A 57,671-nucleotide genomic window follows, 5' to 3' on the forward strand; every position below is an offset into this window, starting at 1 on the left:
ACCCACCACTTTTCTGCAAGTGGCTAAAGAAGTAGAAAGCAATACTAGATGGGTCGTTAGCTCAGTCGGTAGAGCAGTTGGCTTTTAACCAATTGGTCGAAGGTTCGAATCCTTCACGACCCACCACTTCTAGAACAATCGCTATATCTCCCTTGTATAAAGTCAAAAACACTTAGTTAGTGAAATACCTTAGTTAGCCTAATTGCGTTTGTTATCGAGCATGCAGTTGACGTTGCTCTATCTAGCACGTTGATTGAAAGGTTCGCCCCCTCTAAGACACACCACCTCTAGAACAATCGCTATATCTCTCCTGAATAAAGTCAAAAAAATTCGTTAGCGAAAATACATTACTCAGAACAGCCGCATTTGTTATTGAGCATGCAGTTGGCTTTGTCCTATCTAGCATATTGATCGAGGTGCGTACTTTTAATAATTGAGCGCTTCTTAATCTCTTTCATATGTTTTCTCTGTTCTTCTATTCATACTTTGTCAAAAACTGTTCTTTATTCGTTTTAGCGTCTAATTACCCAATAGATCTAAGTCTAACTAATCAACGAGTATGCTATCGAGTTTCTTTCGCTAACTTGGTTCTCTTTTTCGTGTTCACTGACTATCGTTTACCCGAAACATTATAAAGCATACAGCGGTTCATATTCTTTTATGATGCAACGTCAGCATACAGGCGTTGATTAAACCCTTGTAGGAAAGGCACTCGAATAAATGGCATTCATTATGTTAACTGTTACTGTATTAATCTTATGTTGATTAATTGATTGGTTATCGAAATCTAGTTGATGTTTTAGGTGAGCAATTCTATTTTTATGCAGTTTTTACTGCTCTCGAGCTATACACGCTGGTATTTTGAAATATATTTTCGAGAATTAATCAGGTCATATCTAAGATGACACTAGTATTACAAAATTTTGACTAACGCTTTAGTTTTTTTCTTAGGATTATTTAACCTATTGATTATATGGGTAGTATTGTTTTTTTTGCGACAAGAACAATGGTGTTTAATTTTATAAATATTATTCTATGAAAATTTATATATATGTTTGAGGGTAATGAAAAAATCGTAGTTAATTAACACATTGCTTCATTCTTTACTAATATTGTGTCGGTAAATGCGAATATGATTAATTAGTAAGTAGTGTTCTACCTTCGTCTGATAGACCTATTGCTAATGTTGTACAGATGTTAACTCGGTCATATTTTGTGTAGATAATAAAAATATCAGGGAGAAAGGGAATGAAACAAGCAAGGTTTACGTTAATAGGAGCTGCAACAATTGCAGCAATGAGTTTTGGTGTGGCAGCAGACACTGAATTTAAATTTGGTGGATATGTAAAAGCTGATGTGATGTTCAGTGATTATAGTAATGGAGCTCCAGGTTCGGGCAGTTTATCTAGACAGTTTTATGTTCCGGGCACTATTTATGGTGACGCTAGCAATGGGAAACAAGTTGTCGACTTCCAGGCAAGAGAATCACGGTTTAATTTTAAGACTTCAACTGATTTAGATGGGCATAAGCTAACTGGTTTTATTGAACTAGATTTTATGACTCATACAGATGGTAATGAGCGAGTATCTAATAGCTACTCACCTCGTATACGACAAGCATTTGTCAGTTTTGATAATTGGGCGGCAGGCCAAATGTGGACAACGTTCCAAAACCCAGGAGCACTGCCTGAAAATTTGGATTTTGTTGGTGCAGCTGATGGTACTCCCTTTGTTCGACAAACTATGGTTCGCTATACCAATGGTGGCTTTCAGTTCTCAGCAGAAAACCCTGAAACAACATTGAATACCTATAGAGATCCTTCTGGTGCACGAGTTACAAGTGGTAGCGGTATGGTGCCTGATTTTGTCGCTCGTTATAACATGAAAACTGAAAGTGGCATGGCCTTCACGTTTGCAGGTATTGCAAGGCAGCTAAATATTGAAATGAACAAAGATACGGCTACCCCTATCGATGCGACTGAGCTTGGTTACGGTGTGAGCTTTACCGGTGTTATCCCTGTAGGACAAGATGATATTAAGATGTCTGCAACCTATGGTGAAGGATTAGGTCGATATATGGCACTAAACTACGTGAACGCTGGTGTACTAAACGCTAATGGTGATATTGAAACCATAGGTTCTTATGGTGGCTATATTTCTTACCGTCATTGGTGGAACGATAAGTGGAGAACCAGTATTACTGGTTCAGGCTTTAAAGCCGATAATAATGTTGATTTGAGCGGGAATAATGTCAATAAAGACTCTTATTCTGGTTATATCAATTTACTATATTCACCAGTAAAACCGTTAACAGTAGGTATTGAATATATGTACGCTAAAAACACTAAAGAAAATGGTGTTGACGGTGAGCTTAACCGAGTGATTTTCTCTATGAAGTACGTACTTTAGTAAGGTTGATAGAATAGTAAATACAATAAAAAAGGAGGCCTAAGCCTCCTTTTTTATAATCAATAATTTTTATGCCGCTGGCATTAAGTTATTGTCGCGAACGTATTGTTCAAATTCAGTGCAGCCACCAACATGGTCTTTATCAACGAAGATTTGTGGTACGGTTTCTACTGGCTTACCAACTGTTTTTTCTAAATCGGCTTTGCTGATCCCTTCAGCGTGAATGTCTACGTATTTGAATTTAAAATCATCACGTTTTTCAGTTAGTTGCTCTGCAACTTGAACCGCGCGTACACAATAAGGGCAACCAGGTCGACCGAAAATAACAACAAACATAATAGCTTCCTCAATTTTAGCTTGAGCACTTTATATCATAGCCTTTGCAATAGTTCTAATCGATATTAGAAGTCGCGCTAATCGTATTATTGATTTTTACTCAAAGTGTGACTTTTCTGTTTGATATCGACCTTGATAATCGAAGATTGTTTCCATTAACTCCCAACCCTTTTTGCCTTTTTTTAGTAGTATTAAATCAGGCTTTCTAAATAGAACATGATCATCGGCAAGCTGTTGCGGGGTTTTATACTTTTTGTGTTTTATACCTGGAGTGCGACTATGCGGGAAAATAAACAACGCAAAAACAGCGCGAATTTGTGCTGGAGTTTGCATTTTGAAGTAACGACAAAAATCATTGCCTTCGATATCGATATAGCGCACGACTAAACGCTCAGCTTCTGGTTCAAGCAACATACTTTGGCATTTAAAAAGGTGATGATGCTTCTGCTGTAATACTTCTTTAAGGCGCTTATCTGGATCAACTAAAATTGCCTGACAGTGCTGACAGACTTTAGCGGCAATATCATTTTCTTCGCCGCAGTTAGGGCAAGCTTTAGAGCGGAATCTGAAGTCACACTGTTGCTTGCTGCCGTCAGTTTCAATCAGTGCTTGGCAGCGACGACCAAAATGCTCAATGATATCGCCATCATTATCAGTGAGCCCCCAAAATATATTGGCAAAATCGCACACGGGACAATGAACTTGTACCGGCTTGCATTTGCTATTGGGCTTTGGTTGGCCAACCTCTGGATAAAACAGATCATAACCGTTGGCTGCATAATCAATTATAAGGCATTCAGACTTGTTTTTATCGATTCTTAATCCACGACCAACCATTTGCTGAAAAAGGCTTACAGAGGCCGTAGGGCGGAGTATAGCGATAAGATCGACATGAGGTGCATCAAACCCGGTTGTAAGTACGGCAACATTGACTAAGAATTTAATTTTTTTGGCTTTAAAAGCACCAATAAGACTATCTCTATCTTCACGTGATGTCTTAGCTGTGATTAGCGCAACTTGCTCGCCTGCAAGTTTGGAAACGATTTCTTCGGCGTGCTTTACCGTAGCTGCAAAAATAATAATTCCATGGCGGTGTTCACCAAATGCAATGAGCTGTTTAACAATAGCTGTAGTTGCTCGGCCGCAATGGTTGAGAATCGAATTAACCTCTTTTTCATTGTATTCACCTGTTGGTGAGGCGGTGAGTTCACTAAAATCATATTGAGCACTTAGGCCATCAAACATTTTGGGTTGGCTTAAAAAGCCTTGTTTGATTAGAGGTCGCATTGGCAGTTCAAATATACACTTTTCAAAAACGGGTTTTTCTGTATTGCCAATTTTACCGTGATAATGATGTCGATATATCCAGCCTAAGTCGAGTCGATACGGAGTTGCAGTTAGACCAAGTAGCCTTATGTTGCCGTTTTTAGATCGTAAATGACTCAGTAATTGTTGGTATTGACTATCTTTGTCTGGGCTTACACGGTGGCATTCATCAATGATCACCAGACTATAGGGCTCGTCGAATTGTTGAGGTTGTTTGACTGCAGATTGGATACTAGCAACAACGGTTTTACCTGCTGTTGATTTTTGATTAAGTCCCGCTGAATATATTTGGGCTTTTTCTGTTAGTAAACCAACTTTCTCTGCATTTTGAGCAACGAGCTCTTTGACATGAGTCAATACTAAGACGCGGCCTTTGGCAATGCGTGCAAGCTCAGCAATGATAATGCTTTTTCCTGCACCTGTTGGCAATACGAGCACTGCGGAGTCAGTACTTTTTTTGAAATGGCTAACGGCAGCGTCGACCGATTGTTGTTGGTAATCTCTCAGTTGCACGGCAAGCAAACCTAACATAAATCAATTTTATAAACGAAATGATCCCATACTTATTGATATGATATAAGCGAAATATTAATTAATCTTTTTCTGATAATAACTGAATGAACAACAGGTATAAAAAAAGCCCCTCAGAGAGGGGCTAGGTGGTCAATTTGTCTGATAGAAAATCACTTATTCACTGCGATTGAGGCGACTCTCAATCAAGGTGTCAATCACTGCTGGATCTGCCAGTGTTGACGAGTCACCTAAGTTTGTGACTTCGTTCGCGGCAATTTTACGTAAGAAGCGACGCATAATCTTGCCTGAACGCGTCTTAGGTAAGCCGCCTGCCCATTGAATAAGATCTGGAGTGGCAAGCGCACCAATCTCTTTTCTAACCCATTGGCGTAGTTGTTGACGAAGTTCTTCAGTTTCTACGGTACCTTTTGTTAGCGTAACGTATGCGTAAATGCCTTGTCCTTTTATATCATGGGGATAACCAACAACAGCGGCTTCTGCAACTTGCTCATGAGCAACTAGAGCACTTTCTACTTCTGCTGTACCTAAACGGTGGCCTGATACGTTGATCACGTCATCAACACGGCCAGTGATCCAGTAATAGCCATCTTCATCACGTTTAGCACCGTCACCAGTAAAATACATGCCTCTAAAGGTTTTAAAATAGGTGAGTACAAATCTATCATGGTCGCCAAATACGGTACGCATTTGTCCCGGCCAAGAATCTAATATTACCAAGTTACCTTCATTAGAGCCTTCAACGATGTTGCCCATGTTATCAACCAGTGCAGGCTGAACACCAAAGAATGGGCGAGTCGCTGAACCAGGCTTGGTATCAGTTGCGCCTGGAAGCGGACTAATCAAAATACCACCAGTCTCTGTTTGCCACCAAGTATCAACGATCGGGCACTTTTCATGACCAATTACATCGTTATACCAGCGCCATGCTTCAGGGTTAATCGGTTCGCCTACAGATCCCATAATACGCAGTGAGCTACCATCAAAGCCGTCAAACTGCTCTTTACCTTCGGCCATTAATGCACGGATAAGTGTTGGAGCGGTATAAAGAATATTGACGTTATGACGATCAATCATTTCACCTAACCGTGCAGGGCTTGGGTAATTAGGAACGCCTTCATGGATAAGGACCGTTGCGCCGTTAGCAAGCGGGCCGTAAACCATGTATGAGTGACCAGTAATCCAACCTACATCGGCTGTACACCAGTAAACTTCGTTTTCTTTGTAGTCAAATACATACTCGTGAGTCATGGCGGCATAAACCATATAACCACCAGTGGTATGTAAAACACCTTTAGGGTTGCCAGTTGAACCTGAGGTATAGAGTAAAAATAATGGATCTTCTGCGCCCATCTCTTCTGCAATACAGTGCTCAGAGGCGGTTTCCATTAGTGACTCCCACCAGATATCACGACCTTCGACCCAATTGATATCGCCGCCAGTGCGTTTCATCACGATGACTTTTTCAACGCAAGTGACATCAGGATGTGAAAGTGCTTCATCAATATTGGCTTTTAACGGAATAATGCGGCCGCCACGGACACCTTCATCAGCGGTAATCACGACTTTTGAGTTTCCGTCGATAACACGCGATGCAATTGAATCCGGTGAAAAGCCACCAAATACAACTGAGTGAATCGCACCAATACGAGCACAAGCTAGCATGGCTACGGCAGCTTCTGGCACCATAGGCATATAGATTGTTACGACTTCTCCGCGACGTACGCCTTGGCTGCGTAGTGCGTTAGCAAATTTACACACTTCGGTATGAAGCTGACCATAAGTCAATGTGCGTTGATCTTTAGCGTCGTCGCCTTCCCAGATAATTGCCAGTTTGTCGGCATTGTTTTCTAAGTGTCTGTCTAAACAGTTAGCTGAAGCGTTGAGCGTGCCGTCATAAAACCACTTAATAAATAGATTGTGGTCATCGAAAGAGGTTTTCTTTACCTTAGTAAAAGGTTTAATCCAGTCGATACGGTTGCCGTGTTCTCTCCAGAAACCTTCAGGATTGACAATCGACTCCTGATACATTTTTTTATATTGTTCATCGTTTACAAGTGCGTTTTCTGCTATTTCACTTGGAACTTTGTAGAGAGACTGCATGCTCATTGGGCTTCCCTTATCTAATAATGCGTAAGCTGAGTATGAATTGGGATAGGGGACTTTCTCTATTAGACCTTGGTCTAGTAATATATTTTCCTTATTTTTTAGTTGGTTGTAATTTCAATTCGGCTGGATTTCATAACATTTTTACCGCAAAATAGTTTAAAAAAAAGAGAACCCTATGAATTTAACTGTTTTGGTTGGCACCATAGCCATCGTTTATGTATTGCTTTTATTCCTTATCGCCTGGGGTGCTGAGCGTTGGTTTAGTGGCATAACTAAACGCATGCAGACTTGGATTTACGGTTTAAGTTTGGCTGTGTATTGTTCATCATGGAGCTTTCTCGGTACCGTTGGTCAGTCAGCACAAGATCTTTGGTCCTTTTTACCGATTTTCATTGGTCCGATAGTGATATTTACGTTTGGTTTTGGCCTATTACGTAAAATGGTCATTGTTTCCAAAGCACAAAATATCACCTCAGTGGCGGACTTTATTGCTGCACGCTACGGCAAATCACAACTACTCGCAGCCATCGTTACCCTTATTGCTCTATTTGGCATCATGCCGTATATCGCATTACAGCTAAAAGCTATGGTGTTTAGCCTTAATTTATTTCAACCGGACGGTGCTTTATTTGATGGCGCTAAAGTCTCACTCATCATTACAGCCATATTAGCGGTTTTCGCAATATTATTTGGCACGCGTAAGCTCGATGCTACTGAGCACAACCCTGGGATGATGTTAGCCATTGCATTCGAATCTTTGGTTAAGTTAGGTGCTTTTTTACTCGTAGGTATTGTTATTAGCTTTGGCGTATTTGATGGCTTTGGTGATATTTGGCAACAAGCGTCAGAAGGGGATTTAATAAACAATCCTAATCTGCGTATTGAATCTTTAATGCCGGAGTTACTTGTTGGTATGGCGGCCTTTTTGTGTATGCCGAGGCAGTTCCACGTGATGATGGTGGAATGTGAAAATGAAAACACCATCTTAAAAGCGCGTTGGTTATTTCCTCTGTATTTATTACTTTTCGGTATGTTTGTTGCGCCGCTTGCTCTAGCTGGCAAATTGTTACTAGGTGATGCTGTGGCAGCTGATACTTATGTGATTAATTTGCCTTTGGCATTAGATCAGCCTTGGCTAGCCGTTGTTGCACTGTTAGGTACCTTGTCTGCTGCTACCGGTATGGTCATTGTTGCTGTTGTTACTATTAGCGTAATGGTGAGTAATGAGTGGTTAGTGCCATTAATGCTGCGAACTGGGCAAATAAAAGCGCGTAATTTCAGTCAGTTTTCACAACTTTTATTAAATGCGCGGCGCTTAGCAATCATATTAATACTCGGTTTAGGATATTTCAGTTATCTATCCTTTATGGATAATGACTCGCTGTCATCTTTAGGTATGTTATCTTTTGGCGCATTTGCCCAACTTGCACCAGCGTTAATTGGTGGTATGTATTGGAAGCATGGTAACCGCAGTGGAGTATTTCTTGGGCTGTCTGTTGGCTTTGGTAGCTGGTGTTATATCCTGCTACAGGGGGCAGTTAACTCCCCAGCTATTGTAACCACTGAATTTGGCCTATTAGATTCTATTACGCCTAATGTTCGCGACATTCTTATTGCCTTATTGGCAAACTGCGCCTGTTATATGCTGGGTTCAGTGTGGTTTCGAGCGGGTGTCGTGGAGAGAATGCAGGCCAGTGCTTTTGTTACACCTGGTGCGTTGAAAAAAGATACCAACCGTAAAACTGCACCAGTTTCTCAGCAAGATTTGTTGATATTGGCGAGTCGGTTTGTGAGCCCTACACGTGCTTATGAAAGTTTTTCAGCCTTTTCAGAAGATGCGGTTAAAAGTGATAGCTGGCATAAAGCTGCACCACCGGAGCTTATCGCTCATACCGAACATATGTTAGCTGGTGTGTTAGGTGCATCGAGTGCTTCATTAGTATTGGACTCAGTTCTTCAAGGGCGAGATTTAGCGCTGGATGAGGTGTTTAGTTTGGTTGATGAGGCATCATCAAAAATTATTCTAAGCCAAGATATGTTACGTGGTGCAATTGAACATGCTTATGAAGGTATGAGCGTTGTTGATAACGACTTGAATTTAGTCGCTTGGAACTACAGGTATGCAGAGCTTTATGATTACCCTGATCAGTTTTTGCAAGCTGGAATGCCCATTAGCGATGTGGTGCGTTTTAATGCAGAGAGGGGCTATTGCGGTGAAGGTGACATCGATTCGCAAGTAGAAAAGCGTGTTCAGCATATGCGCAACGGCACCCCCCATGTATCAGAACGGCAACGTCGAGATGGTAAGGTAATTAAAATTCAAGGAAATCCAATGCCTGATGGTGGCTTTGTAATGACCTTTACTGATATCACTCAATACCGTTTGCAAGCAAAAGCACTGCAAGAAGCGAATGAAACACTTGAAGCGAGAGTGCAAGAACGTACATATGAGTTATCTTTGCTTAATAGTCAGTTGTTAGAGGCAAAAGCGCAAGAAGAGATGGCGAATGCATCTAAAAGTCGTTTCCTGGCGGCAGTCGGCCATGATCTTATGCAGCCTCTGAATGCCGCGAGACTATTTACAGCATCGTTGTCGCAATATCCAAATCTTGACCAAGAGGGGAAAACGACACTTAACCATGTTAATAGCTCCCTTAAAATTGCTGGTGAGCTGTTAACGGACTTGCTTGATATTTCAAAGCTTGATTCGGGCATGGTTGATGTTAATCGACGCGATTTTTCTATTGCGGATTTAATCGATGGCCTAGCTGTAGAGTTTGATGCAATGTCTAAAGATTGCTTAATCAAATTTAGTTGCATTTCAAGTTCAGCCACCATCAACTCAGATCCTAGCTTATTGCGCCGAGTCCTTCAAAACTTCTTAACTAATGCCTATCGCTACGCTAAAGGTAATCGAGTGCTGCTGGGATGTCGGCGCAGAGGCGCTGAACTTGAAATTCAAGTGATAGACACTGGTTGTGGTATTGATGAAAGTGAAACTTCAGAAATTTTTAAAGAGTTTAAGCGTTTAGATAACCCAGAAAGTAAGAGTGTTAATGGATTAGGGCTAGGGTTGGCAATTGCAGATCGTATAAGCCGAGTGCTCTCACATGAGATAAGTGTGAGCTCTGAGCTGGGCAAAGGCTCAGTGTTCTCAATCAGAGTTCCTATTGGGGTTAAAGTCAGCACGCCTAAAGTCAAGAGAGCACCATCATTACTGCAACCCTTAGCAGGAGTCAAAGTACTTTGTATTGATAATGAGGAAGCTATTCTAGCGGGCTTAGAAAGTTTGCTGAGTCGTTGGCAATGTGAAGTGGTTTGTGCAAAGGATTTAGCCGATGCACGCATTAAGCTTGGGCTTAAGGGCGTCGCTCCAGATATTGTTCTCGCAGATTATCATTTAGACGATGGTCAAAATGGCGTTGATGCAATGGATGGGATCCGTAGCTTATATGGTGAACAACTACCTGGGATCCTTATTACGGCTAACACGCGAAAAGACTTAATTGATGATATGCATAAAAGGGGATATCATTATATGGCGAAAATGGTAAAGCCTGCTGCATTAAGAGCTCTTATATCGAGTTTGGTGAAAAAATCTTAACTTACCAATTTTCTGCCTAGTGAAGTCTGTACTCGCGTTAAAGTCGTTTAGTTCAGATAAACAAAAAAAGGTACGCCATTGGCGTACCTTTTTTGTTTGTTATTTAGTCTTAAAGGTTTTAATAAAGCTAGTCATGATTATTCTATTTTTACAGGGGTTAGGCCTTTGTCTCTGGATTCAACAGCCGTTTCTAAGTCAAAACCTCCTGTTTTCCAGCTTTGAGCCTCTTCAGGATTGAAAGATTGATTTTTCCAACTTTGGGCATTTTCTAAATTAAATCCAGCTTTGGACCAAGAGCTTGATTGTTTTGCATCAAAACCTGCACCATTCCACGCTTGAGCTTGCTCAGCATTGAATCCAATCTCTTTCCAGGCGGCAATATCTCTTTCAGACATACCTTTCCAGGTTGCAGGTGCCGAGGCGCAGGCACTGAGGGTTAAAACAATCATAATCAAACCGAGTTTTTTCATGTCACTTCCTTGGTTGTAAGTAGTCAGTTTTGCTTATCTTATCCACGGAAAATACTGTGGTGCTGCACGAGACAATGCACGATTGGCTGAGTTGAAATATAGAACCTACTATTGAAGATAGTCGCTGAATTTTATCTCGACAAGTTATTGCTTAGAATGAAGTAAACACAATACTCGCCGGAATAGCTTGCATCTGTGTAGCCAAATGGAATGTCGTAAGCGGTGGTGGTATTGAGGATCGATATTACAGATGTAATAGAGAGCTACTTTAACAAGATGAGCTTTTACTTTGATAAAGCAACATCCAAAGGTAAGCATAAAAAACCGCAAGCTATGCTTAGCTGCGGTTTTCAGAAGGGGCTAAATAAAGTGAATTAAATATCTACTTTATCCATTTCAAGTTGTTGTAAGGCTATCACAGCTTGAGTGCGGTTTCTCACACCAAGCTTTCTAAATATTGCAGTAGCATGGGCTTTAATCGTTGCTTCTGATACACCGAGATCATAAGCAATTTGCTTGTTTAACAGACCTTCGGCAAACATTTGCAGTACTTTGTATTGCTGAGGGGTGAGATCTGCCAGTTTACTTGCCATCTGGTTTGTCTCATCTTCATTGATCTCTTGTAGCTCAACACCTTGAGGCAACCAAACATCACCCATTAAGACTGCTTCTAGCGCTTCAGCTAAAGTTTCCATTGAAGATGATTTTGGAATAAAGCCTGAACTACCATAATGAATGGCGCGGCTTATGGTTAGACTGTCTTCGTGGGCAGAGATCACCACCACGGGTAAATCTTGAAAATGTGTTCTTAAATGGATCAAAGTTGAATAACCATGAGAGCCAGGCATTTGAAGGTCTAACAACACTGCATCGTATTCAATGTCATTATTTTCGATTAAGGCTTGTAGCGCATCAGCGCTATCAGCTTCAAACCATTGAGTATTAGTAAACTCAGACGAGAGTGCTTGTCTAAGCGCGTTCCGAAATAACGGGTGGTCATCTGCAATTATTATATTTAAATTTTCAGGCTTCATGGCTTTATAGGGTTGTTTTGGTTGCACGTGAAGATAGTTCAATGTAGCAGAAAAATGACTACGGGTTCTATGGCTTTAAGCCGGAAAAGTTATTATTTGTTAAAATAATTACCGAAGTTAGACTTTAGTCGATATTGCTGATTGTAATTGATTTAGTGAAATTTTTGAGGTTGATTGGCTAAGTAAGGGGAAAGAGATCACCAAGGAATATAGAGTTACCCCTTGGTTGATAGCTTGATGTAGACGATAGTTGGTACTCATTATGAAAAGGAGAACAGTTTATCGAGAAAGGCAAATTAACGATGAGGCGGCCAAACTGCAGTCGGCTTTCTTTGCTCATCAACAGCTACAAATGTAAACACGCCACGAATAGCATGGTCTCGAAGATCTTGGTACATATCTTCGACGAAAATATTCACTTCAACTTTGATTGAAGTATTACCTACATGAATAACTCTGGCAATAATTTCGGCTAAAGAACCCGCTGGAATAGGTTTATTAAAGTCGATTCTATCTGAACTTACCGTTACCAATGTTTTACGGCAAAAACGCGTTGCAGCAATAAAAGCGGTTTCATCCATCCAAGCTAAGGCTTCACCGCCAAAAAGGGTGTTGTGGTGGTTAGTAATTGACGGGAACACAGCTTTAATTACACGAGCTTCAGATTGTTCAACTCTAAGGGCGACATCGTCAGGAAATTGCTGGGGAGTTTGAGTTAGTGGCATACGGCAACCTATGGTTATGCTTTGAAGAGGCGGATTATAGCCGTTTTTGTAATTTTATAACAGGTTGCCATTCTTGAGCTTAGGTTGTGGAGCTAAATCGTTATAATGTTAAAGCATAAAAAAAACGCACCACCCGTGAGTTGATGCGCTTTTATTGAGTACTGGTTAAAGCTTAATTTTGTATTAACAATTCCATGCGTGCTCGTGATGCTTTAGCTAGCTCTTTCAGTAATACGACCGAATCTTCCCAATGAATACAAGCATCGGTAATACTCTTGCCGTAAATAAGCTCTTCGCCTGCAACAACTTTTTGATTGCCTTCTTCAATGAAGCTTTCAGCCATAATGCCTGCAATAGCGGTTGAGCCTTGAGCCATCTGTTGCATAATAGATTCTGCGACATTTAGTTGCTCTTTATGCATCTTGCGGCTATTACCATGGCTAAAATCAACAACCATACGTTGGGTTACCCCAACACTGTCAAGTTGTTCTGCTGCTGCTGCAATATCTTCAGCATGGTAGTTTGGCTCTTTACCACCACGTAAAATAATGTGACCAAATGGGTTACCGTGAGTACGGTAAACTGCCATAGCGCCATCTTTATCTGGCGAATAGAAAATATGCGGTGCTTGTGCTGCACGAACGGCGTCTACGGCAATATCGATACTGCCATTGGTACCATTTTTAAATCCAACTGGGCATGAGAGCGCAGATGCCATTTCGCGGTGAATTTGACTTTCAGTGGTACGAGCACCAATTGCGCCCCAAGTGATCAAGTCTGCAATATACTGTCCGTTCACCATATCTAAAAACTCAGTGGCAATCGGCAGCTTTAGTTCGGTGATCTGCTGTAATAGATGACGTGCTTTACGTAAGCCTTTATTAGGACTAAAGCTGCCATCAAGATCAGGATCTGAGATAAGCCCTTTCCAGCCGACAGTTGTGCGTGGCTTTTCAAAATAGACACGCATCAAGATACATAAGTCATCTTTATATTGCTGGTGTAGTTCTGCTAAGCGTTTAGCATAATCAAGAGCGGCTTCAGTGTCATGAATTGAGCAAGGGCCAATAATGACTAAAAGGCGTTGGTCTTCACCACTAATAATGGCTTCAACTTCACGGCGTTGCTGGACTAGATAGTCTGCTGCATCTTGTGTTAAAGGGTATTCTGCAGCGAGTTGTGCAGGTGAGATCACCTTACATAAAAGGGAGGTGCGGAGTTCGTCTGTTTTAATGGTCATTAACAATACCGAGCGTTCGTATGGGCTTTCGCCTGATTACCTCGGATTATAACTAATAGTTTGGCTATGCACAGTGGCAATTGCCTTAAAAATGGGCCTAAATTGCATCATATCAATATTTATTTGATATAAATTAAAGGCTTTTACGTTAAAAAGCCTTTAATTTCCGAGTAAATAGATTAGATAAAGGTTAGAACATATGGCGTTCTAGCCCTGTAGCCTCAATAATCTTAGTTGCAATCTCTTCTACCGAGTGATTGGTGGTATTTACAAATGGAATACGCTCACGCTTATACATCATTTCAACTTCTTTGACTTCTAAGCGACATTGACGCAAAGAAGAGTATCGGCTATTTGACATACGGCTTTGGCGTATTTCATGTAACCTTTCAGGATCAATAGTCAACCCAAACAGTTTGCCTTTATTGCGTTTTAACGCATCAGGTAGCTTAAGGTTATCCATGTCGTCTTCAGTAAACGGATAATTCGCTGCCTTTATACCAAACTGCATTGAGAGGTACAGACTCGATGGGGTTTTACCACAGCGAGATACGCCTAATAAAATCAGGTCTGCTTTATCCATGTGTTTCATGGTTTGACCGTCATCATTTTCCATTGCGTAATTAATGGCATCAATGCGTGCTTCGTAACTATCATTGGTTTTACCATGAGTGCGATGTAGTGCTGGAGTAGCAGCAATACCTAATTGTTTTTCTAATGGCGCCACAAAAGTATTCAAAAAGTCATAATCTAAGCCTTCACTGCTATAGATAACATCTCGGATCTCCGGTTTAACGATGGAATGGAAAACCAGTGGCCTTTCACCTGTTGTAATAAAACAATCATTTATTTGTGCTTTAACAGCTTCTGCTTTTGCTTCTGTTTCTACGAACGGAATCGTAAGTGCATCAAACTCAAGCGGAAACTGAGAAAGAACCGCATGACCAAACACCTCAGCTGTGATCGCTGTCCCATCTGAGATATAGAATACTTTACGTAACATTTTGACCTCTTGTAGTAATAAAATTACAAATAAAATTATACATTTACGCTTGTTGTCATGGAGTGTAAGATGCCTCTGCTCTCGTGTGAAGAGCCACACTAAAATATACTTGCGGAGATAAAAACTGTGCAGCAATACGTACTCTGGTATCAAGAATTAGGCATGGGCGATGTTAACAAGGTAGGCGGTAAAAACGCTTCTCTTGGTGAGATGATTAGCAACCTATCAAACGCAGGCGTTCAAGTGCCTGGTGGATTTGCGACAACATCTTTTGCGTTCAATGAATTTCTTGAACAAAGTGGACTTAACCAGAAGATATACGAAATTCTAGAAACCCTAGATGTAGATGACGTGAATGCACTCGCTACAGCCGGTGCACAGATTAGACAGTGGGTTATCGATACCCCATTCCACCCAGAATTTGAACAAGCAGTTCGTGAGGCTTACGAAAAGCTGAGTTCAGAAACAAGTGATGCTTCGTTTGCAGTGCGTTCTTCTGCAACTGCAGAAGACATGCCAGACGCATCATTTGCTGGTCAACAAGAAACATTCCTAAACGTTAAGGGTTATGAAGCCGTATTAGAAGCAACTAAGCATGTATTTGCTTCTTTGTTTAATGACCGCGCTATTTCATACCGTGTTCACCAAGGTTACGACCATAAAGGCGTCGCACTTTCTGCCGGTATTCAGCGCATGGTGCGTTCAGATACAGCAGCTTCAGGTGTTATGTTCACTATGGATACTGAATCTGGCAACAATGATGTGGTATTTATTACCTCTTCATTCGGCCTAGGTGAAATGGTTGTTCAAGGTGCAGTTAACCCTGACGAATTTTATGTGCACAAGCCAAGTTTGGTTGCTGGACATAAAGCGGTAGTACGCCGCAACATCGGTAGCAAGCTTATCCAAATGGTGTATTCAGATGATGAATCTCATGGGAAGCAAGTTAAGATTGAAGATATCGCAGCAGATAAGCGCCGTGAATTTTCAATTAACGATGCAGAAGTACAAGAACTTGCTAAGCAAGCCATGACTATCGAGAAGCATTACGGTCGTCCTATGGACATCGAATGGGCTAAAGACGGTAACGACGGTAAGTTGTATATCGTACAGGCTCGTCCTGAAACTGTTCGTTCTCGCGAAGATGTGCAGCTAATTGAACGTTACCACCTTAAAACTCAAGGTGATGTAATTTGTGAAGGCCGCGCAATTGGTCATAAGATTGGTAAAGGCGTCGCTAAAGTGCTTAAGTCTATCGACGATATGGACCAAATCCAACCTGGTGATGTACTGGTTACTGACATGACTGACCCAGATTGGGAGCCAATCATGAAGCGTGCAAGCGCGATTGTAACTAACCGTGGTGGCCGTACTTGTCATGCTGCGATTATTGCGCGTGAACTAGGTGTCCCAGCGGTAGTGGGTTGCGGCGATGTAACTGAACGTATCCAAAGCGGTCAAGAAATTACAGTGTCTTGTGCTGAAGGTGATACCGGTTTTATCTACAGTGGTTTACAAGATTTCGAAGTTGTTTCATCACGTGTTGACGCGATGCCTGAACTGCCAATGAAGATCACTATGAACGTGGGTAACCCAGATAGAGCATTTGATTTTGCTCGTCTTCCTAACGAAGGTGTGGGTCTTGCGCGTCTTGAATTCATCATTAACCGCATGATTGGTATTCACCCTAAAGCTTTGCTTGAATTCAACGATCAAACTGCTGAACTACAACAAGAGATCCACGAGATGATCGCGGGTTACGAGTCACCTGTAGAGTACTACGTGGCACGCCTTGTTGAAGGTATTGCAACTATCGGTTCTGCATTCCATCCAAAGAAAGTGATTGTTCGTATGTCTGACTTTAAGTCAAACGAATACGCTAACTTGGTAGGTGGTGACCGTTATGAGCCTGAAGAAGAAAACCCAATGTTGGGCTTCCGTGGCGCTAGCCGTTATATCTCTGAATCATTCCGCGACTGTTTCGCTTTAGAGTGTGAAGCGATTAAGCGTGTTCGTAATGATATGGGTCTGAAGAACGTTGAAATCATGATCCCATTTGTACGTACTCTTGATGAAGCGGCGCAAGTGATTGAGCTACTAAAAGAGCAAGGTCTTGAGCGTGGTAAAGATGGCTTGCGCGTTATCATGATGTGTGAGCTGCCTTCAAACGCGTTACTTGCAGAGCAGTTCCTAGAGTATTTTGATGGTTTCTCTATCGGTTCTAACGATTTAACTCAGCTGACTTTAGGTCTTGACCGAGATTCTGGCATTATTAGTCATCTGTTCGATGAACGTAATGAAGCAGTTAAAGCGCTATTGTCTCTTGCTATTAAAGCGGCTAAAGCAAAAGGTGCTTATGTGGGTATTTGTGGCCAAGGCCCATCAGATCACCCAGACTTTGCAGCATGGTTAGTAGAGCAAGGTATTGATACCGTATCGCTAAACCCTGATACCGTTATCGACACTTGGTTATACCTAGCTGAAGCGCACGCATAACAGTATATGTGACTGTTAAAATCTGCGTGATTTAACATTTCATTAAAAAAGCCGCTATTTAGCGGCTTTTTTTATGTTTATAATGCAGACATACCCTAAGAATAATAATTGATAGAAGTTGCTATGTTACCCAAGTTATCGCATCAACAAACGCTTGAACCAATTTACCTTTCTTTTTTATCTGCATTAGAAGAGGGCGCATTTTCGGGGGATATTGACACTCGTTACAGTGCGCGTTTAGCCCAAGCGACCGATAACTCGGTGTATCAATTTTTGCCCCAAGCTGTGATATATCCTAAAAGCCAACGCGACGTTCAAGCGGCCTTGCTACTAGCTGCAAGAGCTGAGTTTGATGAGGTGGTATTTAGCGCAAGAGGCGGCGGTACCGGCACAAATGGTCAGTCATTGACTCACGGTATCATCATCGATATGTCGCGTTACATGAATCAAGTCATTGAAGTTAACGCCGCTGAAGGCTGGGTAAAAGTGCAAGCGGGTGTGGTGAAAGATGCGCTTAATGATGTGCTTAGGCCACATGGATTCTTTTTTAGCCCTGATCTTTCAACATCCAACCGTGCCACTTTAGGTGGAATGATTAACACTGATGCATCGGGTGCTGGCTCATTGGTTTATGGTAAAACCTCTGATCATGTACTGGGCTTAACCAGTATTTTATTTGACGGCTCTGAGCTTACTACTCGTCCAGTAAACCGTGAGCTGTTAGCAGATCTCGACTCTGTTACCGATAATGTATTAGGTCAACAGCTTATCTCTACTATTGCTGATATGTGTAAGGATAATCGTGAGCAAATTGAGCAACGCTTTCCTAAGCTAAATCGCTTTTTAACTGGCTATGACTTGAAAAATGTCTGGGATGATGAGCTTGAACACTTTGACTTATCGCGCATTATCGCAGGCTCTGAAGGTACATTAGCTGTAATCACTGAAGCTAAATTAAATATTACGCCATTGCCGACTTGTCGCATGATGGTCAATATCAAATACAATTCGTTTGAATCAGCGTTGCGTCATGCACCAACTCTAGTACATGCAAACGCGACAGTGGTTGAAACCGTTGACTCAAAAGTGCTTAACCTTGCTAAACAAGACATTATTTGGCATTCAGTGTCAGCACTGATCAGAGATGTGCCAGGTAAAGAAATTGACGGCCTTAATATGGTTGAGTTTGCTGGTGAGCAAGCTGATGTTGAAGCCAGAGTTGCTAACCTTGAAGCCATGTTAACTGCGCAAATTGGTCAAAACGAAGCCGGTCTACTGGGTTATCAAGTCACATCTGACAAAGCCAGTATTAACACTATTTATGCTATGCGCAAAAAGGCGGTGGGGCTACTAGGCGCAGCAAAAGGCACCCGTAAACCTATCGCTTTTGCTGAAGATACGGCGGTACCACCTGAAAAGTTGGCTGATTTTATTTTAGAGTTCAGAGCGCTGCTTGATAGCCACCAATTACAATATGGCATGTTTGGTCATGTGGATGCGGGTGTATTACATGTTCGTCCAGCACTGGATATGTGTGATGAGCAAGACGAAAGGCTACTGAAAACCATTTCAGACCAAGTGGCCGACTTAACACTTAAATACGGTGGCTTAATGTGGGGTGAGCACGGTAAAGGTGTGCGCGGTGAATATGGCCCAGCAGTGTTTGGTGAGCATTTATACGGATTATTGGAAGAGGTTAAAGGTTTATTCGACCCTAAGAATAAACTCAATCCTGGTAAGCTTGTGGCCCCTAAAAGTAGTGGACCAATGCTCTATAACGTCGATAGCGTAAAACGCGGAGCATTTGATAGACAAATTCCAATTAAAACCCGTGAAGCTTTTCCTGATGTGATGAACTGTAATGGTAACGGTTTGTGCTTTAATTACAGCGCTTATTCACCTATGTGCCCATCGTTCAAAGCCACTGGCGACAGAGTACAATCGCCAAAGGGGCGCGCAGGCTTAATGCGAGAATGGCTGCGTTTACTCGAAGCTGAAGGGGTTGATGTTAATGAGCTTAGCCGTAGCAAACCACTAGGTTGGCTGCAGCGTGCACAGAACAGCTTAAAAATAGATAAAGAATACGATTACTCCCATGAGGTGATGGAGTCTTTAAAAGGCTGCTTAGCCTGTAAAGCTTGTTCGAGCCAATGCCCGGTAAAAGTGGATGTGCCAAAATTTAGGGCGCAGTTTTTTGATATTTATTATCAGCGTTACCTACGTCCAGCAAAAGACTATTTAGTGGCTGGTATCGAAGATTCATTGCCGTTAATGGCAAGTGCACCAAGACTGGTTAATGCGGTATCACAAAACAGTTTAAGTAAGTGGGTGATTAAGAAATCGCTGGGCTATGTTGATGCACCAGCGTTATCAGTGCCTACTTTGAAACAGCGTTTAGAAGGCCATTCAAGCCGTGGTTATGACCTAGCGGCGCTACAACAAATCCCTGAAAGTGAACGCAGCCAATATGTGCTGGTGGTACAAGATCCTTTCAATAGCTTTTATGAGGCTGGAACGGTTTACCACTTTATTCAGCTTATTGAAAAACTTGGCCTTAAACCTGTTCTATTGCCATTTAAACCTAACGGTAAACCGATTCATATTAAAGGCTTTTTAGATAAGTTTGCTCGAACTGCTAAGTCTACGGCAGATTTTCTCAATCAAGTTGCGCAATTAAATATGCCGATGGTGGGGATCGACCCTGCATTAGTGCTATGTTACCGTGATGAGTATAAAGAGGTCTTAGGCGGGGCGCGTGGACTATTCCATGTAAAGCTTGCCAATGAATGGCTTTTAGAGGCGCTTAATAGTGTGCCGGTTCGTGGAACTAAAGCTGATGAAAATGCTCAAGAATTTACCTGGTTTAGCCATTGCACTGAATCTACGGCTAAGCCGAATACCGCCAATGAGTGGCAAGATATTTTTGCGCATTTTGGCGCTAAGCTAAATACGGTTAACTTAGGATGTTGTGGTATGGCGGGGACTTATGGACATGAAGCAGAGAATCTTGAACGCTCAAAAACGCTTTATGGCATGTCTTGGGAAAAGACATTGAACCAATTGCCGCAGTCTCAAGTGTTGATCTCTGGCTACTCATGTAGAAGCCAAGTGAAGCGTTTTAGTGGCTTTAAGCCTAAACATCCGCTAGAGGCATTATTAACGTTAATTTAGTTTACTGTTTATTGATTGAGTTTAGACTAATGTTTATAACGGCTGCGAACTAATAGACAGTCAAAATGGCTTAAATTGAATTTTAAGCTTAAATACAAAGAACTAGCTTTGGGCTAGTTTTTTGCTTTCCGCAATACACGTTGATGAAGCCGTTATTCGTTATACAGGAAAATAAGGAACCTAATGTCACAGGGGAATTTGGATGAAGAGCAAGTTGCTGAAGCTATTTCTTCATTGACGATAGGGGCTTCACTATGCAGCGAAGAACCACTCTTCGACATCACTGATAGCGGAGAATGGTTTTATCAAGGTGGTAAGTTACCTATTAAGTTTTGTAAGCTTTTCGCGAGTATTCTGCAGCGCATTGAACGAGAATACTTTTTGATAACTCCTGTTGAAAAACTCAAAGTCTCCGTAGCCACTCAAGCACTTATTCTGGTTGATTATGATAAGCAAGCTGACGGGAGCTTTTGGGTTAAATCAAGTATTAACACCGAGCATAAAGTTGAGTCATTAGCACAATTTGTTGTTACTGATGATTCGATAATATTGCTGTTAGAGAAGGGAGTAGAGGCAAGGTTAAACCGCGCCAGTTTTTATCGATTTATTGAAGAATTTATTATTTAACGTCTCTTGCAACTTCAAGGTTAATTGTTCTTATTTAACGTAATGATTTATATGTTGTTTAAATCATTTTGAGTGATAATTGTTCATCTAGGCTAGTTTCTTTTTGTGTAAGTGGTAAGATTAAAAGCAGCTTATAAAGCGAACTGGAGGTGCTAATTGAATCGATTTGAGAGTCTAGGTGACTTGGTTTCTCATTTGAATGTTGATCTACAAAATGAGTTAGATCAACGGCTTAAACGATACCAGTTAGATATCAAACTGTGGCCAGTGCTATTTTCACTTTGGCAAGAGGAGGGCGTGACTCAAACAGCCCTATCAAAGCGCTGTGATGTGGCAAATTACACCATGACGCGTCTGCTGGATCAATTGCAACAACAAGGGTTAATTACCCGCCATCAAGATGCGGAAAATCGCCGCGCATTTCAAATTTATCTTACCGATAACGGTAAGGCGCTAGAGCAAGACCTAGTTCGAGAAGCTGAAAGAGTGAACGAGACCTTCTTAAATAATCTTGCTGAAGAAGAGCGTGAACTTTTTTTAGCCTTACTTAATAAAATAAATCGCTACTAGCATTCATCGCATGTTGGTCACCATTATTTTCTATTCTTTAACTTTTTAAGCGCGATTCTATCCTTGTTTAACCTCGACGCTATTGCTAGCTTGGTTTATTACTGGGAGAACCTCTTGGCTATGACACCTTTTTGTAATATTAAGGAAACTCTATGTTCAGATTAGCGGTTGTTTGTATTGTTATTTTTGTTAGTGGCTGCTCGATAAATATTAATAAAAGTAAGGAAAAACCCATTGAAGGTCGGGTAAATAATTCCGATTCTGTGGTTGCTGATAGCATACAAGATCCCAAAAAGAGTGCCGGTTATCTACAAACAATCACCTTGGCTAATGGCAATAGTTTAATTGTTGAAGAAGGGCGTTTAGAGCCTCGTTCAATCGGCAGTGCTAGCGTAAAACTATACCGAGACTTGAATGTTGGAGATTTTGTTGCTGCGGTGAATTTTGTTCGAGACGGTACAATTTTAACCACCAAGTTAATAGAAAATAGTCGGGACAAACAAAAGATTGCAGTGACCACGGTGACAGCAGGTAGTGGCAACTATCAAAACACACAGTTAATTTGTATAACCAATAACAGCATAGTGTTGTGTGAGTAAATTGCTTTTAGTGGTTGGCTCGGGGGGATTAATAGGTTTGAACTAGTTAAGGGTCAGTAAAAAAACGATAAATAGGCCAATAGCTAAAATGCCTTGCTGGGTTAACTGGCGGCTACGATATAACTCTTTTTTCCCCTGCTTGAGGCTCGCAACTAAGTTGTTTTGCTTGTAGATCTTACAGGTGAGTTGCTCTGTTTTAGGATCGAGTAAAAGTTGTAGCTTGGCCGCTTTGCCATCGTTTAGTGTTAGAGAATGTTCACTTTGCAGACCGAAATTGAGCTTTCTAGAAACCCGTTTACCGTTAATATACATTTGCTCTAAGCCACACCAATTACTTGCTTGTAGCTCAATATAATCTTGATTAAGTGCATATTTAAATATTGGCATTCAATACAGCCCTTTTTAATGCATGGCTACTAATTCAAGCAGACGTTAGCTAGCTTCGCTAGTATATATGAAGATTTAAATTATGAAGTTATCGCTACTAACTGTTTTATAGGTAAAAAAATACCCAGCACTTAGGCTGGGTATTTTTTGAAAATAGAAAGCCTATTTTGCAGCGTTAATAATGGCTCTTGCCATCTCATCTGCAACATCACCAGTCGTACGGTTTTGCTCATCAGCATGAGAGAAAATAGTCAGAAGGGTATTATAAATTTCTTCTACTTTTGCTGTTGCAGCAGAAGCATCATAATCTTTTTCAAACGACACGTTAATAATGCCGCCTGCATTGATTACATAATCAGGTGCGTACAAAATACCTAAATCTTTTAGCATTTCACCATGGCGTACTTCAGCGAGCTGATTATTCGCACAACCAGCAACAATGGTCGCTTTAATCATTGGGATAGTGATGTCATTGATGGTAGCACCTAGGGCACATGGAGCGTATACATCAACGTCTTGATGGTAGATATCTTGCGGTGCTACAACGGTAGCACCAAATTCATTAGCAACTCTGTCTAATGATTCTTGATGTATATCAGTCACAATCAATTCAGCGCCTTCAGCATGTAGATGACGGCATAGGTAATAACCTACGTGGCCAACGCCTTGTACTGAGATCTTAAGTCCTTTTAAGCTATCTAAGCCACGTTGATGTTTTACTGCAGCCTTAATGCCTAAATATGTACCTAGCGCAGTAAACGGAGATGGATCACCGCTTTTACCTTCAAGGCCGGCCATATAAGGGGTTTCTTGATGAGCAATCATGATATCTGAAGTTGAAACGCCAACATCTTCAGCTGAGTAGTATTTACCACCTAAGGTATCAATGCAGCGGCCAAAGGCTCTAAATAGCGCTTCGCGATCTTTTACTTTTGGATCGGCAATAATAACAGATTTACCGCCACCCATTGCTAAACCCGCCATCGCATTCTTATAAGTCATCCCCCGTGATAAACGCAGAACGTCTGTGACAGCTTCATCATCTGACTCGTAGTTCCACATTCTACAACCACCAACAGCAGGTCCAAGGTTAGTGTTGTGGATTGCAATAATGGCTTTTAAGCCGCTTTCTTTATCATGACAAAAAACGACCTGTTCATGGTCGTCGAAAGAGATGTGATTGAAAATTGCCACTTGTTGATCTCCGCTTTGAGCATCGAATGACCGCCGCTGTAGGATTACAGAGTAGTCTACTTGTTATATTTATTGCAGAACGATAGCATTTAGGGATACTCTCAATAAAGTAAAGATTCGGAATATTTGTGATCTGTCTGGCAATTTTGCTTTCCACCTTACGTTAACGTAAAGTTGTTGCTTGATTTGAATCAGAAAGCAGCGCTAGATTTTTAATTATCTAGAAAGAGACAGAGACAAAATAACAATAAGAAAGGAAGTTTTTGATGGCTGAAGAAGTAGTAGATAAAGAACAACAAATTCAAGAGTGGACCAGAGCCCAATTTCAGAAAGCAAATAAGTTTTTGGCTGAAAAAGGCATTATGCCTAACAAGGTTTATCCAGAAGAAAGTCGTTATTTAGCGCCTTTTGTTGCCATTTGGAAAATTGATACTAAAAAGCCAACTAAACAGACTTATTGGGTGATGTCTGGCGATTTACCGTCTGATTACGTGGAAATTAGTGTTGCTGAGACTGCACGTGATGCAGTGCGCCATTTTTCAATGATGTGGCAAATGAAGGCTGAAAACATTCAGCGTTCTGGACTCACTAAAGATCCTGCTCAGGCAAAATTTGCTGAATTACTCGTTTCACGTGCTGAGAGCTTATATAAGATGCAGGCTGATGACAGTATTTGGCAAGCCAAATCATAATCACACAGCCTTAAAAAGTACAAAAGTTAATAAAAAAGGCATCTAATGAGATGCCTTTTTTGAATGCAATTATAGGTCAACTTTTACTTTCTATTATTCGCCAAAATAGAAGTAGCCACGATTGAGTAATTCAAGTAATAAGCTTTGTGTTGCTGCTGTTTGAATCAGGAGTGCTGCTTGAGCATTATCAAAGCTGAAGTGCTCGCATAGTTGCTGCACATCTGCGTCAATCACGTCGCTATAACCAAAGGCTTCGCCATTAACAAAGATTCGAGACTCACTATCATCTTCAAGTTTAAGTAACTTTAAACCGCCAATACGGTATAACAGCGCGCCTTGTTCAATATAGTCACTGATATCATCGCTGGTATAAGCCTCTTCAGGTTCGCAAATATCGAGCTCAAAACGGTTTTGGCTTAGCATTTTACCTAGCATGGCTTGGTAACAATTAGGGTTTGCAGCGAGCTCAGTAATCAATGCCATCATATCTTTCTGCTGCGAGCTACTTATTTGGCTAGCAAGCTTTGGCTCATAGCTTGAGGTGAAGCGTTTTAATCCGCTATTGGCGTCAATTAATGCATCAGCCATTTCGCTAAACAGTTCTTGCTGGCTTGGCGCGCGAAAGCCAATCGAGTAGCTCATTGCTAAGGTTAATGTTTGACCTTGATGTGGGAAGCCTGGAGGGATATATAACATATCGCCTTTTTCTAATACCACATCGATAATGGGCTCAAAGCCTTCAATTAGCGGTGTAGTTGGATCGTTATTTTTAGGGGCGTATTGGCCTTTATCACCCACAGTCCAGTGGCGCTCACCTTCGCCCTGAATAATAAATACATCGTAATTATCGATATGCGCACCGACGCCGCCACCGGGCGTGGCAAAAGAAACCATCAAATCATCAAAGCGCCAGTCAGGAATAAAGCGAAATGCATTAATAAATTCGCTTGAATCTGGATGCCAGTGGTTTAATGCTTGAACCAGTAATTGCCAGTTCTCATCACCAAATTGCTCATAGTCTTCAAACGGACCTTCAATAATTTGCCAATCATTAGGCTTGGTCACTACCACTCGCGATGCCACTGACTCTTCACAGGCAAGGCCGGCCAGTTCATCTGCGCTAATAAGATCTTCAAAATTGGGAAAAGCATTCTTTATTAAGATGGGCTTTTTTTGCCAGTATTGAGTTAAAAATTCGCTGATATCAAAGTTAAGACTAAACATAATGAGGAGGCTACTCTTGTTGGATGGAGAAGGTTTAAATTAAAAATATTGCTGCAAGCAGTGGCTAAATCTTAGATAAAATAAAGGCGTTAAGCCTAAGCTTAACGCCTTTATTGACGCTTTAATAGCAAGTTGCTAAAAAGCCAATTAGTTTAACTCGTCAACAAATGCTTCAGCACGACCAATGTAGTTAGCTGGAGTCATTTTTTTAAGTTCAACTTTAACGTCTTCTGGTAGCTCAAGACCATCGATGAATACTGCAAGCTGTGCACCATCAATACGCTTACCACGAGTTAGCTCTTTTAGCTTCTCATATGGCTTTTCAATACCGTAACGACGCATAACAGTTTGCACAGGCTCTGCTAGAACTTCCCAGTTGCCATCGAGCTCTTTACGAAGTTGTTCTTCGTTAACTTCTAGCTTGCTAATCCCTTTTAATGTTGCTTGGTAAGCAATTAGAGAGTGCGCCATACCTACACCTAAGTTACGTAGCACTGTAGAGTCGGTAAGGTCACGCTGCCAGCGAGAAACTGGAAGCTTAGCGGCAAGGTGTTGCATTAATGCGTTAGCAATACCTAGGTTACCTTCAGAGTTTTCAAAGTCGATTGGGTTAACTTTGTGTGGCATGGTTGAAGAACCAATTTCACCGGCAATGGTTTTTTGCTTAAAGTGACCTAATGCAATGTAACCCCAAATGTCGCGGTCGAAATCGATCAAGATTGTGTTGAAGCGCGCTAGGGCATCAAACAATTCTGCGATGTAATCGTGCGGCTCAATTTGCGTGGTGTATGGGTTCCAGTTAATGCCAAGGCTAGTAACGAAGCGCTGTGACAGAGCATGCCAGTCAACTTCTGGGTAAGCAGAGATGTGAGCGTTGTAGTTACCTACTGCGCCATTGATCTTACCCATGATTTCAACTTTAGAAACTTGAGATAGCTGACGCTCTAAACGTACAGCCACGTTAGCCATCTCTTTACCTAATGTTGAAGGTGAAGCTGGTTGGCCGTGAGTACGTGACATTAACGGTACTGACTTATGCTCATGTGCTAACGCTTTAACGGCATCAACGACTTTTTGGCAATAAGGCAGAATCACTTGATCACGCGCTTCTGTTAGCATCAAAGCATGAGACAGGTTGTTAATGTCTTCAGAGGTACAAGCAAAGTGCACGAACTCGTCAATTGCAACTAGCTCTGCGTTATCGGCAATACGTTCTTTAATGAAGTATTCAACCGCTTTAACGTCATGGTTAGTTGTTGCTTCAATTTCTTTAACGCGCAATGCATCAGCTTCGCTAAAGTTATCTTTAATTTGATCAAGCAAAGCCAATGCAGCTTCGCTAAAAGGTGGAACTTCTTCAATTTCTGGGCAGCTTGAAAGCAGCTTAAGCCAGTTAATTTCGACTTGAACACGGTATTTGGTCAGGCCGTACTCGCTGAAAATCCCTCTTAATGAGGCGGTTTTACTACCATAACGACCGTCTACCGGAGAGATAGCAGTTAGTGCGGAAAGTTCCATTTGAAGCTCCTTGGTGAACTAGGCTTAAAATTATAGGGTGAGGCTTTTCATAGCTGTATCGACTATTGTTTTTCTTGCGAAGACAAGATGCCTACGCTTGCCTCCTAATTGACGCCATAGCACTGCGCTGCGCATGGCAGACAGCAATAAAGCGCGAATTTTATGTTGTGTTTGGGTACGCTTAAGAAACTCAGGATTGCCAGAGATCTGCAGTTTAGGGCCAAGTTCACTAATAATGTCGCTATAAATACCGGCAAAATTTGCGATGACTTGCTCGTCGGTGATCTCAAAGTGATTGAGTTGACGGTGAACTTGGTTAATGCGCTCGCTTAGCATGCCCATCGCGTTTGAAGAGCGGGTTAGTTTGCGCTCTAAAGCTAGAATACCGACTAAATAGCGAGTCACTTCCACGTCTTTTTGCTTCGCGTCGCCAAGCTGGCTAACAATCAGCTCGTAACCTTTTCTTAGCGCAAATTTGTCAGCATAGACATCACTTGTCGACTCTGGATTGGTCACTAATACTGATTGTAGGCTTGCTGCTAATGCGTCTTTATCTGAATCACCATGCCTTGCAATATATTGAACTTGGGCCACTGCTTGTAAAATACCAGCAAAGGCCATAGTGCGTTCAAACAGCTGATCACTCATTAATTAATCTCTTATTAGTGCGTCAATAATACCGCCACCTAGGCAGATTTCACCATCATAGAAAACCGCTGATTGGCCAGGCGTTACCGCAGCAACAGGTTCATCAAAAATCACCCGTAGCACGTCATCGCAGTCATAGGTAACGCGACACGGTACATCTTGTTGGCGATAGCGTGTTTTCACTGTGATGTTTGAGCCATCAGCAGGGCCTTTACGGTCAACCCAGTGCAGCTGGTTGGCGATTAGGCCATTTGACATCAGGCGAGGGTGGTTACCACCTTGTCCCACAATCAATACATTACGGACTAAATCTTTCTCAACAACGTACCATGGGTCTTCATTACTGTTTTTAAGACCGCCAATACCTAGGCCTTTACGTTGACCTAAGGTGTGGTACATCAAACCTTGATGAGTACCAATGACTTCGCCTTCGCTGGTTTCGATGTTGCCTGGTTGTGCTGGTAAGAAGGTTTGTAAGAAATCAGTAAACTTACGTTCACCGATAAAACAAATACCTGTGCTGTCTTTCTTATCGTGAGTGATTAAGCCCATTTCTTTAGCAATTTCGCGAACTTCGCTCTTATCGAGCTCACCAACTGGGAACAATGAGCGAGCAACTTGCTCGTAGCCTAATGTGTATAAGAAATAGCTTTGATCTTTATTGCCATCAACGCCACGCAGCATTTGGCTGGTGCCATCAATATCACGGCGGCGCACATAATGGCCCATCGCGATGTAATCAGCGTCTAAGATTTCATCTGCAAACTCGAGAAAAGCTTTAAATTTAATCTCTTTGTTACACATGATATCTGGATTCGGGGTACGACCGGCTTTGTACTCTGCTAAGAAGTATTCGAACACATTGTCCCAATACTCTGACGCGAAGTTAACCGTGTGCAATTTAATGCCTAATTTGTCGCATACAGCTTGTGCATCTTTAAGATCGTCTGCTGCCGCGCAATATTCATCCGTGTCATCTTCTTCCCAGTTCTTCATGAACAGGCCTTCAACCTGATAACCCTGTTTCATTAACAGGTAGGCTGAAACTGATGAATCAACACCACCGGACATACCGACGATGACTTTTTTACCAAGATGAGTGGGTTCGATTGACGTCATAAATCCTAAAAAAACCTTGTGTTTACTGAATATTGCTGCGAATCGGTATCTCAATGAATAATATTGATAATCGAAATACGTTGTTCAAGCCGCGGCTTTCTGCGGGTGCATATTCTATCATGCATTATAAGGCTGGGCTATCTAGTGAAGAGCTATCTTTTATTTTGGCTGCTACGGCGTTGAATATTCACTCATACTGAACCATTAATGGGCTTAAACTGATGAATATTAATTGCTGCAAATAAGGGCATTTCAGATGACAATCCGCCAGCGCTAGTCAAACGGATAATCAGCGTCTGCACACCTATACTTAAACTTAAGTTAGAAATAGTCGTCATTAAGCAGCGCTAAAGGAAAATGTTTCCCCGCTAAGTAATCGTTAATCGATTTAATGACTAACGGGCTTCTAAGTTGTGGGCTTAATGAATTAATTTCTTCAAGCGTTAACCAAACTAAGGCATTAATTGCCGGATCTATAGGGGCTGAGGTGATGATTTTGTCAAGCTGAACGTAAAAGGTGTAGCGCACAAAGGCGAGTGATTCACAGGCACTAAATTGATAAATTCCTATCAAGCCTTGAGGGATAAGGTTAAGGCCTGTCTCTTCATATACCTCACGAGAGCAGGCGCTGATAATCGATTCATGGGCTTCAAGATGCCCTGCAGGCTGATTATATTTAACTTCACCGTCAATGAGCTCTTCAACTAACAAGTATTTACCTTGAGCCTCAATAATGCAGGCGACAGTGGTATTGGGTTTGTAGCGCTCAGTCATGGCTAATTACTCACACAGATTTGTTTTTCATATCAAGTTGACGATATTCACCGTTTTGCAGATCATCTAGACTCCATTGACCTATTTTATAGCGGATTAATCTTAATGTCGGAAAACCAATATGCGCCGTCATGCGTCTTACTTGTCGGTTCCTCCCTTCGCAGATCTGTATTTCTAACCAAGTTGTCGGAATATTAGCGCGCTCGCGAATAGGCGGGGTTCTGTCCCAGACCTTGGGCTTATCCATAATGCTAATTTTAGCCGGTAGTGTCATTCCGTCTTTTAACTCAACACCTTGGCGCAATTGTTCAAGCGCCGCTTCAGTCGGTGAACCTTCAACCTGAGCCCAATAGGTTTTAAAGGTTTTCTTTTTAGGTTCAGTGATTTGTGACTGCAATTTACCGTCATTAGTTAGTAATAATAAACCTTCGCTATCTCTGTCGAGTCGACCCGCGGCATAAACGCCAGGCACAGGAATAAAATCTTTTAAGGTCTGACGTCCTTGCTCGTCAGTGAATTGGCAAAGCACATCAAAGGGTTTGTTAAACAGCACTATAATCGGATTGGCGACGCTTTTGGGATTAGCCGTGCTCTTACGTTTAAAGCCTGCCCGAGAAAATGAATTCCCCGCCCCTGTGTTGTTACTACTTGGGCGATTACCGCTATTGCTAGAACGTGCACTGCGGGGATTTTTTTTATTACTGGTACTTTTCTTTGAAAATGGCTGCGTCACGCTGGAATACTTTTCATCTATACGGGCTATTTCACTATTGTACTGCGCATTGGCTTTTAGTGGAATTTGAAAATTGCGCGGAATGTTTTATGATGTCGGCAAATTAAAAAGTGTGATCCGCAACTAATTATTTTCATTTGTGAGATGTATGCGAATAATGTCGCTGGCTTATTGCACACAAGATCGCATAAATTATCACTAGCAATTCAAAGTGATAACTCAAGACCGTTACAGTTTTTTAATCGTAAAAATACAGAATAATTATTATAAAAATCTTAAATTTAAATCAATGTAGGACACAAAATGAACGATAAAACATCAACGATCATCTATACCGAAACTGACGAAGCACCGGCACTCGCAACCTTATCTTTATTGCCTCTTATCCAAAAGTTTACCCGAACTGCAGGTGTTGACGTAGAAACGCGTGACATCTCTTTATCTGGCCGTGTGATTGCTAATTTCCCTGAAAACCTAACAGCAGAACAGCGCATTAATGATGCATTGGCTGAATTAGGAGAGCTGGCTAAAACGCCTGAAGCGAACATTATTAAGTTACCAAACATCAGTGCGTCTATTCCGCAGTTGAAAGCGTGTATTTTAGAGCTACAAAACAAGGGATACGATATCCCTAGTTACCCTGATGAGCCACAAAATGACGCTGAAAAAGACATTCAATCACGTTACGACAAGATTAAAGGTAGTGCGGTAAACCCAGTTTTACGTGAAGGTAACTCTGATCGTCGCGCACCAGGTTCTGTGAAAAAGTTTGCCCAGAAGAATCCACACTCAATGGGCAAGTGGTTAGCGGACTCTAAATCGCATGTTGCACATATGAGCGAAGGTGATTTTTACGGTAGCGAGAAGTCGGTCACAGTGGCTGACGCTGGCAGCGTCTCAATTGTGCTGAATAAAACGGATGGTTCTGAGCATGTATTGCGCAGCGCAATTGCACTGCAAGCGGGTGAGGTGATTGACTCAGCTGTAATGAGCAAAAAAGCATTGCTTGAGTTTTACGAGCGTGAAACTAATCTGGCGAAAGAGCAAGATGTATTATTATCCTTGCACTTGAAAGCAACAATGATGAAAGTGTCAGATCCAATTTTATTTGGCCACGCGGTAAAGGTTTACTACAAAGACGTATTTGCTAAGCACGGGGAGTTGTTTGAACAGCTAGGTGTTGATGTAAACAACGGTGTTGGTGATGTTTACGCGAAAATCGCAACATTACCGGCAGAACAAAAAGCGGCAATCGAGGCTGACTTAGCGGCGGTTTATAACGAACGTGCTGAGCTTGCTATGGTTGATTCTGATCGTGGCATTACTAACTTACATGTACCAAGTGATGTGATCATTGATGCGTCTATGCCTGCAGCGATTCGCACTTCAGGGCAAATGTGGGGCCCTGATGGCCAACTAAAAGACATGAAAGCAATGATCCCTGATCGTTGTTATGCCGGTGTTTATCAAGAAACTATCGATTTTTGTATCAATAACGGTGCGTTTGATCCTAGCACTATGGGTAGCGTACCAAACGTTGGCCTTATGGCGCAAAAAGCGGAAGAATACGGTAGCCACGATAAGACATTTGAAATTGCTGCAGCCGGTACGGTTAACGTAGTTGACCAAAACGGCAATGTATTAATGTCACACAATGTAGAAGTGGGCGATATTTTCAGAATGTGTCAGGTTAAAGACGCGCCAATCCGTGACTGGGTTAAGCTTGCCGTTAACCGTTCGCGCCTATCAAGCACACCTGCAGTATTTTGGTTAGATGCAGATCGTGCCCACGATGCTGAAATTATTAAGAAAGTAGAGCTTTACTTACAAGAACATGACACTAAAGGCCTTGAGCTTCACGTGATGTCGCCTGTTGCTGCAACTCGCTTTACACTAGATCGCGTTAAAGCAGGTAAAGACACTATTTCTGTTACCGGTAACGTACTGCGTGACTACCTAACGGATTTGTTCCCAATCCTAGAATTGGGCACCAGTGCTAAAATGCTATCAATTGTGCCGCTAATGAATGGTGGTGGCTTATTTGAAACTGGCGCGGGTGGTAGTGCACCTAAACACGTGCAACAGGTAGAAAAAGAAGGTCACTTACGTTGGGATTCTCTCGGTGAATTCTTAGCATTAGGCGCATCTTTAGAGCACCTAAGCCAAACGACTAACAATGCACAGGCGCAAGTGCTTGCTGACACGTTAGATATTGCGATTGGTCAGTTCCTAGATAGCAACAAGTCGCCTTCACGCCGTGTAGGTGAACTGGATAATCGTGGTAGTCACTTCTATCTTGCTATGTACTGGGCACAAGCATTAGTGGCTCAAACTAACGACGCTGCTCTTCAAGCTGAGTTTGCTCAACTTGCAGAGTCGTTAACTAGCAATGAAGCTAAGATTATTGCTGAATTAAATGGCGTCCAAGGACCTGCTGTTGATTTAGGCGGTTATTATCGTTTGGATGCAGCTAAAGCGTCAGTTGCAATGCGTCCAAGTGCAACATTGAACGCTATTGTTGGCTAGGTTGAGTGAAAAATTGTTTGAGTCACATGGGTATTTGACAGCGCCCATGTGATGTAAAGCAATAGATTCAATTTAACCTCTAAGGTCTGCGTAATGCAGGCCTTTTTGTTGTTTACAGTAGTGGCGAGATGCATTTAACCAATAAAAAAGCAGAATAGCTTAGCTACTCTGCTTTTTATGTTCGTATCGCAACATAAACCAATCTATATAAATATCTTTACTTATATAGCTGGGTTTATCTAATTTTATTTTAGTTCGTTGGCGATATTGCTGACGCGTGCATTCCTTTTGGACCTGCTTCTACCTCAAAACTGACTGGTTGGCCCGCTTTTAGCGTTCGATAGCCTTCCATTTCAATGGTAGAATAGTGTGCAAAAACATCTTCACCGCCAGCATCAGGGCATATAAACCCGAATCCTTTGGCGTTGTTGAACCATTTAACAGTTCCGCTTGCCATACTTCCACTTCCTTCTGTTGTCCACTTCCCAGTAAGATAGTAAAACTTATCAGCGGGGAAACTCCTCGCTTAATGAACAGAATGAAAGCTGAATAAGTGGTTGTCAAGATAAAGTTAACAAAAAAGTAACATTTTTTAACAAGTCGTACCTGAGTATAATTTGATAGAATTTGTCCAACAAACAGACTGAGTTACATAATCAATTGGTACAAGCCAAAACTAGAGGCTAATATTGGGATATGAGTAGAACAGAAAATATTGAACACGTAGAAGAAAGTGTTGAGTCAGAGCTTAAACAGCCTTCTATGTATAAAGTCATTTTAAACAACGATGACTACACACCAATGGATTTTGTCATCGAGATATTACAACTGTTCTTTAAGAAAGATGAGCAACAAGCAACGGAAATCATGTTAGCAATCCATCATAAAGGTAAAGGAATTTGCGGTATTTACCCATTTGGAATTGCAGAAACTAAGGTTGCGCAAGTAAATCAATTTGCAAGACAAAACCAACATCCGTTACTGTGTTCTTTAGAGGAAGCCTAATTTGGCTTTGCTCTGTTGTTAATTTTTAGGGGGTGCTTATGCTAAACAAAGATCTTGAAGTCACCTTAAACCTGGCTTTTCAACAAGCCAGAGATGCGCGTCATGAGTACATGACGGTAGAGCATCTATTGTTGGCGTTAATCGATAACCCGGCCGCACAAGAGGCGCTTGTTGCTTGCGGAGCAAATATAGAAAAACTCAGGGATGAAGTGGCCAGCTTCATTCAACAAACCACGCCGATTATTTCTGATCCCGAAGACGAAAAGGAAACACAACCTACGCTCGGGTTCCAACGTGTATTGCAACGTGCGGTATTTCATGTGCAGTCATCTGGGCGTAATGAAGTGACTGGCGCTAACGTGCTGGTGGCTATTTTTAGTGAGCAAGAATCGCAAGCTGTTTACTTGCTGCGCACAGGCGATGTGACGCGTTTAGATGTCGTTAATTTTATTTCTCACGGATTTTCTAAAAACGACATTGATACTGATGGTGAGCCAAGCAGAATTGAAGATCAAAGCGAGACTGAAGAAGAGCGCAGTATTTTATCGCAGTTCACAGCTAACCTGAACGAACTTGCTAAAAGCGGCAGTATTGATCCTTTGATTGGTCGTACCGAGGAAATTGAGCGCTCGATTCAAATTCTTTGCCGCCGACGTAAGAACAATCCACTGTTAGTGGGTGAGGCGGGTGTAGGTAAAACCGCAATCGCGGAAGGCTTAGCTTACCGAATTGTTAAAGAAGAAGTGCCAGAGGTGATGAGTAAAGCGACAGTTTACTCACTCGACTTAGGTGCGCTGCTTGCGGGAACTAAATACCGCGGAGACTTTGAGAAACGCTTCAAAGGCTTATTAAAAGAGTTGGCAAATGATGAACATGCGATTTTATTTATCGATGAAATCCATACGATTATCGGTGCCGGTTCAGCGTCTGGTGGCGTGATGGATGCGTCTAATTTACTGAAACCGTTATTATCCGGAGGTAAATTACGTTGCATGGGTTCAACCACATTCCAAGAGTATCAAAGTATTTTTGAGAAAGACCGAGCTTTAGCGCGTCGTTTCCAGAAAGTTGATATTAATGAGCCTTCGGTAGCTGAGACGACTAAGATTTTGCAAGGGCTTAAGTCAAAGTATGAAGAGCACCACAACGTGCGTTATACCTTAGCGGCGCTCAGTGTGGCAGCAAGACTGTCTGACAAACATATTAATGACAGACATTTGCCAGATAAAGCGATTGACGTGATTGATGAAGCGGGTGCACGTATGGCGATGCAGCCAGCGAGTAAACGCAAAAAGACCATTGGTCAGACTGAAATCGAATCAATTATCGCGAAGATGGCACGTATTCCTGAGAAGTCGGTATCGAGCTCTGATAGAGACTTACTTAAGAATCTTGAGCGTAACCTTAAAATGGTGGTGTTTGGTCAAGACCAGGCGATTGAGGGGCTTAGCTCTGCAATTCGCTTATCTCGAAGCGGTCTAGGTGGTGAGCATAAGCCTGTAGGTAGCTTTTTGTTTGCCGGCCCAACCGGTGTGGGTAAGACAGAGGTTACCAGTCAGCTTGCTAAATGTTTAAGCCTTAACCTGGTCCGCTTTGACATGTCTGAGTACATGGAAAGCCATACTGTGTCACGCTTAATTGGTGCACCGCCAGGCTATGTGGGTTATGACCAAGGTGGCTTGCTGACCGATGCAGTGATTAAGAACCCACATTGTGTGGTGCTGCTCGATGAGATTGAAAAAGCCCATCCAGATGTTTACAACTTGCTACTGCAAGTGATGGATCACGGTACACTGACTGATAATAATGGCCGTAAAGCAGATTTTAGACACGTGACCTTAGTGATGACGACTAACGCTGGTGTACAAGAAACGATTCGTAAGTCGATTGGTTTTAAACAGCAAGATCATACTCAGGATGCGTTATCTGAAATCAATAAAGTCTTCTCACCAGAGTTCCGTAATCGCTTAGATTCGATTATTTGGTTTAACCACTTAGATATGACGGTTATTGCTAAAGTTGTCGATAAGTTCTTAGTTGAACTGCAAGCACAGCTAGATGATAAATCGGTTACACTCGAAGTGAGTGACGAAGCGAGAACCTTGTTGGCAGAGAAAGGTTACGACAAGTCAATGGGAGCTCGTCCTATGGCGCGAGTTGTAACTGAGCTGATTAAGCGTCCTTTAGCTGATGAAATCTTATTTGGCGAGCTTGAGAAAGGCGGTATCGCACGCGTAGATGTGAAAGGTGATGAGATTGTGATTACTACTGAGTCGCTTGAGAAGGTTGCTCACTCGTAGAAGCCACAACCCAATTATTTTTACGAGATATTAGAGCCAATAACAGAAAGTATGAGTTATTGGTTCCTTACTTCTGTTAAAGATAAGTCAGCTAAGTAAACTAACACATAAATCATAGACAACAAAAAGCCGGCATTGCCGGCTTTTTTATAATTTACGTTGTAGGCTAATAACTTAGCGTGAACGGAAGACGATGCGTCCTTTGCTCAAATCGTAAGGTGTCAGCTGAACCGTTACCTTGTCACCCGTTAAAATACGGATGTAGTTTTTACGCATTTTTCCTGAAATGTGTGCCGTTACGACATGACCATTTTCAAGTTCTACACGAAACATTGTATTTGGCAAGGTTTCAAGGATTGTGCCTTGCATTTCAATGTTGTCTTCTTTCGCCATTAATCAGTTATCCTGTTAGCCTTCAAATAATAAAACGGGCACATCATGCCGTAAATTGGTGCTGCTGTAAAGCAAAGGTTGAGTATATACGCTATCTACAGCTTAGTTACGGTTTAATTCACTGGTTTTTGATCTTAATCTCAGTTACCCAGCCTGATTGAGTCAAGATTTGGTGAGGGCGATAGTCGCGCTTATAATTCATTTTTCGAGACTCATCAATTTGATAGCCAAGATACAGAAATTGTTTTTTCATCATTTTAGCAATTTGAGTTTGCAGTAAAATGAGTAAGCTACCTAATGAACGCTTATCGTATTCTGGAGCAAAATAGCTATAGATTGCAGATAGGCTGTGAGGCAAAACATCGGTAATTGCAACACCAATTAGCTCATCGCTAAGCCGAAGTTCGATAAATAGTGGTTGCATCCAAGTCGCTGTCGCAAAACTATCGTATTGCTCAGGCGTTGCTGGGAACATCGAACCGTCATGATGGCGAGTGTTTACGTAACGCTCATAAAGCGCATATTGCTGCTCAGTTTTGTGTTCAACGATCTTCCAGCTTAAATCCTGATTGTTCTTCATTGTGCGTTTTTGTCGCTTAGATAATGAAAAATCATCTATAGATAAGCGGATTGGCAGGCAGGCACTGCATTGTGGGCATTGCGGCTTATAGATCATACTGCCACTGCGACGAAACCCAAGTGCGAGCAGTTGCTCGAATAAGTTCACATCGATAACATCTTCTTGTAAAACCATGAGTTGCTCTTGCTGATCATCTAAATAACTGCAAGGAAAGGTTTTGGTTCTACCTACTGTGACGTGTCTAGATTTAGAGTTCAAGGAGTACCTCGGTTTTACGCCAGCTATCGGGGTGTACTTGACCATCTCTTAAATGGGTCAATAGCCTAATAAAGTCTTCACGTCTAATAGACTTTGCTCCTAAGCTGTCTAAATGTGGGTTTACCACTTGCGCATCAATAAGCTTAAAGCCACTGCGCTGCAGATGTTGCTGTAATACGATCATAGCAGCTTTCGAGGCATTAGTTGCGCGGTGGAACATAGATTCACCGCAAAAAACTTGGCCAATAGCTAAACCATAAAGCCCGCCGACTAATTGGTTACCCTGCCAAACTTCTAGTGAGTGCGCATGGCCTTGTTGATGTAATGTTAGGTAGGCTTGCTGGATTTCAGTCGAGATCCAAGTGCCATCTTGGCCTGAACGAGGTGCTGCACAGCCTTCTGTTACAGCTTTAAAACTATGATTGATAGTGAAGGTCCAATCTTGCTTTCTTAGGAACTTAATTAAACTCCTGCTTATTCTCATATTCCCTGGAACAAAAACAGCTCGGGGATCGGGAGACCACCAAAGGATAGGATCATCAAAATTAAACCAGGGAAATATGCCGTTATAATAGGCGTTTAGTAAACGTTCAGGTCGCAAGTCACCGCCTACAGCTAAGAGCCCGTTAGGATCAGTTAATGCTTGTTCAGGAGGTGGAAAACCTTGCTGATCATTATTTAAATAGGACAGTGAGTTCACAATTGAGTAAGATTAATAAATATACTTATCCTTAAAGTTAGCGGAAAAAGTCTTATGTTGAAACCTCATCTTATTGTTTTCACTGTTATCTGTTTGTTTTTTGTTACACAAGCGACAATTGCCGCGCCTTACGACCGTAATCAAGCTGTTCCTGTAGAAAAAGTCGAGTTTGGTCAAGTCGCCTCAGTACGCAATATTACACAAAAGCAATTGGTTGAAGACCAAAATACGGGCTGGAAAACCTTTGGCGGTGCGTTAATCGGTGGTGTGGTTGGTCATCAGTTCGGAGGAGGTTCCGGTCAAGATGTGGCAACAGTACTAGGTGCGTTACTTGGTGCGGGCGTCGGTAATCGCTATGGAGACAGCTCGTATTATCAAGAACTAAGATTGGTTGAAATGATGATAACCCTAGATACTGGCGAGCAAGTTATGGTTATTCAAGATTTGGACCCCGGAATGGTATTTAATGTAAATGATGACGTCAGGGTCGTTTATTTAAAAGGTTTCGTCAGGGTTGACCGACAGATGTAATGAGACACAAAAAGCCGCGCATAGCGGCTTTTTTTGTGTGCTTTGGCTTAAACAACAGAATAGGCCGTCTGGCTTAAAGACTTAATACAGGCTTCGATAATAGCGAGTTGTTGGACGAATATTTTATCATCTGCTGCATCACCTATGCTAAGTCGTATAAAGTTTTGGTGGTTATTAAAATCATCCCCATTTCTAACGAGAATATTTTTTTGCGCAAGTGCGGTAACCACATGATGGGCTTTTAAAGGTAAAGCTAATTGGAGCCAACCATTTAAACCTCGCCATCTTTGTTTTAGTCCTAATCTTTGCCCCATTTCAATACAGAGTTGCTGTCTTTGTGCGATAACTTGTTCACGCTGCCCCATGAACTCAGGGTTTTGAATAACCCGACAAGCGAGCTCTGTATTGAGAGGTGATATCATCCAGCACTGGCTATGAATAGCCTGTTTGATTTTAAGAGCATATAGATTTGGGACCAGTAAAAAACCTTGGCGTAATCCACCACAAAAGACTTTTGATAAGCTTGATAAGTAGATTACATGTCCAGGGTCTTCACTTTGTTCGGATCCTTGCTCTATTGACCAAATAGGCGAATGCCATTCGCTACTAAGGCAATAGTTAACATCGTCTTCCAAGATCACTAAATTATATTTTTTAGTTAACGCTAAAATAGCTTGGCGTTGGGATAAATTGTATTGAATACAAGTTGGGTTTTGGTTATTCGGCGTAATGTAAAGTACTTTCGGTTGGTGAGCTATAATCTTTTGTTCAAGTTCACTTAAGTCTAAACCTTCATCACTTAGCGTAATAGGCTCAATGTTAATCCCCAGTTGTACTGCTGCGGTATGGATCCCGGGGTAGCAATTACCCTCACAAAGTAAGGTGTCACCGGCTTGCATTAATCCATTTAGTACCGCAAAAATCCCTTGTTGTGCACCATGGGTAAACACAATTTGCTCAGGTTGTTGAGTAATCCCCCGTTTGTGTAGCCATTGGCTAAAGATAAGTTGATGCTCCTTTAAGGGCTCACCATGATATGCCATTAGCTGTGTTAAACGCTGAGGAGATTTTGCCAATTGACTCATAGCGTCACTTAGCACGCTAATCTGATTAGTTAATGGTGGCTGGCAAGTTGCGAAATTGATTTGTTTGTTTTTAAATTCGCTTTCTTCAGCTCTAACAAATGTCCCAGCGCCGACCTTTGCGTATACATAGCCACGTTGTTCAAGTACTGCGTAAGCTCGAGTAACCGTCCCTACCGTAACACCTAACGCATCAGCTAAGCGCCTTTGTGGCGGTAACTTGGTGTTTGCTAATAACTCTTTTTGGTTGATGGCGTCTGCTGCTGCTTGTGCCAGTCTTAAATACTTAGCTCCAGAATAACTGTTTAGTTTCGGCGTCCAAATTGTACCCATAACAATAAAACCATTGTATTCATAATTGTTGGCGTTAGTATGCACCTATTAGTTTAATTGTCTAGTAATTGTACGCGTACAATTGTTGGGTTTAACTTTATAGAATGATATTTGATATCGAAAATATCGTTAAATTTTGGAGGTAGTAAAGTGGAAAGCATTTGGCCATTAATGATTTCAGCTGCGATATTTTGCGCAACAATGACAATGACTCCAGGGCCTAATAATGTCCTGTTAGCGACATCTGGTGCTAACTTTGGCATAAGGCGTACTTTGCCTCATTTAATTGGTATTAGGGTTGGGCAAACTTTGCTGCATGTGTCGATTCTGCTTGGGTTAGGCGGGGTCTTTGAAACTTGGCCTGTTATGCATCAAGCACTGCAATTTGCCTCGTTAGCTTACTTATTGTTTCTGGCCTATAAAGTGTTTACTTTGCCTGTAGATAACGAGCTCGTTGTTGCCGAACGGCAACCTATGACAGTAAAAGAATCTGCTTTATTTCAATGGATAAACCCTAAGACGTGGATGGCAACAATTACCTTGTGCACCGCATTTACTATTGGAGGAGAGGCTTATTGGTTAAGTGCTATTGCAGGAGTATTCATTTTTAATATTATTGGTTTTCCAGCATCATTTACTTGGGTGATATTGGGAGCAACAATTAGGCGTAAACTCAATACTACAAAAAGACGTAAAGGCTTCAATTTAGTGATGTCAGGCCTCTTGTTAGTGACTATTCCACTGATTATTCGCTAGCGTAATGCAGTATCGAATAAGGCTAACTTGAAGCTGTCGCTTTGACGGTGTTTAAATTTGGTTAGAGTTGGCTGCTTGTGGCGTCACTCATTTTATTGAGCTTCGACGCCACACTATCAAACTTAATCTTTGCTTTTTTAGCAAGTTTAAACTGCGATGTGTTTACCAAACTCAAAACTCTTACCGCTTTCTAGCCATGTCGGATACTTTTTCATTATTTGTGTAAATGCATCACTTTCAATATGAAACTTTAGCCACTTTTTAAGATGCGTGTAATGACTGGCGTCAAACCAAAATTTGTCTACGGACGCGAACTGGCGAATAAATGGAAAAATGGCGTAATCGGCAATGGATACCTTATCACCCATTAATTGCGAGTGCTTTGCCAATATACTTTCTAGTTGCGCAATAAATACCTCAGCTTGTTGTCGATAATACTGCTCACTGTGCTCTGGGTGTCTATCTGCGTATTTATACTTATCTAGCCAAGGTTTAAAGCTATGGTCATTGGTATGAATTAGAGCTTTGGCTATCTCTTGTTGTTGCGGCGCTTCACTTAATAACAAATTCAGCGGGTCATGTTGCATTAGTGCCCAGCACATGATCTCAATACTCTCTTCAATCACGCTTGCATCAGGCAATATCAGTACCGGAACGGTGCCTTTAGGTGATGCAACTAACATCGCCTCGGGCTTATGTTTTAACACTATTTCTCGCAAGTTAACTGATTGCTCTGATAATAGTATGCCAAGCCTTGCACGCATAGCATAAGGGCAGCGGCGGAATGAGTAGAGAGTAGGAAAAGACATATGTAGGACTTATTTTTATAGTTTTATAAGGCATATTCTTAACTGTTAAACGTCAAAAAACAATCAATAATCTATTTTTACATATCAAATCTGTCGTTAATTGAGTGATCCTTAGCTGTAATCTAGCCGCAGTGATTTCTCAGCTAGATTAATTAACCTTACTTTTTGTACCTGTTTGTTTCTGTGTGACTCAGGTAGAATTCGCCGCGAATTTGCGTGGTCGCTCACGTTTGCGGCCAAAGTTAATAGCACTGGAGATTAAGCTTCAGAAAGCCGAAAAAGGGATAGACATGTCAAAAATTGTAGTATGCGCCATGTACAAATTTGTTAGCTTGCCTAACTTTGAAACTCTGCAAGCACCGCTGCTAAAAGTGATGCAAGATTCAGAAGTGAAAGGCACCTTATTGTTAGCTCAAGAAGGAATTAACGGTACTGTTGCAGGTTCACAAGCTGCAATTGATAATCTTCTCTCTTGGTTAGCTAAGCAGCCGGGGCTAAATAATATTGTTCATAAGCTTTCTTTTGATGATGCTATGCCGTTTTACCGGACTAAAGTGAAGTTGAAGAAAGAAATTGTAACGATGGGGATTGAAGGTGTTGACCCCAATAAAGTTGTTGGTACTTACGTTAAGCCCAAAGATTGGAATCGATTGATTTCAGATCCAGATGTAATGTTGGTTGATACTCGGAACGATTATGAAGTGCAGATCGGTACCTTTAAAAACGCCATCGATCCGAAAACTGAAACCTTCAGAGAGTTTCCAGAATACGTCAAGCAAAACCTTGACCCTGCTAAACACAAAAAAGTGGCAATGTTTTGTACCGGCGGTATCCGTTGTGAAAAATCAACCGCTTATCTAAAGGAGCAAGGTTTTGATGAGGTTTATCATTTAGAAGGCGGGATTTTAAAGTACCTTGAAGAAGTTGAGCAAGAAGAGAGTCTATGGCAGGGGGAATGCTTTGTTTTTGATAATCGTGTTGCGGTTAATCATGACTTAGAGAAAGGTCTATATGATCAATGTAATGCGTGCCGTATGCCTGTAACTGCAGAAGAAATGGCATTAGACAGCTTTGTACAAGGTGTCAGTTGTGTTCATTGCATCGATAAAACCACTGAAAAGCAACGTCAGCGTTTTATTGAAAGAGAGCGTCAAATGCAGCTGTCTAAGCAGCGCGGAGAAGCGCATATTGGTAGTGATGTTAGCAAAGTCATTAAAGTGCGTAGGAATCAGAAAGAGCAGCTTAAAAAAGCGCAAAATGCTAAGTAAACATAGCGAATGTAATTAGCATCATAACGCGATATAGACAGTAATCGTTTGCACATATTTAAAGGCAGCCAATGGCTGCTTTTTTTATTTTTAAAATGCGCTTTTTACTCTGGTCTGACTGTGCTATTTTGCACGGCTTTTTTACGCTTTAAAGGATAAGGGAATGTTTGTAGGTTTTGACTACGGTAGTGCTAATTGCGCTATCGGTGTGATTGAAGGCGATGACGTAAGGTTAATGCCCTTATCTGGCGACTCAAAATATATGAGTTCGACTCTTTATGCGATGGATAGGGAGCTCATTGCTGAAGCAGTATTAAAACAGCTGTCTCAAGCTGAACAGGCAGAATACACACGTTTGCGCTCGGCGCAATTGAGTCGCGCTGCAGCGGCTAGACGCGATCTAGATTTATTACCTCATGAACAAGCCGTGTTTGTGGGGGAACAGGCTATTGAAGCGTATCTCGAAATGCCAGATGAAGGCTTTTATGTACGTTCTCCTAAATCATTCTTAGGGGCTACAGGTCTTCGTGAAAGCCAGATTGCTTTGTTTGAAGACATTGTCACCTTGATGATGATGCATATTAAGACGCAAGCTGAAAGCCAACTTAAACAAGGTAACAATACAATTACTCATGCGGTGATTGGCCGTCCGGTGAACTTTCAGGGTATTGGCGGCGAGCAAAGTAACCTACAAGCAGAAGCGATACTTTCTTTAGCGGCCAAGCGAGCAGGATTCACCGAAGTTGATTTTCTTTTCGAGCCATTAGCTGCCGGAATGGATTACGAAGCGTCACTTGATGAAAACGTGACGGTATTGGTGGTTGACGTGGGTGGTGGTACTACCGATTGCTCGATGGTGAAGATGGGACCTAATCATATTGATAATCGTGACCGCAGTGCTGATTTTCTCGGTCATAGTGGTCAACGCATTGGCGGTAACGATTTAGATATTGCGTTGTCGATGGCGTCATTTATGCCACACCTTGGCCTTGGTAGCTTGATGGTTAATAAATTACCTGTGCCGAGTAAGCCTTTTTGGAATGCAGTTGCGGTTAATGATATTAGCGCACAGCGAGATTTCAGTGCTCTCGGCTCTAAAAAGCTGATTGAAGATTTGATTAAAGATGCCCAGCATCCGGAGCTTATTCAGCGTCTACTAAAAGTTCAAAAAGAGCAGCTCGGTTACAAAATTGTACGCAGTGCTGAGCAAAGTAAAATCGCCTTATCTGATGCTAATAGCGTTGATACTCCGCTGGATTATATCCACAATGGATTACATGCTAAGGTAAGTGACAGCGATTTTGAAGCGGCAATCACCATGCCTCTTTCAAAGGTTGAAGCTTTGATGCGTGAAGCACTAGAACAATCGGGTGTGATGCCTGACAGGATTTATGTGACAGGTGGTACAGCGCGCAGCCCTGCTATCTATAAGCGAATTTCTGGACTTTTCCCTGAGATCCCAATTGTGGTCGGTGATCACTTTGGTAGTGTTACTGCTGGATTGACACGCTGGGCGCAAAGGGTATTTGCTTAAGCCGTATTATTGGCATAATGACGTGGATAAATGTAAAACGATTTAATATTGAATCGCTTTTCTTAAGGAAATTGAAATGACAGGTTTGACAAAAAAGCTGGTTTGCACTGCTAGTTTAGCTGTGGCTTTAGTATTAAGTTTAAGTGGGTGTGGCGATGATGTGGGTAAAGTGAGTTTAGGCTTATTTACTACAAAAGATGTGATTATTGATGCACGCCATGACCCTAAAATACCAGGAGTGACCTGTCATATTAGCCGAATTGAAGCGGATTTAAGTCTTGCAGACCCATCTGATATGAGCATTTCTTGTCGTCAAACCGGGCCAATAACCGCAGCAGAAATTGCTAATATTGATAAGAGTAAAAATGGTGAGGTGGTATTTAAAGAGTCACTAAGCATTTTATTTAAGTCGCTTAAAGTGCGCCGCATTTATGATAAAGAAAATCAAACATTACTCTATCTGTCATATTCAACTAAAGAGACTAATGGTAGCCATAAGCATGCGCTGTCAACCGTGCCGCTTTACGGCACAGAGGCTTGGATAGAGCCCTTGAATAGAAATTAACTAAAAAGACCACTTTTAAAAGTGGTCTTTTTTTGTATATATTTTAGCGATTGCAATCGGTTAACACATAAAATAACATTTAAGTTACATGCAAGCCCTTCATCGAATCCACAAATAATTATAATAGGAAGTAACACTTGTCTAGAGAAGAGCAGTACCTAAAAGAGGCAATAAGCTTTTTTGCTTCGCAACAGTTTTCTTCTTCAGGAATTTATGCCAGAAAGGTTATTCGTAAAAATCCTGATAATTTGGATGCCTTACTTTTATTGGCCAAATTGTCTATGAGGCAAAATGACGTGGGTGAAGCATACAAATTTTATTCTAAATCTTTAGCTTTATCTCCAAATTGCCAAGAGTCCTTACAAGGATTAGCTTCGCTAGCAGAGAGTAAAGAGCGCTTTTTTGAAGCATTTGATTATTATCAAACTTTGTCGAGTTTACTTCCAAGTGATCTCGGTATTCGCTTTAAGCTTGGTATGACTGCACTGCAAAATGGTAATGTTTCGATTGCTGAGCAGTCGTTGAGAGAGTGTGTAGATCAGGAGTTTGTTGATAAAGCATGCTTGCTGAACCTAGCGCATGTTTATAAAGCTAAAGGTGATACGGATAAAGCGGTACAGCTATATCATCAATATATTTTGCAAGCCCCTGAGCATCAGTCTACCGGGTATTGGAGTCTTGCTGATTTAAAAAGTTATCAAATGACAGAGCAAGACCGAAACAATATTGAGACATATTTAGCAGCAAGTAATATTTCTTTAGCCAGCCGATCATTGATGTTGTTTGCCTTAGGCCGATTCTGGGAACAACAGCAAGAGTTTAACAAAGCCTACCAGTCAATGACTCAAGCGAACCAGCTATTAAGCCCTGCAAGGCCTTTTAAGAAAGAAAGCTTTTTGCATATCATCAAAAGTCTTAAGACATATCAGGCTAATAATTCGATAGATGTAGCACAATCCAATAAATCGCAGATCCCTATCTTTATAGTTGGTATGCCGCGCTCAGGCACAACTCTGGTAGAGCAGATATTAGCAAGCCATAGCAAAGTACAAGCCACCGACGAGTTACCCTATATAGAGCGTATTGCATTACAACTGGAAATGTCTGGGGGGTATGTAAAAAACCTTCAAGCTTTAAGCACTGAAATGGTAAGCCAGATGCGGCAAAGCTATTTAAAAGAGGTTGAGCCATATCTTGATGAGAAAGCTGCGTATTTTATTGATAAAAACCCAAACAACTTTCTGCATATAGGCTTAATTAAGACACTGTTTCCCGAAGCAAAGATAATTAATGTCATTAGGCATACAACAGATAATGCGATTAGTGTCTTCAAACAGCACTTTAGTCGGGGTCATGATTACTCTTATAGCACTGAAGGTATTGAGATCTATTGGAATGCTTATCACGATATCATGCAACATTGGGATAGGTTGTACGGTGAGCAATTATGCCATGTCAGCTTTGAAACTTTGGTTAATGACCCTGAAACACAAATTCGCCGGATTTTGGACTATTGTTCGTTAGATTTCATGCAAGAATGTATTGATTTTCATCAATCTAAAAGAACAGTATTAACACCAAGTGCGGCACAAGTAAGACGACCAATGAATGTTAAAGCTATTGGTATGCGTGATAAATACCGACAAGCGATGGGAAAAGATTACCATGTGTTTGAAGGTATTGCGGCTAAGGTTAAGCAATATTACTTTAGATAACCAATATGAATGTAAATATAAGGCCAACACGTTAATCGGGTGTTGGCCTTTTTTATGTCAATTTAGCTTAATTGACCATGACAGTGTTTATATTTTTTCCCCGAACCACAATGACAATCGCTATTGCGACTTAAACTAGCTGTTGATTGTTTAGATGATGTAGAGGTTGCTTGCTGAATATTCGAAGCTGCCGCTGTTTTGCCGGTATTCGAAGGAGAAGCGAGTTCAGTACTCATTGCTGGCCCTACGATTAAATGCAGTAAAATCGTAGCAGCGGAAGTACTCTCATCAACTTTTACCTTATCGTTTAAGGATGCAATACTCTGTAATAACTCTTGTCGTAACTGATGATATTTGGGCCAACCTTGTTTATCGCATTCGTATTGTGACCATACTTCTCGCCAATCAAGGTAGAAGTTAGTGACTCGTTGAGTAAAAGCATCGACCTCTTGCTTATTGTTACTAACAAAAGAAGTAATCTCTGTAAACAGATCTTGAGCCAAGAGTTCTATTTCGGCAGGTGGCATAATGATCGGAAAGTTGCTCTTTTCGGTTATGAATCGACTTGGATTATCTGAAGAGTAGGGTAAGTGTTTGACATTATTTAAATGGTTGAATTGGTTTTCAAAAATGGCAGCACGTTGGTTCACCATCTCCCAAAAGCGGCTTGAACCAGCAATATCGATCACTAAATGGACTCTGTGACAGTCGCTTAAATTAGCAACTCTATGATATTTCCAAGAATCAAATATCCAACACTCACCAGCCGCCATATGTACTTGTTTGTCAGCACAATGAAACTCTACGTTTGGCTCTGTAATAATAGGAATGTGGATCCTAACACGTTTATACCAGTGGTAATTTATATCTGAATGTAGTGGCACCTCAGCTCCAGGGCCTAATCGCATTAAGCGAGAACGACCAATCACTTCGTCAAAAGAGGCTATCACTTGCTGTATATAAGCACATTTTTCCAAAGCCGATGTAGGCAGCATCTGTCCTTTAAAGTCGTTATTAAATTCACCATTTACTGACACCAAAGGGATTGCTGAGTTGCCTTTGAAGCTTTCATGATGGGCAACCCATTCTTGCTCGGTAAACTTTGATACTTCTTGCTTTAAGCGTTCAATATCAAATGTCAGTGGAAGTTTGTAAAACTCTTGAGCCAATTTCATTGTTATTTTCTCTTTATTATGGCGTATGTAGGTCTAACTTAGTTGACCATGACAATGCTTAAAACGCTTTTTTGATCCGCAAGGGCAGTCTGCATTTCTTGGTACCTTGTTATGATTTATCACTGTGTTAGCTGATTTTTGAATACTGCTTTGAGCTTGTAGCTGCTGCCATTCTTCTGCGAGCAAGAGTTGCTTGTCTTGGCTAAGCAGCGAGTTAATACGTTGCAGAGTAGGCATTACGCTGGGCCAAACAGAATGAACTTCTTGGTAATTACTTAGCCACTTATTTTTTTTGGGTGCTGATAACGTAAATTGAGAGTGGGGTAATGGCTGGCTGCAGGCTTGTTGTAGTTGCTGATCAAAAGGGATCTGAGCGAAGTTGCAGATGGACTTTAATGTTGTGGTGGTATCGTTGATTAAGTTTTCATAGTGGACTATTTTCCATCGTTCTTTGGGAAGTTTTTGTAGTGAGCTAATAATGGATTCATTAGCTTCACACCATTGAAATGCCGCAATATTTTGCAGTGGTTGCCCAAGAAGCTGTTTCCAGTTCTTTGGCAATAATAGCGACCAATCGCCATTCCAACCGGGGAGCCCTGGGTAAGTTCTAAAACGGTTAGAACGCCAAGCCTCCATAATACTGCTTATATTTTCTTTCGGATCCCTAACAAGATAAACGAACAGTGCATCTGGGAAAAGTTGGTTTATAAAGTCAATGCGTAGGCTGTTCTTGGGAGTTTTCTCAAGAAACCTGACTTTATCTACAGGGGATATTTTACTTCCTGTTGACGATTGAAGGTTCTTCTTAAAACCGCTGTAAAGCATTTCTGTTATTATTGGCGTGGCATCATCGGCCGTTAATGCATTCGATTCAAAGTTTTTTGAGGCGATGTTTAGTCCCGGAATACTTTCTATGATTGCATGGCTCTCGCCTCCAATGGAAAGTAAATGACTATTTTTAGATAAGACTTCATATAAAAGTGTACTGCCGGATCGTGGCGCTGACAGAATGATTATTGGGCGATCGAAACAATTATTTTTCAAGGTATTACACCATTATTATGAGTTTCTGTATCGAACGCGACCTTAGAAGGTTGTGAATACGTTACGACTTGTTGCTAATACTTTAAGCAATGCGCGATAAATATCAAGAGTCGATAGAAGTGAAGTTACATTTATCTTTATATTTTTATTATAAATGTAGGGGGAAGGAGTCATTCATTTTCTAGTGATTAAGGCGGTTTGTAAGGTTAATAAAAAGCCAGCATTAAGCTGGCTTATTTAGTCTCTATTATTGGCTTTATCGATTATTGAGTACTTGATTATAACGCTCAAAGGCAGCGTCTAAATCGGCAATTAAGTCATCGACATTTTCAAGACCAATATGTAAACGAATTAATGGTTTACTGCTGTCCCACTGAGTTGCAGTACGTAGCTTATCAATGCCAAATACGCCAAGAATTAAACTTTCAAATCCACCCCATGAAAAGCCCATTTTAAAGTGCTGCATATTTTCAACAAAGGCGGTGATAGAGCGCACGTCACCTTGTTTTAATACAAATGAAAATAAACCGTTTGAGGCACTAAAGTCACGTTTAAAGAACTCATGACCAGGGCATGATTCAAATGCTGGGTGTCGCAGGTGATCGACCTCTGGGCGAGTCGCCAACCAATTAGCGACTTTAAGGGCATTTTGCTCATGCTGGGCTAAGCGAATACCTAACGTTCTCAGTCCACGACTTGCAAGATATACGTCATCGGGAGAAGTACATTGGCCTAGCAAGTAGCTATTTTCACGCAGTTGTTCCCAATGCTGTGCATTTGCGGTTGCTGTTCCCATCATCACATCGGAGTGACCGACAATGTATTTAGTCGCGGCTTGAATCGAGATATCGACGCCCATTTCAAAAGGGCGGGAATTAATGGGGGAGGCCCAGGTATTGTCGAGCATCACAACGATATCGTGCTGGTGGGCTATGCGGCTGAGTGTCGGTACATCTTGAATTTCCATGGTGATAGAACCTGGAGATTCAAGAAATAGCACTTTGGTATTAGGCTGAATAAGTGCTTCAATACCTGCGCCAATCATTGGGTCGTAATAAGTGGTTTCAATGCCATAGCCTGCCAGTAGCTTATTACAAAGATCGCGGGTCGGTTCATAGGCACTATCAACCATTAACAGATGATCGCCAGCCTTTAAAAACGATAATAAGCTGTTGCTGATGGCTGCACTGCCTGATGGATATAATGCAGTACCCACGCCGCCTTCGAGTTCTGCAATTGCAGCTTGGAACGCAAAGTGAGTTGGGCCACCACGTCGCCCATAAAACATTTCGCCGTTAGCTTTATTTTTAGCTGCAAAACGCATGTCTTCAATGGTATCAAACACCATGGTTGATGCGCGGTAAACTGGCGGGTTAATCACCCCTTGAGTCCATTTTTTATCACGGCCTAGACTGACTATTTGTGTTTCTTTTTTCATAGGGTGAATTCCATCAGTTTTATTTTTAGCCATCTTAACATCTAAACGGCTAAATGGAAGTGTCAATATGTTCAGCTTCTCAAATGCCAGCATTAGCCACTTTGGTTACCGATGATAACCTGATCCACTGACACTGGATTTGGGTGTTATCGTCAGTCGCTCTTTTCATTATGGCTGTAATCCAAAAATGCTAAAACGCTTAAGCCGACGTTTTGGTAATAGGCAGACTAATCGTGATTTTCACCCCATTGATCTCAGCTTGTTTATCTTGGGTATTACGCGCGATGATTTTTCCATGGTGAAATTGGCAAATTAATCTCGCAATATAAAGCCCTAAGCCAAGGTGAGGTTTATCTTGGGCTTTTTGCGCTCTAACCGACACCATAGACTCGAAGATCTGCTCTGCCATATTTTCGGGTAAAGCTGGTCCTTGGTTACACACACTGAGCTCGGCAGACTTGCCTTTTAGGTTGAGCGACACCTCAATCGGTGTATTGTTATGGCTAAACTCAAGTGCATTGGCGATGAGTTTGTCCATCAGCTGCGCAATGTACTCGGGCACTCCTTTTACAGGGATATTCTCTTGTGTGATATCGAGTGTAAAAGTTTGCTCCGGGTAGGTCATTTGATAGCCTTGCATGCAACCACTGATGACTTTCTCTAAAGGAAATACAGTTTGCTCTGCATGAGAGAGGCTCTCTTCTAAACGGGTTGCTTCGCTCATATTATTTAAGATCATATTGAGGCGATTAACCCCTTCTTGTGCCCGATCAACATATTTACGGCTATCAGGGTTTAACTCTTGCAGTCCTAAGTGCTCAAGCGATGATCGCACCACGGCTACAGGGGTTCTTAACTCATGAGACAAGCGTGAAGACATATTTTCTAAATAATGAGTGTACTGACTTAAGCGGCTAACAATACTGGCAAAACTTCTTGAGAGGTCGCCAATTTCATCGCGTACTTTAGAGCCCTGGATTTCATTTTTAATCCGCCCTTGGCTATCAATTGCTTGCTCAGCTTCATCGCGCAGTTTACGTATACGGCTTGAAATATTCGAGGCGAAGAAAAATAGCGCTAAGGTGCCCATACTCATGATGGTTAAGATCACGTTGAACAACTTTTCTAAAGCTTTGTTTCTGAGCGTGCGAATACCATGGGTGGTTTCTTCTGCAATCACCACGCCCATCACTTTGTCGTCAATCCAAATAGGGCTTGCAGCGGCAAGTACCACGGCTTTGCTATCGGGAGTGAGGCGCCAAGTTGAGCCTTGCTGACCATTGAGCGCTTTGGTGATATGACTGCCTTGAAGCACCGTAGAGTCTTGTAAGGAATCAATAAAGTCTTTGGCGGGGATGGTCAGTATTTTGTAGTACAGTGGGCGTAAGTATTCTTGCTTAAACTTACCCCAGCCGGAATTATCTTCTTTATCAATCGATGAACGTGACCATACGCTGTTATCTGAGCGAATATCGCCAGACTTTGCCAATACGCGGCCGTGTTTATCAACGACCCAAATACGTGAGCTATTATGGCTCATGCCTTTAATAATGCTTTCTATCTCTGGTGATGGTACCAATACAGTACCGAGCTTACTGACATCATCGATGGCAGAGGTACCGACAACGGCATCAAGAGCGCGAGTTTTGCTATCGTTTACATCGTAAACAGCAAAGCCAAGCTTGCTACCGACCATATTAAGCGGGATACGTAGCTCAACATTATAACCTTGTTTGCTTCTAGTCCACTTACCTTGGATTTTAACTTCAGGGGTAACCGGTTTTGATAGCCCCGGATCTTCGGGTAACTCAAACGCACTTATCCAACCATCTTGAGTTGTCGCCACAATATAGCGACGAAACTGGCCATCGGGCGCGAGGGTGGCAATGGCAATATGATCGTTTCTATCTATGCTTAGGCTGTTTTTACCACGATAGATAACGTTAGGATCTGTGACTTCAAAGAATGCATATAGGTAGCCAGCGTATTTGCCCACCATATGAGTGAAGCTCATCTGTAGAGGCTGGGACTCATCGCGTTTATAGATTTGGTTATCGACGCCATAGTTAAGTGTGCGGTGGCGATAACTGTTCCAATCGTTGAGCTTGCCATCGAGTTGAATCGGGCCTGATAGCGGATAGGCATACAAGTCACGGCCTTTTTCTACCTGTGTTAAAAAGCTGGCTTGGCTATCAAACAGCTTTGGTCGCTCATGTAGGGCTGTTGCCAAGGCTTGGGTGGTGCCTTCCAATGTTTTTTCTTGGCCGTGGCGCAGGTATTTTTCCATTTCCCATACGTACTGGTACCCAAGCCAAGGTAGGCAGAGTAAGAAAAGCGATAACACTGCGACTTTAGTGCGCAGACCTATGGGAAAATTAAACATGGTGTAACCAATACCTAAATGATGATATTACTCAGCGAACTGATTATTTGAGCTCGAAACTTAATAATTAACTGTGGGAATCCCAGCGATAACCCATTCCATACACGGTATCGATACAATCGAACTGTGGATCCTGTGCGATAAACTTTTTACGTATACGCTTTACATGGGAGGTAATGGTAGAGTCGTCAACAAAAATCTTAGCTTCTTGCATCAACTCTTGGCGTTGGCGCACATGACCCGGGCGTTTAGCTAACGCGTGAACCATCCAAAATTCAGTCACAGTGAGTTCAATTTGTACGCCATTCCAAAACACTTGCATACGATTTACGTCAATCGTTAATAAACCATGTTCAACAATATGGCTCTCATCACTGCTGACATTTTTTAAATCTGAGCGTCTAAATAAAGCTGCTAGACGTGCAATAAGGTGAGGGAAGCTAACATCTTTACTTAGGTAGTCATCGGCGCCAAGGCGCAGACCACATACTGTGTCAAAGTCACTATCGCGAGCTGTTAAGAAGATAATTGGTAAAGTACTCGACATGGCTCTGAGTGACTGACAAAGGGTAAAGCCACCATCAATCTCATTTTCTAAGCCAATGTCAATAATCGCCAAATCGGGTAAGCGGGTATTAAATGCTTGCATGGCCTGCGGACGGTTAGCATAAGCTTGCACACAGTAGCCCTGTTGCTGCAATACCTCTTTGTAGTTCTCTCTAATCGCCGCTTCATCTTCGACTATAGCAATTCGTTTCATGATGTCTTTACTTGCACCTTATCTGTCTAATGGGTTGTGACTATACAGCAAAATACTTGGGTTTGAAGTCGTGAACCGTGATTGCCATTTTGTTGCCACAATTGACCCTGAAATCGCCTTTTTTGCTCCCCTTAAAAGCCATTTCAATCAGTTTAAATACAGTCATCGAAACAACAGCACTTAACAAACTTAATTTAGCGACCGGTTATGACCATTCGCAATTAAATCAATATCTCAAGGGGAACACCATGAAAAAGCAACTTATCTCTACTCTCATTATTGGCGCATTAGTATTTTCAACCCAAGCTACAGCTGAGCAAAGTGTTGAAGTTGAAAGTAGCAGTAATAACGAAGAACTGATTGGTCTTACATCTGGCATTGTACTTGGCGCGGTAGTCGGGGGACCTGTTGGTGCCATTATCGGCGCTTTCACCGGTACCTTAGTGGGGAAGTCTGTTGGAGATGACGATGCCTTAAAAAGTCAGCAAGCTATGTTAGATGAAAAAGAGCAGCAGCTGATTGCTCTTAATCAGCAGAATGAGTCGCTGGTTGAGCTATCAGATCAGTATGAGCAAGCGCAGCAACAATTAACTAATTTAAAAATGGCCCAAGAGCAGAAGTTAACGGAATTGGCATTAGGGTTAAATATCCAGTTTAAAACCGGCTCTTCAACTATTGAGCCACATTTTCAGAGTCAGCTAAATGATATTGCTTATGCAATGTCATTATCGCCAGAGTTAACGCTGGACTTAACCGGCTACGCCGACCGTCGAGGAGATGGCGATTACAACCAAGCTTTGTCAGAGCAACGCGTTGCTGAAGTGAAAAGCTATTTGATTGAACAGGGTGTTACTGAGCAGCGCTTACATAATCAAGCATTCGGTGATTCATTGCCATTAATGGCGGAGCAAAGCTTTGAGAATGATTTCTTTGATCGCCGAGTGACCCTAAAGCTACAAAATCAAGATGGCTCGTTAGCGGCATTTTCTGCCAAGTAACCGCAAAGGATTGCTAAACACTGAGTTGATTCATTGAGAGCAGAGTTGGCTCAGTGCGCAGCAGATAGCTGACAAGGATTAGGGAGTAAAGATGACTGGGTTGTTTACACTTAAGGCAAAAGAGCCTTTAGCCTCCAACACCATGTTAAAAAGAGCGCCGATAACATTATCGATGTTGTGTTTATTGTTCGCAGCAAATGTGTCGGCGTTGGCAACAACACCAGAGGCTATAGAAGACACAACTACAGCTGTGAATGGTGTAATAGCCAAGCCGTTTAGCTTAGATCAAATTAAACAAGGCAGCTTAGTGTTTGAGAATGCGCAAGGTGAATTGAGCCTGGCATTACCACTGCAGACTAAAGTGAGCATGCATGTTTCTGGTTGGACAAACCGTGTGGCTGTGCGTCATGAATTTAGCAATCCTTCGGCTCAATGGGTTAATGGTCAATATATTTTTCCATTACCGAATGAAGCGGCGGTTGACACGCTTAAGCTTTATATCGGCGATAGAGTGATAGAAGGGCAGATCCAACCAAAGAAAAAAGCCAAAGCCATGTTTGAACAAGCTAAAGCTCAAGGCAAGAAGGCCAGCTTACTTGAGCAAAAACGGGCAAATATTTTTAAAGCTGAGGTGGCAAACCTTGGACCGAATGAAAAATTTATTGTTGAGCTTAGCTATCAAGAAACCCTTGATTATAGAGATGGCGAGTTTAGTTTGCGTTTTCCTATGGTTATAGCCCCAAGGTATACGCCTGAGCAAACGGAGCTTAATAGCCAAGATCACGCTAAGCTTAATGAAGCACAGGCGCTGAGCCAACAAATCATGAAGCAGATCCGGCCTGAGGAGTATCAGCAATATGTTGCGGGGCAGGCAAATACTGACAGTTTGTCTGATCGGAGCTTACATCAACAGGTTGCGGCAATTGGGGAAGTCACCAGAAGTCGTGATACTGAAAATGCAGATAGCGAAAATACTTATACCGAGAACACAGATAGCGAAAATACTGTTGCTATTGAGGTTTTGTTTGATGCGGCAATGGCGGTTGAGAACATCGTCAGCCCTTATCATAGCGTAAGCATTAATATGGTGGAAGATGCCGCCGCTAAGGTGACATTGTTGCACGATGTTAAAGCTAACCGTGACTTTGTGCTCACCTGGCAGCCCTTGCAAGCCAGCGAACCTACTGCAGCTGTATTTACTCAGCAAGGTAAAACTCACCAAGTGCCTCAAACCGATACTCCTGCAAAAGCACCATTCGTTAGCGGTAAGTTAATTAGTGGGGAAGGGGTTAGTAGCGAAGCAGAGCCAAAGGCAAAAAATCAGCCGCAACAACAGGAACAAGATAAGTACGCATTAGTGATGTTAATGCCGCCACAAGCAGGTGATAAAACATACTTATCGACCCCTAGAGAGTTAATTTTGGTGATTGATACATCAGGTTCTATGTCAGGTGATGCCATTATTCAGGCAAAATCTGCACTAAAGCATGCGCTGGCGGGCTTAAAAGCCCAAGACAGTTTTAATATTTTGCAATTTAACTCTGGAGTGTCTAAATGGTCTGAGAAAGCCATGCCTGCCACAGCTGCCAACATTGGCGCTGCTCAAAGCTATATTAATGCTTTACAAGCCAATGGTGGCACAGAAATAGCCTTAGCGCTTGATGCCGCGTTAGAACAACAGAGCCTGTTAAGTCACAGTTCACATCATTCTGTAAAAGAGCAAACTCTTAGGCAAGTTCTGTTTATTACTGATGGCGCAGTGGCAAATGAATCAATGTTATTTACCCAAATCGAAGAGCAATTAGCGGACAGTCGCTTGTTCACCATTGGCATAGGCTCTGCGCCTAACGCGCATTTTATGCAGCGGGCGGCCGAATTAGGGCGAGGGACTTATACCTACATAGGTAAGCTTGATGAAGTGAATCACAAAATGGTTAAGTTACTTGAGAAAATTGAAAAGCCACAAGTGACAGATGTCGAGCTTAAGTTTAGTGATGGCAGTATTCCTGATTATTGGCCTGTAAGGATCCCCGATCTATATGCCCATGAACCTATTTTAGTTGCGGTTCGCATTCCTAGCTTTGTGGATGATGATTTGCTTATTCAAGGATTTTTAGCCGGGCAATTTTGGCAGCATCGCTTACCGCTGGACAGCAAAGGCGGGGCAAAAGGTTTAGATCTGGTTTGGGCAAGAAAACAGATTGCCGCGTTGGAGTTAAGTAAACAAGGAGCGAATAAAGCACGGATAGAAAAGCAAATTACGGCGATTGCAATGAACTTTCATATCATGAGTGCCTATACAAGTTTGGTTGCGGTAGACATCACCCCGGTTAAACCACAAGGCGAAGTGGCACTAGGTGCTCAAGTAAAGCAACATTTACCCCACGGCTGGCATAGTAATTTGCAGGGGGGAACGCAAACACTGCCGCAAACGGGGACCAATAGTTATGTGTTACTGATTTTTGGCAGCATGCTCATATTACTAGCGGGTTTGTATCGCTTGTCTTTTTACCGAAGTGAAAATGCATCAATGTAAATTATTAAGCTGACAAAGAGTTGATGGAATTTGGATAATCGACGAGAACACTTATGCAAAAGATAGATGTACTTAACTCGTTTACAGGTTTGGCAGACAAGAGAAAAAGCCAAAGTAAAGGTCATTATTTTCACCGATTGGTGGCAGGATTATTACTTTTCGTTGGTATCGGACTATTTGTACAAGGCGGATATATGCAAGCTAAGGCACATTTTGCCCAATTTTTAATACAGCAAGCATGGCAGAAAACATTACTCGATAGAAAGCCTCATAAACCTTGGTCTTGGGCTGATACTCATCCTGTGGCAAAACTAGACTTTTTAGCTGCAACAATAAGCAACACTTCAGCTATTCATGCTGAGCGTGAAGGTAGCAGTTTGTATGTGCTTTCGGGAGCATCAGGGCGTAACTTAGCATTTGGACCGGCGCTAATGTTATCGTCA

47 protein-coding genes and 1 tRNA gene (1 of these 48 running past the window's edge) are annotated in these 57,671 nt (G+C 41.8%); 21 read left to right on the forward strand and 27 right to left on the reverse strand.

Annotated features, from left to right (window positions below; translation table 11 throughout):
• Positions 1–50 precede the first annotated feature (50 nt).
• Positions 51–126, forward strand: a tRNA-Lys gene (locus tag AB4298_RS19735).
• Between the two features lie 1,122 nt (positions 127–1,248).
• Positions 1,249–2,409: a DcaP family trimeric outer membrane transporter gene (locus tag AB4298_RS19740; protein WP_248997490.1), complete on the forward strand. Its 1,161-nt coding sequence runs from the start codon at positions 1,249–1,251 to the stop codon at positions 2,407–2,409.
• A 69-nt stretch (positions 2,410–2,478) separates the two neighbouring features.
• Here the strand turns inward: AB4298_RS19740 and AB4298_RS19745 are convergent, their stop codons facing one another.
• The 3 genes from AB4298_RS19745 to acs all read right to left on the reverse strand — a co-directional run bounded on the left by AB4298_RS19745 (position 2,479) and on the right by acs (position 6,711).
• The gene (locus AB4298_RS19745) at positions 2,479–2,745 is read right to left on the reverse strand and encodes a GrxA family glutaredoxin (protein ID WP_220780227.1); all 267 of its coding nucleotides are present in this window, start codon (positions 2,743–2,745) and stop codon (positions 2,479–2,481) included.
• Between the two features lie 96 nt (positions 2,746–2,841).
• Positions 2,842–4,584 carry a DNA repair helicase RadD gene (radD, locus tag AB4298_RS19750; protein WP_527251189.1) on the reverse strand — a complete coding sequence of 581 codons (1,743 nt, stop codon included), beginning with the start codon at positions 4,582–4,584 and terminating at the stop codon, positions 2,842–2,844.
• A 174-nt stretch (positions 4,585–4,758) separates the two neighbouring features.
• Positions 4,759–6,711 carry an acetate--CoA ligase gene (gene acs, locus AB4298_RS19755; protein ID WP_371988076.1) on the reverse strand — a complete coding sequence of 651 codons (1,953 nt, stop codon included), beginning with the start codon at positions 6,709–6,711 and terminating at the stop codon, positions 4,759–4,761.
• 175 nt (positions 6,712–6,886) lie between these two features.
• Between acs and AB4298_RS19760 the strand changes: the two genes are divergently transcribed.
• Positions 6,887–10,315 carry a PAS domain-containing hybrid sensor histidine kinase/response regulator gene (locus AB4298_RS19760; RefSeq protein WP_371988077.1) on the forward strand — a complete coding sequence of 1,143 codons (3,429 nt, stop codon included), beginning with the start codon at positions 6,887–6,889 and terminating at the stop codon, positions 10,313–10,315.
• 137 nt (positions 10,316–10,452) lie between these two features.
• On the opposite strand, the gene AB4298_RS19765 is transcribed toward AB4298_RS19760, so the two are convergent.
• From AB4298_RS19765 to ppsR, 5 genes are all read right to left on the reverse strand, one after another.
• Positions 10,453–10,785, reverse strand: a complete 333-nt coding sequence (locus AB4298_RS19765) for a hypothetical protein (RefSeq protein WP_248997486.1) — start codon at positions 10,783–10,785, stop codon at positions 10,453–10,455.
• A gap of 374 nt (positions 10,786–11,159) precedes the next feature.
• On the reverse strand, positions 11,160–11,819 hold the full coding sequence (locus AB4298_RS19770; protein ID WP_248997504.1) for a response regulator transcription factor: 660 nt from the start codon (positions 11,817–11,819) through the stop codon (positions 11,160–11,162).
• Between the two features lie 296 nt (positions 11,820–12,115).
• Positions 12,116–12,544, reverse strand: a complete 429-nt coding sequence (locus AB4298_RS19775) for an acyl-CoA thioesterase (RefSeq protein WP_371988078.1) — start codon at positions 12,542–12,544, stop codon at positions 12,116–12,118.
• A 172-nt stretch (positions 12,545–12,716) separates the two neighbouring features.
• Complete coding sequence (locus tag AB4298_RS19780) at positions 12,717–13,784, reverse strand: 3-deoxy-7-phosphoheptulonate synthase (protein ID WP_371988079.1); 1,068 nt, start codon at positions 13,782–13,784, stop codon at positions 12,717–12,719.
• 190 nt (positions 13,785–13,974) lie between these two features.
• Positions 13,975–14,787 carry a phosphoenolpyruvate synthetase regulatory kinase/phosphorylase PpsR gene (ppsR, locus tag AB4298_RS19785; RefSeq protein WP_248997483.1) on the reverse strand — a complete coding sequence of 271 codons (813 nt, stop codon included), beginning with the start codon at positions 14,785–14,787 and terminating at the stop codon, positions 13,975–13,977.
• A 126-nt stretch (positions 14,788–14,913) separates the two neighbouring features.
• Here ppsR and ppsA point away from each other — a divergent pair, with 126 nt between their 5' ends.
• From ppsA to AB4298_RS19810, 5 genes are all read left to right on the forward strand, one after another.
• Positions 14,914–17,283 carry a phosphoenolpyruvate synthase gene (gene ppsA / locus AB4298_RS19790; RefSeq protein WP_248997482.1) on the forward strand — a complete coding sequence of 790 codons (2,370 nt, stop codon included), beginning with the start codon at positions 14,914–14,916 and terminating at the stop codon, positions 17,281–17,283.
• Between the two features lie 123 nt (positions 17,284–17,406).
• Positions 17,407–20,454, forward strand: a complete 3,048-nt coding sequence (gene ydiJ / locus AB4298_RS19795; RefSeq protein ID WP_371988125.1) for a D-2-hydroxyglutarate dehydrogenase YdiJ — start codon at positions 17,407–17,409, stop codon at positions 20,452–20,454.
• A 183-nt stretch (positions 20,455–20,637) separates the two neighbouring features.
• Complete coding sequence (locus tag AB4298_RS19800) at positions 20,638–21,081, forward strand: DUF1285 domain-containing protein (RefSeq protein WP_371988080.1); 444 nt, start codon at positions 20,638–20,640, stop codon at positions 21,079–21,081.
• A gap of 156 nt (positions 21,082–21,237) precedes the next feature.
• Positions 21,238–21,651, forward strand: a complete 414-nt coding sequence (locus AB4298_RS19805; protein ID WP_371988081.1) for a MarR family winged helix-turn-helix transcriptional regulator — start codon at positions 21,238–21,240, stop codon at positions 21,649–21,651.
• Positions 21,652–21,803: 152 nt separating this feature from the next.
• Positions 21,804–22,250, forward strand: a complete 447-nt coding sequence (locus AB4298_RS19810) for a PliI family lysozyme inhibitor of I-type lysozyme (RefSeq protein ID WP_371988082.1) — start codon at positions 21,804–21,806, stop codon at positions 22,248–22,250.
• A 42-nt stretch (positions 22,251–22,292) separates the two neighbouring features.
• Here AB4298_RS19810 and AB4298_RS19815 read toward each other — a convergent pair whose 3' ends face one another.
• Both AB4298_RS19815 and AB4298_RS19820 read right to left on the reverse strand, forming a co-directional pair.
• Positions 22,293–22,637 (reverse strand): hypothetical protein, encoded by a 345-nt coding sequence (locus AB4298_RS19815; protein WP_371988083.1) that lies wholly within the window; start codon positions 22,635–22,637, stop codon positions 22,293–22,295.
• A gap of 162 nt (positions 22,638–22,799) precedes the next feature.
• A complete protein-coding gene (locus tag AB4298_RS19820) occupies positions 22,800–23,831 on the reverse strand; it encodes a Glu/Leu/Phe/Val dehydrogenase dimerization domain-containing protein (protein ID WP_371988084.1) in 1,032 nt (343 codons plus the stop codon).
• 266 nt (positions 23,832–24,097) lie between these two features.
• Here AB4298_RS19820 and AB4298_RS19825 point away from each other — a divergent pair, with 266 nt between their 5' ends.
• Positions 24,098–24,523, forward strand: coding sequence for a DUF4826 family protein (locus AB4298_RS19825; protein ID WP_371988085.1), 426 nt, complete (start codon positions 24,098–24,100; stop codon positions 24,521–24,523).
• A gap of 93 nt (positions 24,524–24,616) precedes the next feature.
• On the opposite strand, the gene AB4298_RS19830 is transcribed toward AB4298_RS19825, so the two are convergent.
• The 6 genes from AB4298_RS19830 to AB4298_RS19855 all read right to left on the reverse strand — a co-directional run bounded on the left by AB4298_RS19830 (position 24,617) and on the right by AB4298_RS19855 (position 30,539).
• Positions 24,617–25,747 (reverse strand): ribosomal protein uL16 3-hydroxylase, encoded by a 1,131-nt coding sequence (locus AB4298_RS19830; protein ID WP_371988086.1) that lies wholly within the window; start codon positions 25,745–25,747, stop codon positions 24,617–24,619.
• 147 nt (positions 25,748–25,894) lie between these two features.
• Positions 25,895–27,265, reverse strand: coding sequence for an adenylosuccinate lyase (gene purB, locus AB4298_RS19835; protein WP_371988088.1), 1,371 nt, complete (start codon positions 27,263–27,265; stop codon positions 25,895–25,897).
• Positions 27,266–27,295: 30 nt separating this feature from the next.
• Entirely contained in the window at positions 27,296–27,913 is a 618-nt protein-coding gene (gene hflD / locus AB4298_RS19840) for a high frequency lysogenization protein HflD (RefSeq protein WP_248997472.1), read from the reverse strand.
• 3 nt (positions 27,914–27,916) lie between these two features.
• A complete protein-coding gene (gene mnmA / locus AB4298_RS19845) occupies positions 27,917–29,032 on the reverse strand; it encodes a tRNA 2-thiouridine(34) synthase MnmA (RefSeq protein WP_371988089.1) in 1,116 nt (371 codons plus the stop codon).
• A 321-nt stretch (positions 29,033–29,353) separates the two neighbouring features.
• Positions 29,354–29,806 carry an NUDIX hydrolase gene (locus AB4298_RS19850; RefSeq protein ID WP_371988090.1) on the reverse strand — a complete coding sequence of 151 codons (453 nt, stop codon included), beginning with the start codon at positions 29,804–29,806 and terminating at the stop codon, positions 29,354–29,356.
• Positions 29,807–29,816: 10 nt separating this feature from the next.
• The gene (locus AB4298_RS19855; protein ID WP_371988091.1) at positions 29,817–30,539 is read right to left on the reverse strand and encodes an rRNA large subunit pseudouridine synthase E; all 723 of its coding nucleotides are present in this window, start codon (positions 30,537–30,539) and stop codon (positions 29,817–29,819) included.
• A gap of 303 nt (positions 30,540–30,842) precedes the next feature.
• Here AB4298_RS19855 and AB4298_RS19860 point away from each other — a divergent pair, with 303 nt between their 5' ends.
• Entirely contained in the window at positions 30,843–33,065 is a 2,223-nt protein-coding gene (locus AB4298_RS19860) for an NADP-dependent isocitrate dehydrogenase (protein ID WP_371988092.1), read from the forward strand.
• Between the two features lie 250 nt (positions 33,066–33,315).
• On the opposite strand, the gene cspD is transcribed toward AB4298_RS19860, so the two are convergent.
• Positions 33,316–33,522 (reverse strand): cold shock domain-containing protein CspD, encoded by a 207-nt coding sequence (cspD, locus tag AB4298_RS19865; protein WP_012155761.1) that lies wholly within the window; start codon positions 33,520–33,522, stop codon positions 33,316–33,318.
• A 239-nt stretch (positions 33,523–33,761) separates the two neighbouring features.
• Between cspD and clpS the strand changes: the two genes are divergently transcribed.
• Complete coding sequence (clpS, locus tag AB4298_RS19870) at positions 33,762–34,070, forward strand: ATP-dependent Clp protease adapter ClpS (RefSeq protein ID WP_012155760.1); 309 nt, start codon at positions 33,762–33,764, stop codon at positions 34,068–34,070.
• A 38-nt stretch (positions 34,071–34,108) separates the two neighbouring features.
• Complete coding sequence (gene clpA / locus AB4298_RS19875; RefSeq protein ID WP_371988094.1) at positions 34,109–36,370, forward strand: ATP-dependent Clp protease ATP-binding subunit ClpA; 2,262 nt, start codon at positions 34,109–34,111, stop codon at positions 36,368–36,370.
• Between the two features lie 174 nt (positions 36,371–36,544).
• Here the strand turns inward: clpA and infA are convergent, their stop codons facing one another.
• The 3 genes from infA to aat all read right to left on the reverse strand — a co-directional run bounded on the left by infA (position 36,545) and on the right by aat (position 38,301).
• Positions 36,545–36,763 (reverse strand): translation initiation factor IF-1, encoded by a 219-nt coding sequence (gene infA, locus AB4298_RS19880; RefSeq protein WP_005500725.1) that lies wholly within the window; start codon positions 36,761–36,763, stop codon positions 36,545–36,547.
• 118 nt (positions 36,764–36,881) lie between these two features.
• On the reverse strand, positions 36,882–37,601 hold the full coding sequence (locus AB4298_RS19885) for an arginyltransferase (protein WP_371988097.1): 720 nt from the start codon (positions 37,599–37,601) through the stop codon (positions 36,882–36,884).
• On the reverse strand, positions 37,591–38,301 hold the full coding sequence (gene aat, locus AB4298_RS19890; protein ID WP_248997466.1) for a leucyl/phenylalanyl-tRNA--protein transferase: 711 nt from the start codon (positions 38,299–38,301) through the stop codon (positions 37,591–37,593). Before aat ends, AB4298_RS19885 begins: the two co-directional genes overlap by 11 nt.
• Before the next feature lie 54 nt (positions 38,302–38,355).
• Between aat and AB4298_RS19895 the strand changes: the two genes are divergently transcribed.
• Complete coding sequence (locus tag AB4298_RS19895) at positions 38,356–38,832, forward strand: outer membrane lipoprotein (protein ID WP_248997465.1); 477 nt, start codon at positions 38,356–38,358, stop codon at positions 38,830–38,832.
• A 47-nt stretch (positions 38,833–38,879) separates the two neighbouring features.
• Here the strand turns inward: AB4298_RS19895 and AB4298_RS19900 are convergent, their stop codons facing one another.
• A complete protein-coding gene (locus AB4298_RS19900; protein WP_371988099.1) occupies positions 38,880–40,247 on the reverse strand; it encodes an aminotransferase-like domain-containing protein in 1,368 nt (455 codons plus the stop codon).
• Positions 40,248–40,418: 171 nt separating this feature from the next.
• Between AB4298_RS19900 and AB4298_RS19905 the strand changes: the two genes are divergently transcribed.
• Entirely contained in the window at positions 40,419–41,003 is a 585-nt protein-coding gene (locus tag AB4298_RS19905; protein WP_371988127.1) for a LysE family translocator, read from the forward strand.
• A 146-nt stretch (positions 41,004–41,149) separates the two neighbouring features.
• Here AB4298_RS19905 and AB4298_RS19910 read toward each other — a convergent pair whose 3' ends face one another.
• Positions 41,150–41,812 carry a glutathione S-transferase gene (locus AB4298_RS19910; protein WP_371988101.1) on the reverse strand — a complete coding sequence of 221 codons (663 nt, stop codon included), beginning with the start codon at positions 41,810–41,812 and terminating at the stop codon, positions 41,150–41,152.
• Between the two features lie 290 nt (positions 41,813–42,102).
• Here AB4298_RS19910 and trhO point away from each other — a divergent pair, with 290 nt between their 5' ends.
• From trhO to AB4298_RS19930, 4 genes are all read left to right on the forward strand, one after another.
• Positions 42,103–43,080 (forward strand): oxygen-dependent tRNA uridine(34) hydroxylase TrhO, encoded by a 978-nt coding sequence (gene trhO / locus AB4298_RS19915; RefSeq protein ID WP_248997462.1) that lies wholly within the window; start codon positions 42,103–42,105, stop codon positions 43,078–43,080.
• Between the two features lie 163 nt (positions 43,081–43,243).
• On the forward strand, positions 43,244–44,614 hold the full coding sequence (gene yegD / locus AB4298_RS19920) for a molecular chaperone (protein WP_371988103.1): 1,371 nt from the start codon (positions 43,244–43,246) through the stop codon (positions 44,612–44,614).
• A gap of 76 nt (positions 44,615–44,690) precedes the next feature.
• Positions 44,691–45,179: a CreA family protein gene (locus AB4298_RS19925; protein ID WP_371988104.1), complete on the forward strand. Its 489-nt coding sequence runs from the start codon at positions 44,691–44,693 to the stop codon at positions 45,177–45,179.
• A gap of 137 nt (positions 45,180–45,316) precedes the next feature.
• Complete coding sequence (locus tag AB4298_RS19930; RefSeq protein ID WP_371988105.1) at positions 45,317–46,894, forward strand: tetratricopeptide repeat-containing sulfotransferase family protein; 1,578 nt, start codon at positions 45,317–45,319, stop codon at positions 46,892–46,894.
• 62 nt (positions 46,895–46,956) lie between these two features.
• Here AB4298_RS19930 and AB4298_RS19935 read toward each other — a convergent pair whose 3' ends face one another.
• The 5 genes from AB4298_RS19935 to pdsR form a co-directional block, all read right to left on the reverse strand.
• Positions 46,957–48,069, reverse strand: coding sequence for an aspartyl/asparaginyl beta-hydroxylase domain-containing protein (locus tag AB4298_RS19935; protein ID WP_248997458.1), 1,113 nt, complete (start codon positions 48,067–48,069; stop codon positions 46,957–46,959).
• Positions 48,070–48,102: 33 nt separating this feature from the next.
• On the reverse strand, positions 48,103–49,113 hold the full coding sequence (locus AB4298_RS19940; protein WP_371988106.1) for a sulfotransferase family protein: 1,011 nt from the start codon (positions 49,111–49,113) through the stop codon (positions 48,103–48,105).
• A gap of 256 nt (positions 49,114–49,369) precedes the next feature.
• Complete coding sequence (locus AB4298_RS19945) at positions 49,370–50,551, reverse strand: cystathionine beta-lyase (RefSeq protein ID WP_371988107.1); 1,182 nt, start codon at positions 50,549–50,551, stop codon at positions 49,370–49,372.
• Positions 50,552–50,750: 199 nt separating this feature from the next.
• Positions 50,751–52,934 carry a proteobacterial dedicated sortase system histidine kinase gene (gene pdsS, locus AB4298_RS19950; RefSeq protein ID WP_371988108.1) on the reverse strand — a complete coding sequence of 728 codons (2,184 nt, stop codon included), beginning with the start codon at positions 52,932–52,934 and terminating at the stop codon, positions 50,751–50,753.
• A gap of 67 nt (positions 52,935–53,001) precedes the next feature.
• Complete coding sequence (pdsR, locus tag AB4298_RS19955; protein WP_371988109.1) at positions 53,002–53,694, reverse strand: proteobacterial dedicated sortase system response regulator; 693 nt, start codon at positions 53,692–53,694, stop codon at positions 53,002–53,004.
• Between the two features lie 248 nt (positions 53,695–53,942).
• On the opposite strand from pdsR, the gene pdsO reads away from it, so the two are divergent.
• The 3 genes from pdsO to AB4298_RS19970 all read left to right on the forward strand — a co-directional run.
• Positions 53,943–54,692 (forward strand): sortase-associated OmpA-like protein PdsO, encoded by a 750-nt coding sequence (gene pdsO, locus AB4298_RS19960; protein WP_371988110.1) that lies wholly within the window; start codon positions 53,943–53,945, stop codon positions 54,690–54,692.
• Between the two features lie 91 nt (positions 54,693–54,783).
• Positions 54,784–57,228, forward strand: a complete 2,445-nt coding sequence (locus AB4298_RS19965; RefSeq protein ID WP_371988111.1) for a marine proteobacterial sortase target protein — start codon at positions 54,784–54,786, stop codon at positions 57,226–57,228.
• A 53-nt stretch (positions 57,229–57,281) separates the two neighbouring features.
• Positions 57,282–57,671 carry the 5' portion of a class GN sortase gene (locus tag AB4298_RS19970; RefSeq protein ID WP_371988112.1) on the forward strand. Its footprint extends 285 nt past the window's final position, so the window shows 390 of its 675 coding nt (coding positions 1–390); it begins with the start codon at positions 57,282–57,284; the stop codon falls past the right edge of the window.

The sequence above is a fragment of the Shewanella sp. 10N.261.52.F9 genome (assembly GCF_041471165.1).
Lineage (GTDB): Bacteria > Pseudomonadota > Gammaproteobacteria > Enterobacterales > Shewanellaceae > Shewanella > Shewanella marinintestina.

Excerpts from the sequence above, each read along its gene's own strand:
- AB4298_RS19740 (WP_248997490.1), top strand. The coding sequence starts at position 1,249 with ATGAAACAAGCAAGGTTTACGTTAATAGGAGCTGCAACAATTGCAGCA.
- AB4298_RS19745 (WP_220780227.1), bottom strand. The coding sequence starts at position 2,745 with ATGTTTGTTGTTATTTTCGGTCGACCTGGTTGCCCTTATTGTGTACGC.
- acs (WP_371988076.1), bottom strand. The coding sequence starts at position 6,711 with ATGAGCATGCAGTCTCTCTACAAAGTTCCAAGTGAAATAGCAGAAAAC.
- AB4298_RS19760 (WP_371988077.1), top strand. The coding sequence starts at position 6,887 with ATGAATTTAACTGTTTTGGTTGGCACCATAGCCATCGTTTATGTATTG.
- AB4298_RS19765 (WP_248997486.1), bottom strand. The coding sequence starts at position 10,785 with ATGAAAAAACTCGGTTTGATTATGATTGTTTTAACCCTCAGTGCCTGC.
- AB4298_RS19770 (WP_248997504.1), bottom strand. The coding sequence starts at position 11,819 with ATGAAGCCTGAAAATTTAAATATAATAATTGCAGATGACCACCCGTTA.
- AB4298_RS19775 (WP_371988078.1), bottom strand. The coding sequence starts at position 12,544 with ATGCCACTAACTCAAACTCCCCAGCAATTTCCTGACGATGTCGCCCTT.
- AB4298_RS19780 (WP_371988079.1), bottom strand. The coding sequence starts at position 13,784 with ATGACCATTAAAACAGACGAACTCCGCACCTCCCTTTTATGTAAGGTG.
- ppsR (WP_248997483.1), bottom strand. The coding sequence starts at position 14,787 with ATGTTACGTAAAGTATTCTATATCTCAGATGGGACAGCGATCACAGCT.
- ydiJ (WP_371988125.1), top strand. The coding sequence starts at position 17,407 with ATGTTACCCAAGTTATCGCATCAACAAACGCTTGAACCAATTTACCTT.
- AB4298_RS19800 (WP_371988080.1), top strand. The coding sequence starts at position 20,638 with ATGTCACAGGGGAATTTGGATGAAGAGCAAGTTGCTGAAGCTATTTCT.
- AB4298_RS19810 (WP_371988082.1), top strand. The coding sequence starts at position 21,804 with ATGTTCAGATTAGCGGTTGTTTGTATTGTTATTTTTGTTAGTGGCTGC.
- AB4298_RS19815 (WP_371988083.1), bottom strand. The coding sequence starts at position 22,637 with ATGCCAATATTTAAATATGCACTTAATCAAGATTATATTGAGCTACAA.
- AB4298_RS19825 (WP_371988085.1), top strand. The coding sequence starts at position 24,098 with ATGGCTGAAGAAGTAGTAGATAAAGAACAACAAATTCAAGAGTGGACC.
- AB4298_RS19830 (WP_371988086.1), bottom strand. The coding sequence starts at position 25,747 with ATGTTTAGTCTTAACTTTGATATCAGCGAATTTTTAACTCAATACTGG.
- purB (WP_371988088.1), bottom strand. The coding sequence starts at position 27,265 with ATGGAACTTTCCGCACTAACTGCTATCTCTCCGGTAGACGGTCGTTAT.
- hflD (WP_248997472.1), bottom strand. The coding sequence starts at position 27,913 with ATGAGTGATCAGCTGTTTGAACGCACTATGGCCTTTGCTGGTATTTTA.
- mnmA (WP_371988089.1), bottom strand. The coding sequence starts at position 29,032 with ATGACGTCAATCGAACCCACTCATCTTGGTAAAAAAGTCATCGTCGGT.
- AB4298_RS19850 (WP_371988090.1), bottom strand. The coding sequence starts at position 29,806 with ATGACTGAGCGCTACAAACCCAATACCACTGTCGCCTGCATTATTGAG.
- AB4298_RS19860 (WP_371988092.1), top strand. The coding sequence starts at position 30,843 with ATGAACGATAAAACATCAACGATCATCTATACCGAAACTGACGAAGCA.
- cspD (WP_012155761.1), bottom strand. The coding sequence starts at position 33,522 with ATGGCAAGCGGAACTGTTAAATGGTTCAACAACGCCAAAGGATTCGGG.
- clpS (WP_012155760.1), top strand. The coding sequence starts at position 33,762 with ATGAGTAGAACAGAAAATATTGAACACGTAGAAGAAAGTGTTGAGTCA.
- clpA (WP_371988094.1), top strand. The coding sequence starts at position 34,109 with ATGCTAAACAAAGATCTTGAAGTCACCTTAAACCTGGCTTTTCAACAA.
- infA (WP_005500725.1), bottom strand. The coding sequence starts at position 36,763 with ATGGCGAAAGAAGACAACATTGAAATGCAAGGCACAATCCTTGAAACC.
- AB4298_RS19895 (WP_248997465.1), top strand. The coding sequence starts at position 38,356 with ATGTTGAAACCTCATCTTATTGTTTTCACTGTTATCTGTTTGTTTTTT.
- AB4298_RS19900 (WP_371988099.1), bottom strand. The coding sequence starts at position 40,247 with ATGGGTACAATTTGGACGCCGAAACTAAACAGTTATTCTGGAGCTAAG.
- AB4298_RS19905 (WP_371988127.1), top strand. The coding sequence starts at position 40,419 with ATGATTTCAGCTGCGATATTTTGCGCAACAATGACAATGACTCCAGGG.
- AB4298_RS19910 (WP_371988101.1), bottom strand. The coding sequence starts at position 41,812 with ATGTCTTTTCCTACTCTCTACTCATTCCGCCGCTGCCCTTATGCTATG.
- trhO (WP_248997462.1), top strand. The coding sequence starts at position 42,103 with ATGTCAAAAATTGTAGTATGCGCCATGTACAAATTTGTTAGCTTGCCT.
- yegD (WP_371988103.1), top strand. The coding sequence starts at position 43,244 with ATGTTTGTAGGTTTTGACTACGGTAGTGCTAATTGCGCTATCGGTGTG.
- AB4298_RS19925 (WP_371988104.1), top strand. The coding sequence starts at position 44,691 with ATGACAGGTTTGACAAAAAAGCTGGTTTGCACTGCTAGTTTAGCTGTG.
- AB4298_RS19935 (WP_248997458.1), bottom strand. The coding sequence starts at position 48,069 with ATGAAATTGGCTCAAGAGTTTTACAAACTTCCACTGACATTTGATATT.
- AB4298_RS19945 (WP_371988107.1), bottom strand. The coding sequence starts at position 50,551 with ATGAAAAAAGAAACACAAATAGTCAGTCTAGGCCGTGATAAAAAATGG.
- pdsS (WP_371988108.1), bottom strand. The coding sequence starts at position 52,934 with ATGTTTAATTTTCCCATAGGTCTGCGCACTAAAGTCGCAGTGTTATCG.
- pdsR (WP_371988109.1), bottom strand. The coding sequence starts at position 53,694 with ATGAAACGAATTGCTATAGTCGAAGATGAAGCGGCGATTAGAGAGAAC.
- pdsO (WP_371988110.1), top strand. The coding sequence starts at position 53,943 with ATGAAAAAGCAACTTATCTCTACTCTCATTATTGGCGCATTAGTATTT.
- AB4298_RS19965 (WP_371988111.1), top strand. The coding sequence starts at position 54,784 with ATGACTGGGTTGTTTACACTTAAGGCAAAAGAGCCTTTAGCCTCCAAC.